The following is a 56881-nucleotide window of genomic DNA, read 5'->3' on the forward strand; positions in this document are numbered from 1 at the left end:
GGGCTTCCCGTCCTCCGCGACGTCACGGCGTGGATGGAGGGGCGCATCATCGAGCGCGTGCCGGTGCACAACAACGCTGTCGTCGTCGTGCAGATCGAGGCCGGCGCCCTCGGCCCGATCGACGCACCGCTGCTCTATCACGAGCGCCTCTACCACTCGCCGGGCGAAGCGCTGTAATTCCCGTTCTGGAGGGCCGGTAACGTGGGCGGGTGAACATCCGTCACCCCGCGCCACAGGACCTGCCCGGCATCTATCACGTCTGCCTCGCGACCGGCGACGCGGGGGCGGATGCCACGACCCTGCACCAGAATCCCGATCTGCTCGGTCATGTCTACGCCGGAGCGTACGCCGTTCGCCACCCGGAACACGGCTTCGTCGTCGCGGACGAGCTGGGTATCGCCGGCTACGTGCTCGCCGTTCCCGACACCCGTGCGTTCGAGAGCTGGCAGGAGGCGGAGTGGTACCCGCCCCTGCGCGCCCAGTACCCCTGGACCGACGCAGACACGCCCGACGGGCGCCTCATCCGTCTCCTGCATGCACCCGAGCGTCGAGCGGCCGGCGCCCTGGACCGCTGGCCGGCGCACCTGCACATCGACCTGCTGCCGCGGCTCCAGGGCCGGGGGCTCGGACGCGAGCTGATCTCGCGCGCGCTGGACGGTCTCCGCGCGGAGGGCGTGCGGGGCCTGCACCTCGCCGTCGACTCCCGCAACACAGGCGGGCAGGCATTCTACCCGCGGGTCGGACTCACCCGGCAACCCGACGAGACGGATCCCGGGGTCATCCTGTTCACCGTCGACCTGGCCTGACGACTGCCGGTCAGACGAGGCAGTTCGGCCCGAGCAGGCTCTTCAGTTCGCCGTACAGGTCGGCCGACACCGACACCGGGTACGGCACCTCGAACACCCGCGCGACCGGACCCTTCACGAGCTTGAGCCGCACCTCCGTCTCACCCGCGTGACGGATGAGGACGTCGCCGAGCTGCTGCATGGCATCCGTCGTCGCACGGCTGTCGGGCAGCGAGATCACGACGGGACCGCTGTCGGCGCCCTGCCCGATGTCGGGGCTGAAGATGCTGTAGGCGTGCAGGTTCATGCCGTCGTCGCGCATCGAGACACGCCCACGTACCACGACGATCGAGTCCCCGACCAGCGCAGGCGAGAACTCCTGATAGGCCTTGCCCATGAACATCACGGTGATCTCGCCGCTGAAGTCCTCGACCTGGATCATGCCGTACTGGTTGCCCGACTGGCGCGCGGTGCGATGCTGAACGCTGGTCAGCAGCCCCGCGATGGTGACCGTGTCGCCATCCTGGGTGTACTCCGACGCGACCAGTTCGGCCACCGTGGTCGACGCGTGCTTGGCGAGAGGAACCTCGAGCCCGGCGAGCGGATGATCGGACACGTACAGTCCGAGCATGTCGCGCTCGAAGGCCAGCTTGTCGCGCTTGGCCCATTCCGGGCGATCGGGGACGAGCGAGACCGGGGTCGCGCCGGGGTCGCCGTCGTCGAACAGCGAATCGAAGTCGAAGCCGACGTCGCCCTTCTCCTCGGCGCGCTTCTCCTTGACCGCCGATTCGACGGCTCCCTCGTGGATCTCGACGAGCGAGCGGCGGGTGGCACCAAGGGAGTCGAACGCGCCGGCCTTGATGAGCGACTCCACGGTGCGCTTGTTGGCGACCGGGATCGGCACCTTGCGCAGGAAGTCGTGGAAGCTCTCGAATCGCCCCTTGCCCTCGCGGGCGCCCCGGATCGACTCCACCACGTTGAACCCGACGTTGCGCACCGCGCCGAGACCGAAACGGATGTCATCTCCGACGGCGGCGAAGAACCCGATCGACTCGTTGACGTCGGGTGGGAGCACCTGGATGCCCATGCGCCGGCATTCGTTGAGGTAGAGCGCGAGCTTGTCGCGCGCGTCGCCGACACTCGTGAGCAGGGCGGCCATGTACTCGGCCGGGTAGTGCGCCTTGAGGTAGGCGGTCCAGTAGCTGATGACGCCGTACGCCGCCGAGTGCGCCTTGTTGAAGGCGTAGTCGGAGAACGGCAGCAGGATCTCCCAGAGCTTGTCGACGGCGGCATCGGTGAAGCCGTTCGCGTGCATGCCCGAACGGAAGCCCTCGAACTGCTTGTCGAGCTCGCTCTTCTTCTTCTTGCCCATGGCGCGGCGCAGGATGTCGGCCTGACCGAGGGTGAAGCCGGCCACCTTCTGGGCGATGGCCATCACCTGCTCCTGGTAAATGATGAGTCCGTAGGACGTCGAGAGAATCTCGGCGAGCGGCTCGGCGAGCTCGGGATGGATCGGCGTGATCTCCTGCTGGCCGTTCTTGCGGAGCGCGTAGTTGGTGTGCGAGTTGGCACCCATCGGGCCCGGACGGTACAGGGCGATGAGCGCGGAGATGTCCTCGAAGTTGTCGGGACGCATGAGGCGCAGGAGCGAGCGCATCGGACCACCGTCGAGCTGGAACACGCCGAGCGTGTCGCCGCGCGAGAGCAGGTCGTATGCCGGCCGGTCATCGAGCTCGAGGTCCTCGAGCACGAGGTCGACGCCGCGGTTGGCGCGGATGTTGTCGAGCGCGTCGTTGATGATCGTGAGGTTGCGCAGCCCGAGGAAGTCCATCTTGATCAGGCCGAGCGACTCGCACGCCGGATAGTCGAACTGCGTGACGATCTGGCCGTCCTGCTCGCGCTTCATGATGGGGATGATGTCGATGAGCGGATCGCTCGACATGATCACGCCGGCCGCGTGCACTCCCCACTGGCGCTTGAGGTTCTCGAGGCCCAGCGCGGTGTCGAACACGGTCTGGGCATCCGGGTCGGTCTCGAGCACGGCCCGGAAATCGCCCGCCTCGCGCCAGCGCGGGTTCTCCTTGTCGATGATGCCGGTGAGCGCGATGTCCTTGCCCATGATCATCGGCGGCATTGCCTTGGTGAGCTTCTCGCCCATGCCGAACGGGAAGCCGAGCACGCGGGAGGAGTCCTTGAGGGCCTGCTTGGCCTTGATGGTGCCGTAGGTGACGATCTGCGCGACCCGCTCGTCGCCGTACTTGTCGGTGACGTACTTGATCACCTCGCCGCGACGACGGTCGTCGAAGTCGACGTCGAAGTCGGGCATGGAGACGCGATCGGGGTTGAGGAAGCGCTCGAAGATGAGTCCGTGGCGGAGAGGGTCCAGGTCGGTGATGCGCATGGCGTATGCGGCCATCGATCCGGCCCCCGAGCCTCGACCCGGCCCGACGCGGATGCCGTTGTCCTTCGACCAGTTGATGAAGTCGGCGACGACGAGGAAGTAGCCGGGGAAGCCCATCTGGCTGATGACGCCGATCTCGTAGTCGGCCTGCTTGCGCACCTCGCTCGAGATGCCGCCCGGGTAGCGGTCGACGAGCCCTCGCTCGACCTCCTTGATGAACCAGGTCTCCTCGGTTTCGCCCTCGGGCACCGGGAAGCGCGGCATGTAGTTGGCCGAGGTGTTGAACTCCACCTCGCAGCGTTCGGCGATGAGCAGGGTGTTGTCGCACGCCTCGGGGTGGTCGCGGAACAGCTCGCGCATCTCGCGTGCGCTCTTGAGGTAGAACTCGTCGGAGTCGAACTTGAACCGGTTGGGGTCGTCGAGGGTCGAGGCCGACTGCACGCACAACAGCGCGGCGTGGCTCTTGGCGTCGGCCGCGTGCGTGTAGTGCAGGTCGTTGGTAGCCACGAGCGGCATGTCGAGTTCGCGCGCCAGTTTCAGCAGGTCGGTCATGGTCTGCCGCTCGATGGGCAGGCCGTGATCCATGATCTCGGCGTAGTAGTTCTCCTTGCCGAAGATGTCCTGGTAGTCGGATGCCGCCTGGCGCGCCTCGGCGTACTGTCCGAGCCGGAGGCGGGTCTGCACCTCGCCGCTGACGCATCCGGTGGTGGCGATGAGCCCGTCGCTGTAGAGCGAAAGCAGCTCCCGGTCCATACGCGGCTTGAAGTAGTAGCCCTCGATCGACGCACGCGAGGACAGCCGGAACAGGTTGTGCATGCCCGCCGTGGAGGAGGACAGCAGCGTCATGTGCGTGTACGCGCCGGAACCCGACACATCGCCGTCACCGCCTGATCCCCAGCGCACGCGGGTGCGGTCGCCCCGGTTCGTGCCGGGCGTGACGTAGGCCTCGGTGCCGATGATGGGCTTGATGCCGGCATCCGTCGCCGTGCGCCAGAAGTCGAACGCCCCGAAGGTGTTGCCGTGGTCGGTCACGGCGACGGCCGGCATGCTCTGTTCGACAGCCGCGTCGATGAGCGGTTTGACCCGCGCCGCTCCGTCGAGCATCGAGTACTCGCTGTGCACGTGCAGGTGCACGAACGAGTCGCCGGTTGAGGCCACGAACGCTCCTTGGACTTCGGGTGGGGAGTATCCAGCTTAACGACGGCGGCCGACGTTGAGGGCCCCGGCGAGCGAGTGTCGCGTCGCGCTCCGCTCGGAATCGGCGACCCGTCGATCAGTCGCCGCGCAGGACGTCGAGCGCGTGCTGGAGGTCGGGTGAGTAGGGCGCTTCGAAGGCCACCCACTCCCCCGTCGCGGGGTGGTCGAACCCCAGCCGCATGGCGTGCAGCCACTGCCGCTGCAGGCCGAGAGTGGCGGAGAGGGTCGGGTCGGCGCCGTACATGGAATCGCCGACGCACGGGTGCCGCTGGGCCGCCATGTGCACGCGGATCTGGTGTGTTCGCCCGGTCTCGAGCGTGATCTCGAGCAGGGACGCCGCTCGGAACGCCTCGAGTGTCTCGTAGTGGGTGACGGCGTGCTTGCCACCCGCCACCACGGCGAACTTCCATTCCGAACGCGGATGCCTGCCGACGGGTGCGTCGATCGTGCCCGCGAGCGGGTCGGGATGCCCCTGCACCACGGCGTGGTAGATCTTCTCGACCTCCCGATCGTGGAAGGCGCGTTTGAGGGCGGTGTACGCGCGTTCCGACTTCGCGACGACCATGAGGCCGCTGGTGCCCGCGTCGAGCCGGTGGACGACGCCAGCACGCTCAGCCGCGCCGGATGTGGAGATGCGGAACCCGGCGGCGGCCAGGGCACCGACCACGGTGGGGCCCGTCCAACCCACGGACGGATGCGCCGCGACGCCCGCCGGCTTGTCGACCACGACGATGTCCTCGTCGTCGAACACGATGCCCAGGTCGGGAACGGCGATCGGCACGATATGGACGGGCGACTTCTCCTGCCAGCTCACCTCGAGCCAGGAACCGGCGCGGAGCTTGTCTGACTTGTCGAGGACGCGTCCGTCGAGAACGGCTCCCCCCGCCTCTGCGACGTCAGCCGCGAAGCTGCGCGAGAACCCGAGCAGCTTGGCAAGGCCCGCGTCGAGACGGACCCCGTCGAGTCCGTCGGGCACCGGGAGCGACCGGGTCTCCACGTCAGCGCTCGGCGGGCGGAATCGGAGCAGCGGCGTTCGTGACCGTGTCATCGCCTGCCGCGGGTTCGACGACATCCGCGGGCTGCTCGGCGTCCGTGGACTTCTTGGAGGCCCTGGTGCCGTCGAGGCCTATGCCACGCAGGGTGAGGATGAGGAAGAGCCCCATCGCCGCGACGATGCACGAGTCGGCGAGATTGTAGATCGCTGGCACCAGCCACGGCGTGGAGATGAAGTCCACGACGTGGCCGAGGCCGAAACTCGGCTCCCGGAACAGGCGGTCCGTCAGGTTGCCGAGCACCCCGCCGAGCAGGAGTCCGAAGACGACGGCCCAGGCCTTGGAGCGGATGCGCGACGCGAACCAGATGATGAAGACGATGACGGCGCTCGCGATGATCGTGAAGATCCACGTCATGCCGCTGGCGAGCGAGAAGGCGGCGCCCGCATTGCGGACGAGCAGCAACTGCAGCACCGGCCCCAGCACGGGGACCGTCTCTCCCGGTGTCAGGTGGGTGACTACGAGGTACTTGCTGAACTGGTCGAGGCCGTAGGCGCAGGCGGCGACGACGGCCAGGACGACGAGTGCGGTGGAGCTGACCTTCTTCGCGCCGGCGCTATCCGCCAAAGCCCTGGAAGCTCGGAGCCTGCTGCTCTCCGCCCGCGCTCACGGGCGGAGCGAACTGGCCGGTGGATGCCGGAACGCTCTGGGCGCCGTCTGCCGTCGAGCTGTCGAGATCGCGCAGCTGGCCCTCGATGTAGCTCTTGAGCTTGGACCGGTACTCGCGCTCGAAGGTGCGCAGTCCGTCGATGCGGCTCTCGAGGCCCTGGCGCTCTGCATCGAGCGCGCCGATCTGGGCGCGCTGCTTCGCCTCGGCCTCTGCGACCAGACGTGCTGCGGTCGCGTGGCCCTCGGCGATGAGCGCGTCGCGCTTCTCGATGCCCTCGCGGACGTGCTCCTCGTGCAGGCGACGAGCCAGCTGGAGGAGGTTCGTGGTGCTGGCCTGCTCGTCCTCGGCACTGAGGGCGGCCGGGGCGGGTGCTGCGACGGGCACCGGAGCGGGAATCGGCTCGGCGACGGTCTGCGCGGGCTCGGGGGCAGCGGCTGCCGGAGCCTCGACCGGGCGGGAATCGCCGGAGGCGAGACGCTGGCGGAGGTCGTCGTTCTCCTGGTTCAGGCGACGCAGTTCGACGACCACCTCGTCCAGGAAGTCATCGACCTCGTCCTGGTCGTAGCCCTCCCGGAACTTGGTCGGCTGGAACCGCTTGTTGACAACATCTTCCGGAGTTAGCGCCATGGCTTTCCACCCTTAGAACTCGAATCGGGGAACGGATCAGCTAACGCTAGCAAAGTCCGCTGGGGATTGGCACGCCGCGCCGACGCGTGCGGCGTCGGATGACGCCGACGACCTCAGCCGACGCCGCGGAGCGCCGCCGTGACCCACATGAGGATGATCACCAACAGCATGGTGATGCTCCAGCCGAAGTCGAAGGCGACACCGCCGAGGCGGAGCGACGGGATGATGCGACGGAAGAAGCGGATGGGCGGGTCGGTGAGCGCGTAGACCAGTTCGACGAGCACGAGGCCGAAGCCGGCCGGACGGAATGAGCGGTTGAACATCCGCACCAGGTCGAGGACGAAACGCGCCCACATGACGAAGAAGTACAGCAGGAGGACGAAGTAGGCGATGCTCGCGATGAGCGAGACGGGCGACACTTCTCTACTGCTGGGCGAAGAACGACGCGTCGACGTCGGAGTCGGCACCCGTGCTCTCGCCCGAGACGGCGACGTGCGCCGGCGAGAGCAGGAACACCTTGTTGGTGACGCGCTCGATCTTGCCGTACAGACCCTGTGAGAGACCGCTGGCGAAGTCGATGAGTCGACGCGCGTCGCCGTCAGACATCTGTGACAGGTTGATGATGACCGGGATGCCCTCCCGGAAGCTCTCGGCGATCACCTGCGCGTCGCGGTACTGACGGGGGTGGACCGTGAGGATCTCGTTCATCTCGGCGACGGGGGCGACCGGACGGGCCGCCGTAGGCTTGGTGCGCAGTGGGGTCACCGGTGCTCCTCCTCGCGAGGGTGCGGCAACCGGGGCCGGCTGCTGCTGGTGGTGCTGCTGCTGCTGGGCCGGAGCGTCGCTCGGCTGGCCGTCGTAGTCCAGCTCCTCGTCGGCCAGACCCAGGTAGACCATGGTCTTCTTGAGCGGGTTGGACATCGCTACCTCCGTTGCCTTGATGCGTCTAGTTCGAGATTAACCGCGGCTGCGGTCGATTGCCGGTAATGGCCGTGCCGATTCGAAGGTGTGTCGCTCCCTCGAGGATGGCGGCGCGGTAGTCGCCAGACATGCCCATCGACATCGCGACGGCGTCGGGAGCCTGAGACCGGATGCGCTCCGAGAGGGCGCGCACGTGGGCGAACGCCCGGCGGGGCTCCTCGTCGAGCGGGGCGACGGCCATCAGCCCGAGGAGACGCAACCCGGGGGTGGCGAGCACGTCGTCGACGAGGCCGGGCAGCTGGGAGGGGCTCGCGCCGCCGCGCTCCTGGTCGCCGGTGAGGTTGACCTGGACGAAGCAGTCGACGCTCGACTCGTTCGAGGCGAGCGCGTGCACGAGCGCCGGGCGGTCGACCGAGTGGATGACCGAGGCGTACTCGCGCACCTGCTTGGCCTTCTTGCCCTGCAGCTGTCCGACGAAGTGCCAACGGATGCCGAGCCCGGTCAGCTCGGAGGCCTTCTCACGAGCCTCCTGGTGGCGGTTCTCGCCCAGGTCGCGCACCCCGAGCTCGACGAGTTCGCGAAGCAGTTCGACGGGCTGGAACTTGGTGACGACGACGGTGGTGATCTCGCCAGCGGCGCGACCGGCCTCGGCAGCGGCATCGGCGATGCCGTCCTGCACGTCGGTCAGTCGTTGCGCAAGCGTGGCATCCGTCATCGTCGGCACGGCTACTTCAGGAAGTCGGGGATGTCGAGGTCGTCGCCGTCGTCCGCGAATGCGGCGTCGATGACGGCCGAGTCCGCGATCTTCGAGTCGGTCGCCGACCACGGGGCGCTCTCGACGAGCTCGTCGATGTCGAACTCCGAGACGTCCAGGTCGTCGTCGGACGCGAGCAGGCTGCCGCCGCCGATGCCCATCGCTGCCGCCGCGGCTCCGACCGTCGCCTTCGTGACCGTGCTCTTTCGCGCTTCGACATCGATCGACTGGGGTTCTCCCCCGTCGAAACCGGCTGCGATGACGGTGACCCGCACCTCGTCGCCGAGGGTGTCGTCGATGACCGCGCCGAAGATGATGTTGGCTTCGGGATGCACGGCCTCCTGCACCAGGCGCGCGGCGTCGTTGATCTCGAAGATGCCCAGGTTCGATCCGCCCTGGATGGACAGCAGAACGCCGTGCGCGCCGTCGATGGACGCCTCGAGCAGTGGGCTGGCGACGGCCAGCTCGGCAGCCTTGATGGCGCGGTCCGCGCCACGCGACGAGCCTATGCCCATGAGGGCCGAGCCAGCGCCCTGCATGACGCTCTTGACGTCGGCGAAGTCGAGGTTGATGAGGCCGGGCGTGGTGATGAGGTCGGTGATGCCCTGCACGCCGGCGAGCAGCACCTGGTCGGCAGTCGAGAAGGCCTCGAGCATGCTGATGCCGCGGTCGCTGATCTCGAGCAGGCGGTCGTTGGGCACGACGATGAGGGTGTCGACCTCGTTCTTCAGCGTCGAGACTCCGAGTTCGGCCTGGCTCTGGCGCCGGCGGCCCTCGAAGCCGAAGGGCTTGGTGACGACACCGATGGTGAGCGCGCCGATCGACTTGGCGATGCGGGCGACGACGGGAGCGCCGCCGGTTCCGGTTCCTCCACCCTCTCCGGCCGTGACGAAGACCATGTCGGCGCCCGCGAGGGCCTCCTCGATCTCCTCGGCGTGGTCCTCGGCGGCGCGGCGACCCACCTCGGGGTCTGCTCCGGCTCCGAGACCGCGGGTGAGGTCGCGTCCCACATCGAGCTTCACGTCGGCATCGCTCATGAGCAGCGCCTGGGCGTCGGTGTTGATGGCGATGAACTCGACTCCGCGGAGACCCAGCTCGATCATTCGATTGACGGCGTTGACGCCGCCGCCGCCGATTCCGACAACCTTGATGACGGCGAGGTAGTTCTGGTTTGTTGACACGTCCGGCCTCCGGTTGAAACCCTAAACTTCTACTCGAAGCTTAAAGTTATGCTGGGTATGCATTTCCTGAACTCGACGTTAGGGCGAGCAGGCGCGGGCATCCGCAACCCGGTCGGGCGTGTCGGAACAAACCCGCGACGAAAGCCCGGGGCTCAGTCGTAGACGGGGTTGGACGGAGAGGAGACGTCGTAGCGGCTGGCGCCGGGAGCAGCGGCGACGAGGCGGGCGAACACCGCAGCCTTCAGCACCGAGTCCTCTGCGCTGCCCCAGACGACCGTCGGTCCCGTCGTGAGAGTGAGCGTGACGTCGTCCTTGGTCTCGGCCCGAACCTGGTCGAGCTGGGCACGCACGTCGGCGGGCAGGGACCGGACGACTTCGCCGGCCGCCGCCAGCGCCCGAGGGGTCGTCACGACGAGCACGGGGTAGCCGGCCGGGCGATCGGGCGTGGACGAGATCACGACGCCGGCCGAGTCGACCAGGTCGTAGCCGGATGCGGTCTTCTCACTGCCGACCGGATCTCGCTCGACGATGCGTACCACGAGCGTGTCCGGCGGATGCGCCTCGACGCTGTAGCTCTGGATGAGGGTGAACGTCGAGAGGGCGCGGTGCACCGCCCCCTCGTCGACGAGGGCGAGCGGCGTGCCGAGCTGGTCGCCGAGCGCGGTGACGATGGACGCAGGCGGAACCCGTGACGCGCCCTCGACCTGGATGACGCGAACGGCCGTGACCGGTGAGAAGGCGACGGCCGCGACGATGCCGATCATGCCGAGCAGCGCTCCGCCGGCGATGAGCCAGTTGCGACGTCTACGCCGGCTGGCCACCGTGAACCGGCGCACCTCGGCGCGCTCGTCGCGCTTGCGCTCGCGCGCGGCGGCACGGATGCGCGAGCGAGCCGATCGGTCGGAGGTGGGCTGCGCGGTGGCGCGCTCGGACTCAGTCGAGTCCGCTCGTGGCGGTCGACGGTCCGCCGTCGAATCAACAGGGATCGGACCGGTCGCGGCATCCCGGTCGACCGAGGATGCTTCCGGAGTCCGGTCAACCGACGAAGCGGGCGCATGCGCGCGTGCGTCGAAGCCCTGCGGACGCTTCACGCGATGGCTCGGCTCATCCGTCGGCCTTCTGCAGCGAGCCGAGCAACTGAGGAACGATGCGATAGACGTCTCCGCAGCCGAGGGTGATGACGAAGTCGCCGTCGCGGGCGATCGAGGCCGTGTAGTCGGCGGCGTCCTGCCAGTCCGAGACGAACGCGACGTGCTCGGGGTTGCTGAACCGCTCGCTCACGAGGGCACCTGTCACGCCGGGCTCGGGGTCCTCACGGGCGCCGTACACGTCGAGCACGACCGTCTCGTCGGCGTAGGTCTCGAGGACATCCGCGAACTCCTGCGCGAACAGGCGCGTGCGGCTGTAGAGGTGCGGCTGGTGCACGGCGATGATGCGGCCATCGCCGACCACGGTGCGGGCGGCGGAGAGTGCGGCGGCGACCTCGGTGGGGTGGTGCGCGTAGTCGTCGTACACGCTCACGCCGCCGACGGTCCCGTGCAGCTGGAAGCGCCGCTCCGTGCCGCCGAACGTGGAGATCGCAGCGAGTGCTGCCTCGGGATCGAACCCGAGCCCCGCGAGAACGGCGAAAGCGCCGGCCGCGTTGATGGCGTTGTGGCGGCCGGGGATCCTCAACCGCGCGGAATACGGGATGCCCTGCCACTCCAGGCTGAACGCCACCGGCCCGTCGGTGACGACGTCGAAGACGCGCACGTCGGCATCCTCCGCCTCGCCGAACGTGATCGTCTGCGCGCCGTCGAGCCTCGCCCCGACGTGCCGCGCTCCCGCATCGTCGGAGGAGATGACGACGAACTCGTTCGCCTCGGCGGCGAATCGCACGAAGGCATCCTCGAAGGCCTCGAGCGAACCGTAGTGGTCGAGGTGGTCGGGGTCGACGTTGGTGATGAGGGCCACGGAGGTGTCGTAGAGCAGGAAGGAGCCGTCGGATTCGTCGGCCTCCACGACGAAGAGCTCGCCCTCTCCGCGGGCGGAGCTGACGCCGAGGGTGTCGATGACTCCCCCGTTGACGAAGCTCGGGTCCTGGCCGAGGCCGAGCAGTCCCGTCACGATCATGCCGGTCGACGTGGTCTTGCCGTGGGCGCCTGCAACCGAGATGAGGCGCTGCTTGGAAACCAGCCAGGCCAGAGCCTGCGAGCGGTGGAGCACGGGGAGGCCACGCTCGAGGGCCAGCTGGTACTCGGGGTTGTCCTGCCAGAGCGCCCCGGTGACCACCACGGTGTCGGCATCGCCGAGGTTGGCGGCATCGTGCCCGATGTGGACGCTCGCTCCGGCGTCGCGCAACGCGGCGATGTTGGCGCTGTCGCGGACGTCGGAGCCCGTGACGGTGTGGCCTGCTCCCAGGAACAGCCGGGCGATCCCGCTCATCCCCGAACCGCCGATGCCCACGAAGTGCACTCGTCCGAGCTCATCGGGAACGGTGATGCCGAGGTCGGGCTTGATGGTCACAGGTGGTGCTCTTCTCGTGAGGGGACGGCGCGGATGACGCCTCCAACGTTACGCGCCCGGGCGCGCATTCCCGGGCAACGCGTCGGCGACCAACTCGAGCATCCGGTCGGTGCCGTCGAGCATGCCGACGGATGCTGCAGCGCTCGCCATGCGTGCGCGTGCGGGCGCGTCACCGAGCAGTGGCAGTAGGTCGCTGCGGACCCAGTCCGGAACGAAGGCGGCGTCCTCGACGAGGATCCCACCTCCCGCGCGAACGACGCCGGCCGCATTGAAGCGCTGCTCCCCATTGCCGACGGGGTAGGGGACGTAGACGGCGGGAATGCCGAGGGCGGACAGTTCGCTAACCGTCGCCGAGCCGGCACGCGAGACGGCGAAGTCCGCTGCGGAGAGCGCGAGGTCCATCCGATCGCAGTACGCCAGAATGCGGTAGCCGTCCAGACCGGGATCATCGATCTCGGCTGCGTCTCCGGTGATGTGCAGCACCTGCCATCCGGCACGGATGATGTCGCCGGCCGCCGCTCGGATGGTGGCGTTGATGCGGCGCGCGCCGAGCGATCCACCCGTGACGAGCAGCACGGGCCGGTCCTCGTCGAGTCCGAACAGGGCGAGGGCCTCCGGCCGGGACGCGACCCGGTCGAGCTGCTCGATCTCGCGGCGGAGCGGCATGCCGACGACCCGCGCGTTCGGCAGTGGGGTGCCGGCGAATGCCACCCCGACGTGCCGGGTGTAGCGAGCGCCGAGACGGTTGGCCAGACCCGGGCGGGCGTTCGCCTCGTGCACGGCGATCCCCACGTGGCGGCGTCGGGCGGCGATGTAGGCCGGAGTCGACACGTAGCCGCCGAATCCGACCACCACGTCGATGCCACGATTCTCGATGAGGTCGGCGACGTCGGCCACCGTACGCCGGAAGCGCCGCGGAAACGCCGCCGCCTGCCGGTTGGGCCGGCGAGGGAAGGGGACGCGGGCTATGACCGCCAGTTCGTACCCACGGGCCGGGACGAGCCGCGACTCGAGCCCCTCCGCCGTGCCGAGCACCAGGATCTCCGCGTCGGAGTCGCGCTCGTGCAGACGGTCGGCGACGGCGAGCAGCGGGTTGACGTGGCCGGCGGTTCCTCCGCCGGCCAGCAGGTAGGCGGTCATCGCGGCTGGACGGGCTCCGCCGCCAGCGGACGGTAGCCGCCGCGCGCGAAGGAGAGCACGATGCCGATCGCGAACAGCGTGGAGAGCAGAGCGGTGCCACCGGCCGAGACCAGAGGTAATGGAACGCCGAGCACCGGGAAGACGCCGAGGACGACGCCGATGTTGACGCATGCCTGTCCGATGACCCAGACGAGGACGGCTCCCGTGACGACCCGCGAGAACAGGTCGGGCGCCTGACGCATGATGCGGATGAAGGAGATGGCGAGCAGCACGAAGAGTGCCAGGACGACGATCGCCCCGATGAGGCCCAGCTCCTCGCCGATGATCGAGAAGATGAAGTCGTTGTCGGCGGCCGGCACCCATTGCCACTTGCCCTTGGAGTTGCCGAGGCCGACCCCGAAGATGCCGCCGTCGGCGAGGGCGTAGTTGCCGTTGATGGTCTGCCAGCAGTCGTTGTGGACGTCGGAGCAGTTGCTCGCGTTGAAGAACGAGGTGAGGCGACGCAGGCGGCTCTCGCTCGTCGCGGCGAAGATCACCGCGACGATCGAGCCGAGGACCACGGGAATGAAGATGAACCTCAGCTTCATGCCCGCGAAGAACAGCGCGCCGATGAGGATGCCGCCGAGGATGATGACGGTACCGAGGTCGTTGCCGACGAGCACGAGGCCGATCGCGCCGCCGCCGATGAGGAAGATCGGCACGAGGGTCTGCTTGGGCTCACCCAGGCGGTTGCGCTTGGCCCAGAGGATGCTGCCGAGCCAGACCACGAGGGCCACCTTGATGATCTCGGAGGGCTGGAGCTGGAAGCCGCCGATGGGCAGCCAGTTCTGGTTGCCGCCGTCCTGGGCGCCCAACGGGGTGGCGACGACGAGCAGCTGCAGCCCGGCGCCGACAGCGAGCGCCGGCAGCGCCATCCGTCTCCAGAAGGTGGGCGGCATGCGACTGGCGATGAGCATGATCGGGATGCCGATGGCGGCGAACATGAGTTGCTTGCCTGCACCGCCGAACGCGCCCTGGTTGGCCAGCATGGAGTCGACCGACGACGACGAGAGCACCATCACCACGCCGAAGATCACCAGGAACAGGGTGGTGCCGAGCAGGAGGAAGTAGTTGCCGCCGTCGGCGCGGAAGACGCGGCCGAGTGAGATGCGGGCGGCGGATGCCGTGGAGGCGACCTGCTGGCGCCTACTGGTCGTCTCGCCGGGTCGGGGCTGCGTCTGCGTCATCCGCCTCCCCCTTCAGGTACTCGTGCACGGCCTGCGTGAACAGGTGCCCCCGCTCGGCGTAATCCGCGAACTGATCCATCGAGGCGGCGGCCGGAGCGAGGAGGACGGTGTCCCCTGCCCGTGCCACCTCGGCGGCCAGACGGACCGCGCGGGGCATCACGTCTCCAGTGTCATCGGTGTCGACCTCGGCGAGGGGCAGCTCGGGGGCGTGTCGCTCGAATGCGGCGCGGAGTTCCGACCGATCGACGCCGATGAGCACGGCGCCGCGAAGGCGGTGGGCCTGCGTGCGCACCAGGTCGTCGATGTCGACGCCCTTCAGCAGCCCGCCGGCGATCCAGACGACGGACCCGAAGGCGCGCAGGGATGCCTGCGCCGCATGCGGGTTGGTTGCCTTGGAGTCGTCCACCCAGCGCACCCCGTCCTCGAACGCGACCGTGGCGATGCGGTGGGCGTCGAGGGTGAAGCTCTCGAGCGCGGTACGGATGGTGAGCGGGTCGACTCCGGCCGACCGCGCGAGGGCCGCGGCGGCGAGGATGTTGGCCACGACGTGCGGCGCGCCGAGGTCGCGGGCCTCCAGCTCTATGACCGTGGTCAGCTCGATGGCCGTGTTGCGACGGTCCTCGAGGAAGGCTCGGTCGCACAGGATGCCGTCGACGACTCCGAAGTCGCTGGGACCCGGGACGCCGAGTCCGAACCCGATCGCCCGTGCGCCCTCCTGCACCTCGGCGTCCTCGACCATGCGCTGGGTGTTCTCGTCGGCCTTGTTGTAGACGCAGGCCACCCGGGTGTTGGCGTAGACCGTCGCCTTCGCGTCGCGGTAGGCCTCGAACGAGCCGTGCCAGTCGATGTGGTCGTCGGCGAGGTTGAGGCAGACGGCCGAGTGCGGCGCCAGTGCGCCGGGGCCTGAACGTCGCAGGTGATGCAGCTGGTAGCTGGATAGCTCGACCACGAGCACGTCCCAGCCCTGCGGATCGCGCACCGCGTCGAGCACGGGTACGCCGATGTTGCCGCACGGCGCCACGCGGAGGCCGGCTGCCGCGAGGAACGCGGCCGTGAGCTGGACAGTGGTGGTCTTGCCGTTGGTGCCGGTCACGAGGATCCACTCCGCGGGATCACCGACCTTGTCGCGCAGCCGCCACGCCAGCTCGATGTCGCCCCAGACGGGAACTCCGGTCTGTTCGGCCCACGCCAGTACGGGATGGTCGGGGTGGAACCCGGGAGACGCGATGACGAGGTCGGGACGATGGTCGATGAGGGAGGCGGGTGCATCATCGAGCGGCTCGACGACGAGTCGGGCGCCGATGACGTCGACAAGGCCGGCGCGTTCGTCGTCAGCCGACGACGTGAGCACGAGGACATCGGCTCCCAGTTCGGCGAGGGTGTCGGCCGCGGCGAATCCGGTGACGCCGAGGCCCAGGACGACGACCCGGAGTCCGCGCCAGTCCGCGTGCCAACTGGTCAGGCCGTCGAGACGGTCGGCGGCATCCGTTCCGCTCACCGCGAGAGCCACTCGAGGTAGAACGACCCGACGCCGACCGCGACGAGCAGGCCGGCGACGATCCAGAAGCGCACCACGACGGTGATCTCCGCCCAGCCCTTGAGCTCGAAGTGATGGTGGATCGGACTCATCAGGAAGATGCGTCTGCCGCGGGTGACCTTGAAGTAGGCCCGCTGGACGATCACCGAACCGGCCTCGATCACGAACAGTCCGCCGATGAAGACGAGCAGGAGTTCGGTGTGGCTGAGGACGGCGAGGGCGGCGAGCGCTCCGCCGAGTGCGAGCGATCCGGTGTCGCCCATGAAGATCTGCGCCGGCGAGGTGTTCCACCACAGGAAGCCGATGAGCGCGCCGACGATCGCGGTGGCGATGATGGCCAGGTCGAACGGATCGCGGACCCCGTAGCACTTGTAGACGTTGTCAGGGTCGATCGTGTCGCTGAAGCACCATTGCTGGGCCTGCCAGAAGCCGATGATGATGTACGAGCCGATCGCGAAGATCGAGGAACCGCTGGCGAGGCCGTCGAGGCCGTCGGTGACGTTGACGCCGTTCGAGGTGGCCACCGTGATGACGCAGATCCAGACGACGAACAATCCGATGCCGATGACCGTGCCGAGCTTCATGAAATCGAGCGGCAGGTCGCGGATGAAGGAGATGCTGGTCGACGCTGGGGTGATGCCGTTCTTGCTCGGGAAGTTGAGCGCGAGGATCGCGAACACCCCCGCCACCACGACCTGGCCGATCACCTTGGACCAGCCGCCGAGGCCGAGGCTCTGCTGCTTGTGCGTCTTGAGGAAGTCGTCGATGAAGCCGACGACGCCGAGACCGATCATCATGAACAGCACGAGCAGGGCCGAGATGCTGGGCGGCTCGCCGTGGCCCGTGATCAGGCCTGCGATCAGCAGGGCGCCGAAGTAGCCGAACAGCACGGCGACGATGATGACGAGGCCGCCCATCGTGGCTGTGCCTCGCTTGGAGTGATGCGCCTTCGGACCGTCATCGCGGATGAACTGGCCCCATTGCAGCCGGTGGAAGAGCTTGATGAACGCGGGCGTGAGGAAGAGGGTGAATGCGAGCGAGAGCCCGCCGGCGGTCAGGAGCGCTATCACGAATATCGCCCTCCCAACCGGTCCCCGAGGTGACGCAGCCCCGCCGAGTTCGACGACTTGACCAGGACCAGGTCGCCGGGCCCGATGAGACCCTCGAGCAGATCGTAGGCCGCATCCGCGTCGTCCACGATGGCCGACTCGCCGTCCCACGATCCTTCGTTGATGGTGGAGATGTGCAGCCGCCGGGCCTCCTGGCCCACCACGACCATCTGCGAGATGCCGAGCCGGACGGCGAGAAGACCGATGCGGTCGTGCTCCTCGCCCGCGAACTCGCCGAGCTCGCTCATCTCGCCCAGCACAGCGATGGTGCGCTGGCCGGGTGCGGCGATCTGCGCGAGCGTCTTGAGCGCGGCGGACATGGAATCGGGGCTCGCGTTGTACGCGTCGTTGATGATGGTGACGCCGTCGCGGCCGCCCATGACCTCCATGCGCCAGCGCTCCGCGAGCCGGACGGACTCCAGCGCCGAGACGATGTCGTCGATGCCGACGCCCCACTCCTCGGCCACCGCGGCTGCCGCGAGGGCGTTCATGACGTGATGCTCCCCGAGCACGCGGAAGTGCATGGCACGGCTCTCGCCCGACGCCAGGTGGAGGGTGAAGGAGGTGCCATCCGCCGACACGTGGATGTCACTGGCGTGGACGGCGGCATCCGTCCCCATCCCGAACCAGACGACGCGTGCCGGTGTGAGTGCGGCCATGGCGGCGACCCGCGGGTCGTCGGCGTTGAGGACGGCGACGGCGGAGGACGGCAGATCGGTCACCATCTCGCTCTTGGCGCGCTGGGTGGCCTCGATTCCTCCGAACCCACCCGCGTGGGCGAGGCCGACCTTGAGGACCACGCCGATGTCGGGCGTCGCCAGCCGGATGAGCCGGGCGATCTCGCCGATGCCGCTCGCTCCCATCTCGGCGACGAGGAAGCGGGTCTCGTCCGTCACCTCGAGCATCGTCAAGGGCGCGCCCACCTCGTTGTTGAACGACGCCCTCGGGGCGATGGTCGGCCCGACGCGCTCGAGGATGGCGCGCAGCAGGTTCTTGGTGGTGGTCTTGCCGTTGGACCCCGTCACGCCGACGATCTTCAGGACACCGGATGCGCGAACGCGTTCCACGACCTCGTGCGCGAGCGCTCCGAGCGCATCGACGGTGTCGGCGACCACGAGTTGCGGCACGGCGGCCTGCTGGGGCCGCTCGACGACGAGCAGTGCGGCGCCCGCCTCAACGGCCTGCGGCACGAACAGGTGCCCGTCGGTGAACTCCCCCGGCTTGGCGAAGAAGACGTCACCCGCCGCGACCTCACGGGAGTCGGTGTGCGATGCGCCCGCGATGACGGTGTCCGAGGTCGCGTCGGTGCCGTCGAGGCGCAGGGTTCCGCCCGTCGCCGCGGCGATCTCGGCGAGCGTGAGAGCGATCATGTCAGAGCCACCCGGCTTCCTGGAGGGCGAGGCGGGCGTCGTCGCGCGCGGAGTACGGCAGCTTCTCGCCGGCCACCTCGTGGTAGTCCTCGTGGCCGGGTCCGGCGTAGAGCACGGCGTCGCCATCGTCGGCAAGGGCGAGGGCGGCCCGGAAGGCCGCACGCGGGTCGGCGATCTCGTGGAACTCGCCGTCTGGGCGGGCTTCGCGGGCACCGGCCAGCAGGGCGGCGCGGATCGCGGCCGGGTCCTCGAAGCGAGGGTGGAAGTCGGTGATGACCACCGCATCCGCCCCGCGCGCGGCGATGGCGCCCATGTCGTGCCGCTTCGTGGTGTCGCGGTCGCCGTCGGCGCCGAACACCATGATGATGCGTCCAGACGTGGTCTTGCGGATGGCGGCGAGCGTGTTGAGGAAGGCGTCGGGACTGTGACCGTAGTCGATGTAGACGCGCGGCCCGCTCTCGCCGGCGATCTGCTCCGCGCGGCCAGGGATGTAGGCGCGGATGCCGCCGTCGCGCTCGAGCACGTGGGCGATCGCGTCGAGGTCGTAACCCGACTCGACCAGCATGGCGATGGCCAGGGCGGCGTTAGCCGCCATGTACCAGCCCAGCAGGGGAACGCTGGTGGTGAGCGATCGTCCGTCCGGTCCCTCGAGGCTGAAGACGGTCTCGTCGGACGACTCCTCGACGACCCGCATGGTCCAGTCGGCCGCGACCTCCTCGCTCGAGGTGAGGGTGCTGACGGGGATACGGGAGGAATCGGCGATGCGACGACCCCAGTCGGAGTCGACCGTGACGACACCGCGTCTGGAGCGATCGGGCTGGAAGAGCTCGAGCTTGGCCTGGAAGTACTCCTCGAAATCGGCGTAGTCGTCGAAGTGGTCGTGGCTGAGGTTGGTGAAACCGGCGACGTCGAACACGAGTCCGTCGACACGGTGCCTGCTGAGCGCCTGGGCGGACACCTCGACGCCGACCGCCCGCACCTCCGCTTCCCTCATGCGGGCGAGGAGGGCGTGTAGTTCGCTGGCCTCCGGAGTGGTGAGCGAGCTCGTGACCGCTTCGTCGCCGATGCGCCGCTCCGCCGTGGTGGTCAGGCCGGCGACGACGCCGAGCTGACCGAGGATGCCGTAGAGCAGGTAGATGACGCTCGTCTTGCCGTTGGTGCCGGTTACCGCGAACAGCGTGGCGGGATTCTCGTCGGTACGGTGGATCCAGGCGGCGACGTCCCCGAGCGCGGCCCGGGCATCCGGCGTCACGAGGACGGGCAGGCCCGATTCGGCCGCGACGCTCGCACCCGCTTCGTCGGTGAGGACGGCGACGGCACCGGCATCCCGGGCGCCTTCGGAGAACGAGGCGCCGTGCGAGTGGCGTCCCGGCACACCGACATAGAGGTCACCGGGCTGGACCGTGCGCGAGTTGAGGCTGACACCCGTGAGCTCGACGCCGTCGATGTCGCCGACCGTGTCGAACTCGAAGGCGTCGACCAGTCCGGAGAGGGCACGAGCCACGGGATGCTGAGGGCGGAGGGACGCCCTTCCGTCTGTCACGTGGCTCTCTTTCTCACCAGTCTGCTGGCAGATCGGGCGCAGGAGCGCCGGATGGTACGACCCGGTACTTCTTGAGCACCTGGCTCATCACGTCCCGGAAGATGGGGGCGGATGCTGCAGAGGTGTTGTTGTTCACCGGGTCAGCCAAGCTTACCGAAACGACGTACTGCGGATCGTCCGCCGGGGCGAAGCCGGCGACCGAGACGAGGTAGCCGTGCGAGTATCCGCCGTTGCCGTCCGGCATCTGCGCCGTACCCGTCTTGGACGCGATGCGGTAGCCCGGGATGTTCCAGATCTTGGACAGCCAGGCCTTCTGGTAGACCATCTCGAGGATGTCGGAATCGCTCTTGGCAGCGGCGGCGGAGACCACTCGGGTACCCTGCGTTGACGGTACATGCGAGACGGTTCCGTCGGGGGCGGTGCAGCCCTCCACCAGCTGGACGGGCATCCGGACGCCTCCGTTCGCGATGGTCTGGTAGACGCTCGCCATCTGCACGGCGGTCGTGGTCAGACCCTGACCGAACATGGTCGCGTACTTGGTCTGGTTGTCCCAGGCATCCGTCCCCGGCTTGTGCAGGATGCCGGTGTCCTCCGCGGGGAATCCCACCTCGCTGGTCGCACCGAGTCCGAACTTCTTGTAGTAGTCGTAGCGCTGGTCATCCGTCATGAGGGCGCCGATCTGCGACATGCCGGTGTTCGAGGACTCGATGAGCACGCCCGTGAGGGTGAGGTCCTCATCGCCGTGCCGCTCGGAGTCGTTGATGTTCGCGCCGTTGGGGAAGATGATGCGGTAGGGCGCGACGACCTGGCTGAGGGGGTTGGCCACTCCTGCGTCCATGGCGCTTGCCGCCGTCAGCGCCTTGAAGGTCGATCCGGGCTCGTAGGAGGCCTGGAAGGCGCGCGAGCCGCGATCGGCGTCGGCGGTTCCGTTGACGTTGTTGGGGTCGACCGTGGGGTAGTCGGCCACGGCGACGAGCTTGCCGGTCTTGACCTCCTGCACGACCACCGTTCCCCACGCTGCGCCGGTGGCCTGGGCCTGCGCTGCGAGGATCTGCTGCACCGAGAACTGCAGGTCGGAGTCGATGGTGAGCTTGAGGGTTCCGCCGTCCTTCGCCGAGGCCTTCTGCACGGTGCTGCCGGGGATGGCCACCCCGTCGACGGCGTCGGTCTGGTAGCTCTCCTCGCCGTCCTTCGCAGCGAGGCACTTCTGCTGAGACCTCTCCAGCCCGGCCTGCGCCTTGCCATCGGAGCCGACGAACCCGATGAGGTTGCCGGCAACAGCCCCGTCCGGGTAGGTGCGGCTCGCGATGCGCTGAGGAACGACCCACGGGATGCCGAGCTTGTCGATCTTCTCGAGGGTCGCCGCGTCGACGCCCTTGACCACGTAGGCGAAGTCCGACTTGGGGTCGGCCGCGAGGGCGTCGGAGATGATCTTCGCCACCGCGTCACCCGAGAGTCCGACGAGGGCGCCGAGCTCCGCCTCGGTCTGCTTCAGGGGGATCGTCACGCCGTCGCGCTCGAACTCCCCGGCCTTCTTCGGCGAGAGGGCGATGTCCCAGCGCAGCACGCTCTGGGCGAGCACCTCGCCGTTGGCGTCGACGATCTGTCCACGGGTGCCGAGGATCTGCGAGGTCGTCGAGCGCGCTTGAAGGGACTTGGCGTTGAGCTCGTCGGCGCGCACGACCTGGATGTCCACCAGACGCACGACGAACACCCCGATGAGGGCGAGCAGGGCGATCATGGCGAAGACCGATCGCCTGCGGGTGGTGCGCTGGTTCATCGGATCCTCTCGGGGGTGATGCTGGGGCTGATGCTCGATGATCGATCAGTGCGTGACCGGGGTCGGAAGCGCGGTGGGTTCCGGCGGTGCTGCGGGGTCGGGCGTCGCTGCGGTCGCCGCGGCAGCCGTATCCGTCGCCCCGGCCGCGGTGGGTGCCGGCGCGGCGCCGGGAGCCGGCTGCTGGGTCACCAGTGGCGCCCCGGTGACGAGCGAGTTCGGCACCAGCGCCCCGGATGACGCTCCGGAACCGTCCGCACGCTGCGGCTGACCGAGCACGGCCCCGTCGGAGAGGCGCAGGTAGACCGGATGCGTGTTGCTCACCATGCCGAGGGCCGCGGCGTTGGCGGCGAGGTACTGCGGGGATCGCACCCGGTCCAGGCTCTCGGTCGCCGTCTGCGCGGCCCGAGTGAGGTTCTTGTTGGCTGTCTCGAGAGTCGCGGTCTCGTAAGCCCCCTCCGAGATCGCGACGCTGAGCAGGAGCTTGACGATGAAGATCACCGCGATGCCCGCGCACGCCGTGATGGCGTAGAACATGCGCGGCCGGGTGCGCCGGGTCGCGCGCGGCGACGGGGCAGGAGCGATTCGGATGCGCGGCGCGGGCGCGGGTGCCGGTGGCTCGGGGGCGGCCGCGGGGATCGCGCTGGAACTCCAGACCGGAACGTAGGGCGCGCGGGCCAGGCTGTCGCTCATGACGCGCTCCTCATTCGTTCCGCGGCACGCAGGCGCACCGGTGTCGCTCGGGGGTTGGCCGCCTTCTCGTCGTCGCTGGCCAGTTCCGCCCCGCGCACGAGTAGCCGGAACAGCGGCTTGTGCTCGGGCAACTCGACCGGCAGGCCGGCGGGCGCGGTGGAGCTCGAGGCAGCCGCGAGAGCGTGCTTGACGATGCGGTCCTCGAGCGACTGGTAGGCGAGCACGACGATGCGGCCTCCGACGCGCAGCGCGTCGAGGGAATCGGGGACGGCACGCTCGAGCACGGCGAGTTCTTGATTGACCTCGATGCGGATGGCCTGGAAGACGCGCTTGGCGGGGTGCCCGGTGCGCTGGATCGCGACGGGCGTGGCATCCGATATGACCTTGACCAGCTGGGCCGACCGCGTGAACGGCGCCGCATCGCGCGATCGCACGATGGCGCGAGCGTAGCGCGCCGCGAGCTTCTCCTCGCCGTACTCGTGGAAGATGCGGCGGAGGTCGTTCTCCGAGTACTCGGCGAGAACACGTTCGGCGGTCAGCTCGCTCGTGGCGTCCATCCGCATGTCCAGGGGCGCGTCCTTGGAGTAGGAGAACCCGCGCTCGACCCGATCGAGCTGCAGCGATGAGACGCCGAGGTCGAACAACACGGCGTCGACCTCGTCGAATCCTTCCGAGTCGACCGCGTCGAGGATTCCGTCGTACACGGTGTGGACGAACCGCGCCCGGTCGCCGAACGGTGCCAGCCGCTCTCGGGCGATGCCCAGGGCATCGAGGTCGCGGTCGAGGCCGATGACCGTGAGCTCGGGGAATCGAGCGAGCAGTGCTTCGGTGTGGCCGCCCATGCCGAGGGTGGCATCGACCAGCACCGCGCCGGGTCGGTCGATGGCGGGCGCGAGCAGCGCGATGGTGCGCTCGAGCATGACGGGGGTGTGGATGCGGTCGATCTCCATGGAGTTCGGGCTGATCCTGCGTCGTGATCCCCATCCGGTCTCGTCTGGCGCCGGGGAAGTGCGTCAGCATGGCCGGCTGGGAGTCACGGCGAAGGAGCTAGAAGAGGCCCGGAATCACCTCCTCCGTCGTGTTCGCGAAGGTGGCTTCCTGCTCCGTGAGGTAGGTCTCCCACGCGGAGGAGTCCCAGATCTCGACGCGACTGCCCGCTCCGATGACCGTGAGGTCGCGTTCGAGACCGGCGTAGGCGCGGAGGTTCGCAGGGATGCCGACGCGATTCTGCTTGTCCGGTGTCTCGCTGCTGGCTCCGGAGAGGAAGACGCGCAGGTAGTCCCGCGCCTGCTTGCTGGTCACCGGCGCCTGCCGGATCTTGTCGTGGAGGTCCTCGAACTCGCGGGCCGAGAAGACGTACAGGCAGTGCTCCTGCCCGCGGGTCATGACGATGCCGGTGGACAGTTCGTCACGGAACTTGGCGGGGAGGATGACGCGACCCTTCTCGTCGAGCTTCGGCGCATAGGTACCGAGGAACACGGATCTCACCCCCCACTTTTCCGGCCAAGGTTGCGGTGTGGCTCCACTTTACTCCACTACGTACCACTTGGTACCGACATTGACCGGTGGATTCCCGAAGTGGGGTGGTAGACGCCCGGAATCACGGGGACCAACGCTGTGGAGGGAAATGGAGCAATATGACACCCCATGAGCCGGATCCGGGCATGAAAAAAGGGCCGATCAGTGATCGGCCCTACGGGGTGGAGCGGAAGGGAGACCTACTGGCCTTCCTGCCGATCGTCCCAACGCTGGTTGAGTCTGTCCATGAAGCCCTGTTTGGAGCCACCCGCCTTCGGCGCAGAGGTGGTGGGGAGCTCCTCTGGAGCAGCCGAACGCTTCGACGGCGCAATCGCGACCATCACCCCGGCGAACATCAACACGAACCCGCCAATGCCCAGCACGAGCACCTGAATGGCGACCCCGGCTATGAGTGCACCGACTCCCGCGATCGCGATGAGGACACCGATGACGATCGCTCGATAGTTGGGGCGACCTCGTCGGCCACCCACGTGCGCGACGAAATCGGCATCGTTGTGATAGAGACCGCGCTCCATCTCATCGAGGAGGCGCTGCTCCTGCTCTGAAAGCGGCATCTGATTCCCTTCGCACTCGGGACCAGGCGAGATACATCCGAAAGTCTATCTCCCCCGCGATAGCTAGGCTAGGCGCGTGGCGGAAAGCACTCGACTGGTTGATCTCGTCCACGAGCGCATCGCTGGGTTCGTGACGGATCGTGCATCAATTCTCACCTCCGTCAGTGAGGAACTCGATCCGCTGGTCGATATCTCACGGCGGTTTCTCAGCGGTGGCAAGCGCTACCGCGCCCTGTTCTGCTACTGGGGGTGGCAGGCGGCCTCTGGCGAGCCGGATGGCTTCGATCCGTTCGCGGATGACGAGGACTCCCGGCCGTCGACCGCGGTGGTCGGCGCGGCCTCCGCTCTCGAGGTGTTCCACGCCGCAGCGCTCGTCCACGACGACATCATCGACAACTCGGACACGCGGCGGGGATCGCCCTCTGCGCACCGCCTGTTCCAGAGCCTGCACCGATCATCAGGGTGGGCAGGCGACGGAGCCGACTTCGGGCGCTCCACGGCGATCCTGCACGGCGACCTGCTCCTCGGATGGAGCGACGAACTGCTCGATGACGCCCTCGACGAGCTCGCGGATCGCGCCGCCGCCCGCCGTGCCCGCGGCGAGTTCAATCGCATGCGCACCGAGGTGACCGCCGGGCAGTACCTGGACATCCTCGAGGAGCGAGCGTGGCCGACGCGGGACGAGTCCGAGTTCCGCGAGCGGGCCGAGAATGTGATCGTCTACAAGTCGGCGAAGTACAGCGTGCTCGCCCCGCTCGTCATCGGCGCGGCGATGGCCGGCGGAACGGATGCCCAGCTGAGTGCGCTGCGCTCGTTCGGGCTCCCGCTGGGCATCGCGTTCCAGTTGCGCGACGACCTGCTCGGGGTGTTCGGCGACGAGCAGGTGACCGGCAAGCCCAGCGGGGACGACCTGCGCGAGGGCAAGCGCACGATGCTCATCGCCTTGGCCCGCGAGCAGCTGCCGACCGGCGCGCGCCGGTTGCTCGACGAACTGCTCGGCGACCCCGACCTGGACGACGAGCAGATCCGACTGCTGCAGTCGACCATCCGCGAGAGTGGAGCGGTGGACGAGGTCGAGGCTCTCATCGCCCGAAATGTCGTCCGGGCGATCACCGCGCTGACGGATGCGCCGCTCACGCGGACGGCGCGACGCGAACTGACGGCACTCGCCGAGACGGTCACCCGCCGCGCGGCGTGACCGTCAGGCCCCAGCCTTGCCTCGGGCCTCAGGCCTCAGGCCTCAGGCCTCAGGCCTCAGGCGAGAGCTTGGGCGACGCGGCGGACCTCGGCCTTGCGGCCGTTGCGCAGCGCGTCGATCGGGGCAGCCTCCAAGGCGTCGTCCGTCTCCAGCAACCAGGCCATCGCCTCATCGTCATCGAAGCCGGCGTCGCCGAGCACGATGAGGGTGCCGCGGAGTTCGTGCAGCGGCTCGTCGTCGCGCAGGAAATCGGCTGGCACCTGCAGCACCCCGTCCCGCCGGACGGCGAGCAGGTGGCGGTCTTCGATGAGGCGGCGCACACGGCTGGGCCCGACGCCCAGCATGTCGACGAGATCGGGAACGGTCAGCCACGAGCGGTCGGAGTCGGTCACCTCTACAGCGTGCCATGCCGCCGAGACCGTATCCAACCGCGTGCCCTCTCGAAGAAAGAATTCGCCGTCGTCGGCTCGAGTCACATGAGTAACGTGTGTAACATCTGTACCGGTAATTGACATCCGCTCATCTATGCATCGCCCCGGGATGCTACGGAGGACCCGCGCATGACGCTCACCACGATGGCGATAGCCGGAGCACTGGCCGTGACGGTCGTCCCCTCTCCCGCCGCCCCGGAATACACCGTCGTCGACGGGGACTCCGTGAGCGCGATCGCCGATCGCTTCGGCCTCACCACCGACGACGTCCTGACGCTCAACGGCTTGGAACGGTCGAGCCTCATCTTCCCCGGCCAGGTACTCCGCCTGCTCCCGGCAGACAGCCCTCCCCCGACACCCGAAGCGGCACCGGCTCCGCCGCCCGTTCCCGCCGCACCCGCGCCGGCGGCCGCCGCACACGTCGTCGTCTCCGGCGACACGGTCAGCGCGATCGCATCGAGCGCAGGCGTCGGGGTGCAGGCCCTGCTCGACGCCAACGGACTCACTTGGTCGAGCATCATCTACCCCGGCCAGCAGCTGGTGTTCCCCGCGACGACAGCATCCGCTGCTCCCGCCCCGGCTCCGGCGCCCGTCCCGGCTCCGGTCGTCCCCGTCGCCGACTCCCAACCCCTGGCGGCGGTCGATCCGGCCGCCGTCATCCCGCTGTCCGACGAGATGCGCGCGAACGCAGCCACGATCATCCGGATCGGTCGCTCGCTCGGCGTGAGCGACCAGGGCCTCGTGATCGCGCTGGCCGCTGCGGCGCAGGAATCGCGATTGCGCAACGTCGACTACGGCGACGCCGACTCGCTCGGACTCTTCCAACAGCGCCCCAGCACGGGATGGGGAACGCCCGAGCAGGTGATGGACCCCGTACGGGCGACCGATGCGTTCTTCGGGGGGCCCGCGAACCCCAACGGCACTCTCACACGCGGACTGCTGGACATCCCGGGGTGGGAATCGATGACCGTCACGCAGGCGGCTCAAGCCGTGCAGATCTCGGCGCACCCCGACGCCTATGCGGCATGGGAGACCTCCGCCCGCCAGTGGCTGTCCGAGCTCGGCTGAGCATCACGGATAGGCCTCGAATGCCCGCGTGCACGGTGTTTTAGCGGGGAGAAGACACCTGCGATCCGTAGAATCGCGCAGGTGACGATTACGCCCACCGACCCGATGCTGGGCCGTCTCATCGACGGCCGGTATCAGGTGCGCTCGCGGATCGCCCGGGGCGGCATGGCGACGGTGTACCTTGCCACCGATCTGAGGCTCGAGCGTCGCGTGGCTATCAAGATCATGCACGGGCACCTGGCCGATGACAACACCTTCAAGAGTCGCTTCGTGCAGGAGGCTCGATCGGCCGCTCGGCTGGCGCATCCGAATGTCGTCAACGTCTTCGACCAGGGTCAGGACTCCGACATGGCCTACCTGGTCATGGAGTATCTGCCCGGCATCACGCTCCGGGACCTGCTGAAGGACTACGGGCGGCTGACGCCCGAGCAGACGATCGACATCCTCTCGGCTGTGCTCGCGGGACTCGCGGCCGCGCACAAGGCCGGGATCGTGCATCGCGACGTCAAGCCCGAGAACGTGCTGCTCGCCGATGACGGGCGCATCAAGCTGGGCGACTTCGGCCTTGCTCGGGCGGCGAGCGCGAACACGGCGACCGGGCAGGCCCTGCTCGGAACCATCGCGTACCTCTCCCCCGAGCTCGTCACGCGCGGAGTCGCCGACGCCCGCAGCGACATCTACGCGCTCGGCATCATGATGTACGAGATGCTCGCCGGAGTGCAGCCCTTCGTCGGCGAGGCGCCCATGCAGATCGCCTACCAGCACGCCAACGACCAAGTCCCCCGGCCCAGCGCCGTCGTTCCGAGCGTCCCCCACGAACTCGATGACCTCGTGATCTGGGCGACCGCTCGCGATCCCGAAGCGCGGCCCCGTGACGCGCGCGTCATGTTCGAGCGCCTCACCGACGTCGAGAAGCTCGTGCGCGACCCCGCAGCAGCCGCGGCTGAAGGACTGCAGCCCACGATGGTGCTGCCATCCATCGAGGCATCGCCCGCCGATACCGGCGGAGCGACCCAGGTCATCGCCGCTCCCGGCCGGCACCGCACGGGACCCGTCGCACCCGACGCGACCACGACCCTCGCGACGGTGGCGCGCACACGGGGCAGACGCGGGTACTGGTGGATCGCGCTGTTACTCATCGTCGCGTCGATGGCCGGAGCGACGGGGTGGTACTTCGGCGCCGGACCCGGGTCGTTCACGACGGTTCCGAGCGTCGTCGGGGTCGGTCAGGCCGACGCGAAGAAGGCCCTCGAGGACGCGGGGTTCACGGTCAAGCTCGACCAGCGCAACGATCCCGTCGTCCCGCAGGGCGCAGCATCCGGCACCGACCCGGCCGCCGGTGCCTCCGCGGGACGTGGCTCGACGGTCACGCTCTTCCTCTCGCTGGGTCCGGCGATCCTCGATGTCCCGACGGTCGTCGGCAGCCAGGAGACGGATGCGCGCACCGCGCTGGCGCGGTTCACGGTCGCGGGTGAGTCCTCGAAGCAGTTCTCCGACCAGGCGGCCGGCGTGGTGCTGGCCGCTCTCGGCGCCGATGGGAACGCCCTGCCGGCGCAGTATCCGGAGAAGGGCGCCATCACGCTCGTGGTCTCGGCCGGGGCGATTCCGGATGTCGCGGGCAAAAGCATCGACGACGCGACGGCGACCCTGACCGCTGCGGGCTTGGCACCGACCGTCGGCGACGGCGAGTTCAGCGACACCGTCCCGAAGGACACGGTGATCAGCGCGAAGACGTCCACCGACCCGGTCAAGCTGGGCGACCCCATCACGATCGTGCCGTCGAAGGGCGTCGACCTGGTCGCGGTGCCCGATGTCAGCGGCAAGACGATCAATCAGGCAGCGAAGATCATCACCGACGCCGGCTTCGCCTTCGACACGAACGTGCCCGAGCTGTTCCGCGACATCGTCACGGTCAACAATCAGAAGCCCGCGGCGGGCGCGCAGCTGAAGCGCGGCAGCACGGTCACCGCGAACTACAACTGACCCGGAGCGCCGGCGCGCCGCTCAGCAACGGTGCCATAACGCGCATCCGCCAGAGCAGAAGTGCCATAACGCGCATCCGCAATCGGAGCGCCGGAAACGTGTCATAACGCGCATACCGGGCGGCAGCGGTGCCACAACGCGCATGTGCAGTGCGCATCCGCGGTCGCAGTGCAAGCAACGGTGCCATAACGCGCATCCGCCAGAGCAGAAGTGCCATAACGCGCATCCGCCAGAGCAGAAGTGCCATAACGCGCATCCGCAATCGCGCCACGGCGCGCAGCGGGCGCTCAGGTGCGGTCGGAGAGCTCCTCGGCCACCAGGAACGCGAGCTCGAGCGACTGCATGTGGTTCAGGCGCGGGTCGCAGAGCGACTCGTACCGCGTCGCGAGGTCCGCCTCGTCGATGTGCTCCGACCCGCCGAGGCACTCGGTCACGTCGTCGCCGGTGAGTTCGACGTGGATGCCGCCGGGGTGCGTTCCGGCCGCCCGGTGCGCCTCGAAGAATCCCTTGACCTCATCGACGACATCCTCGAACCGACGCGTCTTATAGCCGGTCGGCGTCGTGAGGCCGTTGCCGTGCATGGGGTCGGAGACCCACAGCGGGCGGGCGTCGCTGGCCTTGACGGCTTCGAGTAGCGGCGGCAGCGCGTCGCGCACCCGTCCGGCGCCCATCCGCGTGATGAAGGTGAGTCGCCCGGGCTCGCGGTTCGGGTCGAGCTTGTCGATGAGCGCGAGCATGTCGTCGACGCTCGTCGACGGACCGAGCTTGACGCCGATCGGGTTGCGCACGCGGGAGAGGAAGTCGACGTGCGCGCCATCGAGGTCCCGGGTTCGCTCGCCGATCCAGACGAAGTGCGCCGAGGTGTTGTACGGCGTTCCGGTGCGCGAGTCGATGCGCGTCATCGGGCGCTCGTAGTCCATCAGCAGACCCTCGTGGGCCGTGTAGAACTCGACCCGCTTGAGCTCGTCGAAGTCGGCCCCCGCCGCCTCCATGAACCGAACAGCCCGGTCGATCTCTCGGGCCAGACCCTCGTAGCGCTGGTTGGCCGGGTTGGCGGCGAAGCCCCTGTTCCAGCTGTGCACCTGGCGCAGGTCGGCGAATCCGCCCTGGGTGAAGGCACGGATGAGGTTCAGTGTCGATGCCGCCGTGTGGTAGCCCTGGACGAGTCTCGAGGGGTCGGGCGTTCTGGCCTGCGGCGTGAAGTCGTAGCCGTTCACGATGTCGCCGCGGTAGGCGGGAAGCGTCACGTCCCCGCGCTTCTCGAAGTCGCTCGAACGCGGCTTGGCGAACTGGCCGGCCATCCGGCCCATCTTGACCACGGGAACGGATGCGCCGTAGGTCAGCACCACCGCCATCTGGAGGAGCGTCTTGACGCGGTTGCGGATCTGATCGGCCGTCGCTCCGGCGAAGGTCTCCGCGCAGTCACCGCCCTGCAGCAGGAAGGCCCGTCCATCGGCCGCAGCGGCGAGACGCTCCCGGAGGTTGTCGACCTCGCCCGCGAACACCAGCGGAGGGAGCGTGGCGATCTGGGCTGATGCGGCCGCGGCCGCTTCGGCGTCCGGCCACGCGGGCTGCTGCTTGATGGGAAGTCCGCGCCAGTGGTCGAGACCCTCGATGACCGACTTGTCAGCGTGCACGACGGGCTCGGCGGGGTCTTCCACGGGGGTCTTCCTCATTCTGCGATCGGTCGTGTCGACGCGCGGAAAGCACGGCGGCACACGTGGGCGACAGCCTACCGCGAAAGGGCGGCGCGCCTCTCCTTCACAGAACTGGCGTACATGTCGACGTATTCCTGCCCGCTCAGCCGGTCGAGTTCATACATGATCTCGTCCGTCACACTGCGCAACACGAACCGATCGGACTCGAGGCCCTCGAAACGCGAGAAGTCCAGCGGGTCGCCGAACACCATTCCCACCCGACGCACCTTCGGCACCCGCTTGCCGATCGGCATGACCTTCTCGGTGTCGATCATCGCCACCGGGATGATCGGGACGCCCGCCTCGAGCACCATCCGAGCAACACCCGTGCGCCCGCGGTACAGCCGCCCGTCAGGGCTCCTCGTCCCCTCGGGATAGATGCCGAGGACGGATCCCTCCCCCAGCACCTTCAATCCCGTGATGAGGGATGCCTCGGATGCCTTACCTCCCGAGCGGTCGATGGGCAACTGGCCGGCGGCGTTCATGAACACCCGCGTCGCCCAGCCCTTGAGGCCCTTCCCCGTGAAGTACTCGCTCTTGGCGAGGAAGACCATGCGCCGCTTCATCACGAGCGGAAGGAAGATCGAGTCGATGAACGAGAGGTGGTTGCTCGCCATGATCACGGCACCACGATCGGGTACCTTCTCCATGCCGACGATCCACGGGCGGAAGATGCTGAGCACGAGTGGGCCGACCACGATGTGCTTCATCACCCAATAGAACATGCCGACTCCTTCGACGCCCGCCTCAGCCTAGTGGCAGGCTCAGGCGGCGCCGACACCGAGACGGGCGAGGTCCGCCGCGCCGACGACGCCGGCGTCGTTGAACAGTTCGGCGATGAGGAAGTCGGGTTCGGGGTGGTAGCCGCGAGCCGGGAGGTTCTCCAGGTAGGCCGCTCGGATGGGCTCGAGCAGCGCGTCACCGGCGGCGGCCACCCCGCCACCGAAGACGAACACCTGCGGGTCCAGGACGGCAGACAGGCTGGCGGATGCCTCACCGAGCCACCGGCCGAGCGTGCGGAGGGCGGCGAGCGCACCGGGGTCCTCCTCCGCGATGAGTCGTCCGACGTCGTCGCCGGTCAGCTTCCCCGTGCGCCGGCGCGCCTCGGCCAGGCTCTGGCCGATGCCGGCCGCATCCGCGAGTTCGTTGGCATAGCGCAGAAGGGCACGGCCCGACCCGTACTGCTCGATGCAGCCGTGCGCTCCGCATCCGCACGGCAGTCCACCGGGAACCACCCGCATGTGGCCGATCTCCGCGCCGGCGCCGAAGCCCCCACGCAGGAGTGTGTCCCGCACCACGATGGCGCCGCCGACGCCGGTGCCGATCGTGAGTGTGACCATGTCGCTGTACAGGCGACCCGCCCCATAGCGGAACTCCGCCCAGCCGGCGGCGTTCGCGTCATTGTCGATGAACACCGGGAGATCGATGCGCGCCTCGAGCCGGGCGCGGAGCGGCTCGTTGCGCCAGTTGATGTTCGGCGTGTAGTAGACGGTGGACTGTGCGGCGTCGATGAAGCCGGGGGCCGCGACGCCAGCGGCGACGACCTGCTCTCCGTCGCTGAGCGAGGTGATCATGCCGACGATGGCATCGAGCAGTTCGGCCGGCTCCTGCGGCGTCGGAACCCGCTCGGCTGCGACGATGGTGCCGAACTCGTCGACGAGCCCTCCTGCGATCTTCGTGCCGCCGATGTCGATGCCGATTGCGTGCACGATAGCTGGCCTTTCGAACGGTGGCGGAGTGCTGATGCTACCGACAGGAGGCTCGGAGGCGCACCGATTAGAGTGTAACCACCCAGTTCTACCGGTGACGCTCCGCCCCCGCACCGCTGCCGATGGCGAGCGCGGTACGGACGCTCCGCCCCGGTACCGAAGGAGATACCGTGAATCAGTTCGACGCGCCGGCAGCCGTGCCGGCGGACCCCTCCGCCAACACCACCGACCTCCTGGTCGAGCGCGTGAAGGCCACTCCCGACTCGGTGCTGTTCTCGCTGCCGAAGAACGGCGGATGGTCGCCCGTCACGACGCGCGAGTTCCACGCGGCCGTCGTGGCCCTGGCCAAGGGCTTCGTCGCAGCGGGCATCCAGCCCGGCGACAAGGTCGGACTGATGTCGAAGACCCGTTACGAGTGGACCCTCGTCGACTTCGCGATGTGGTTCGCCGGCGCCGTGCTCGTCCCCGTGTACGAGACCAGCTCCCCCACTCAGGTGCGCTGGAACCTGAGCGACTCCGGTGCGATCGCCGTGATCCTCGAGACCGCCGACATGTTCAGCCGGTTCGACGAGGTGCATCCTGAACTGCCGGCCATCGGCAACGTCTGGCAGATCGACCTCGGCGACCTCGACAAGCTGGCCGCGCAGGGCGTCGATGTCCCGGATGCCGAGATCGAGCGCCGCCGCAACCTCGCGGTCGGCAGCGACATTGCCACCCTGATCTACACCTCCGGGTCCACGGGCAAGCCCAAGGGCTGCGTGCTGACCCACTCCAACTTCGTCGAGCTCGCGCGCAACTCGGCCGTCGCCCTCGAGGAGGTCGTCCTCGACCCCAACGGGGCATCCACCCTGCTGTTCATCACGACGGCGCACGTGTTCGCGCGGTTCATCTCCGTGCTGTGCGTCCACGCCGGCGTGCGCGTCGGTCACCAGCCGGACACCAAGCTGCTGCTGCCGTCGCTCGCGAGCTTCAAGCCGACGTTCCTGCTGGCCGTCCCACGCGTCTTCGAGAAGGTCTACAACGTCTCCGAGCAGAAGGCCGAGACCGGCGGTCGCGGCAAGATCTTCCGCGCGGCAGCCGACGCGGCCGTCGAGCACTCACGACTGCTCGAAGCCGGCGAGAAGGTTCCGCTCGGACTGAAGGTGAAGTTCGCCCTGTTCGACCGCCTCGTCTACGCCAAGCTCCGTGCCGCGATGGGCGGCAACGTGCGCTACGCCGTCTCGGGTTCAGCCCCCCTCGGCGCTCGCCTCGGCCACTTCTACCACAGCCTCGGCATCACCATCCTCGAGGGCTACGGCCTTACTGAGACGACGGCTCCCGCGACGGTGAACCTCGCCACGAAGTCGAAGATCGGCACCGTCGGGCCCGCGCTGCCCGGCGTCAGCATCCGTCTGGCCGATGACGGCGAGATCCAGGTGAAGGGCGTCAACGTCTTCCAGGAGTACTGGAAGAACGCGGAGGCGACCGCCGCGGCCTTCGTCGACGGATGGTTCGCGACCGGCGACCTCGGCTCGATCGACGACGACGGTTTCCTCACGATCACGGGACGAAAGAAGGAGATCATCGTCACGGCCGGCGGCAAGAACGTCGCCCCGGCCACGCTCGAGGACCCCATCCGAGCCAACCCGCTCGTGGGCCAGGTCATCGTCGTCGGCGACCAGAAGCCGTTCATCTCAGCCCTAGTCACCCTCGACCCCGAGATGCTGCCGGTGTGGCTGAACAACAACAACGAGGATGCCGGCGTGAGCGTCGAGGAGGCGGCAAAGAACCCGCACGTGCTCGCCGAGATCCAGCGGGCCATCGACGTCGCCAACGAGAACGTGTCGCGGGCCGAGTCGATCCGCAAGTTCACCGTGCTCACCACCGACCTCACCGAGGACAGCGGCCACCTCACGCCCAAGCTCAGCATCAAGCGCAACGTGATCCTCGTCGACTTCGCCGACGTGATCGAGGAGATGTACTCCGGCGCTCCGGCGACGCAGGGCTTCAGCCTGGCGCAGTAGCAGCGCCACTGACCTGCCGCGAGTCAGCGGAGTTCAGAGACGAAACGCCGCAGCGGGACGATCCCGTTTGCGGCGTTTCGTGTTCTATCTCCGCCGACAGGCACCAATCCTCGGTCCTGGCTCTTCCCCGGCGCACCTCATGTGCGCGGGCGCACCGTATACCCTGCGCCGGTGCACGCAGACTGCGCCGGACCCTCGTCGTGCGGACCGATGGGCGTGGGTTCAGAACCAGCTGGACTCGCGCACTTCCTTCATGGCCGAACGCCGGTTCTCCTTCGACAATCGATCGAGGTAGAGCAGGCCGTCGAGGTGGTCGGTCTCGTGCTGCAAGGCCTGCGCCATGAGACCCGTGCCCGAGAGCTCAATCGTGGCGCCATCGAGGTCTATCCCGGTGACCCGGGCGAACGGATAGCGCGGAGTGGGATACCACAGGCCGGGCACGGAGAGGCAGCCCTCCTCGACCGGCTCGGCCTCGCCCGAGACCTCCGCGATGACGGGGTTGAGGATGTAGCCGACCTCGCCGTCGACGTTGTAGCTGAACGCGCGGAGGTTCACGCCGATCTGCGCCGCAGCCACCCCCGCTCGACCCGGCAACTTGACGCTGTCGACGAGGTCGGCGACGAGGGCGCGGACGCGGTGGTCGATCGCCCCGATCGGGTCGGACACGGTCTTCAGGACGGGATCGCCGAATAGGCGGATGTCTCGTTCGGTCATTCTCTCTACGTGTCTCGGTGTTCGTGACTGTCGCGGCTCAGATGCCGCGGTCGGCCGGAAGGCCCTCGACGACCTCAGCCGCCAGGACGCGAGCGGCGTGCCGGGTGAGCGGCTTGAGGTCCTTCCAGTGGATGACCGAGCCCGCCGCGAGCACCGGATCGTACGGGATGCGCACGATCTCGCGCACGCGCGACTGGAAATGGGTCTCGATCTCCGACAGCTTGACGAGGTTGGTGCCCTGCGTGGCGGTGTTGAGCGCGACGACGGCGTTGGCGACCAGCTCGCCGTATCCGTTCGCCTCGAGCCAGGTGAGCGTCTCTGATGCCAGCCGCGCCTCGTCAACGCTGCCGCCCGACACGATGACGATGGAATCGGCCCGGCCGAGCGTGGCGCGCATGACGGAGTGCACGATGCCTGTTCCGCAGTCGGTCAGCACGATCGAATAGAAGCGGGCGGCGAGGTCGGCCACCACGTTGTAGTCGTCGTCGCTGAACGCCTCGGAGAGCAGGGGGTCGGTGTCGGATGCCAGCACGTCGAGTCGAGTCTCGTCGCGGGAGACCAGCGCAGAGAAATCGGTGTATCCGCCGATCGACGCCGCCTTGTTCACCACGTCGCGCACGGTGGCACGGGTGAGCTTCGCCACGCGCTCACTCAGTGTTCCCCGGTCGGGGTTGGCGTCGACGGCGATCACCCGGTCTTCGCGGGAGTCCGCGAGCGCCATGCCCAGCAGGGCGGTGACGGTGGTCTTGCCGACGCCGCCCTTGCGGGTGAGAACGGGGACGAACCGCGTTCCGCCGCTGAAGGAGCGCTGAATGCGCGTGTCCAGCTCCTTGCGGGCCCGGACCTTCTTGGAGTCACCGAGGTTGATGACGCCGAAGCTGGCGGCGTACAGCCCGTGGCTCACACCACCCTCGGGGGCGGGCCGGGTCTTGCGATTGGGCTCGAGCAGCCGATCGGCTGTGAGCATGCTCGGTTCCTCGGGGCGTCCGGGCTCGCGAATTACCGGAGCATCGACGGTCTGCGAGGAGACCTGCCGGTGGACGCCGCGCATGGGCGACGTCGGCACGATCACCGAGTGCGTCGTGGCGGGCTCGGGGAGGGCGACCTCGTCGCCGATGGCATCATCGTCGTCATCGTCGCGAGCCGAACGCGGCGAGAGATCGATCGTGACGCCCAGACTCTCGGGCAGCGCGGCCGCCAGGTTACCGGTGTCGGGAGCGAGCTCGCTGTTGTACTCGTCGTCCTGCTCGCGGGCGCGTCGGGTGCGCAGGTCGAGCGGTTCACCGGGTTCGGCCATGCGTTCCCCTCCTCGGATGCCAGGTCGGCTCTGATCGCTGCATGAGAGCCTACTGCGGCCGCACCACGACGAGGAGGTCGCCGGCGTCCACCTGCTGCGTACGCGGGATGGCGAGCCGGTCGACCACTCCGGCGATGGGGCTCGTGATGGCGGCCTCCATCTTCATGGCCTCGATCGACGCGATAGCCTGGCCCGCCTCGATCGCGGCTCCGACCTCCACCTGCAGGGTGACGACACCCGAGAACGGTGCGGCGACCTGGCCGGGCTGGTTGGCGTCGGCCTTCTCGGCAGCCTTGCTCTCGACCGAGACACTGCGATCGCGCACGAACACGGGTCGCAGCTGGCCGTTCAGCGTGGTCATGACGGTGCGCATGCCCTTGTCATCCGCCTCGCCGATCGCCTCGAGGCCGGCGTAGAGGCGAACGCCCTTGTCGATCTCGATGACGTGCTCCGCGCCTTGGCGCAGACCGTAGAGGTAGTCGGGGGTGTCGACGACGGAGAGGTCGCCGAACAGTTCGCGGATCTGCTCGAACTGGCGAGTGGGAGCCGGGAACAGCAGCCGGTTGAGCGTGGCGCGACGGGTGGCGCTGTCGCCGGCGAGTTCGGCGCTCTCGTCGGGCGTCAGCTCGGTGACGCCGACACGGACCGTCCTGCCGGCGAGCACCTTGGTGCGGAACGGCTCAGGCCATCCGCCCGGCAACTCCCCCAGCTCGCCGGCCATGAAGCCGACGACCGAATCGGGCACGTCGTACTTGTCGGGGTTCTCCTCGAAGTCGGCCGGGTCGGCGCGCACCGCGGCCAGGTGCAGGGCGAGGTCGCCGACCACCTTCGAGGACGGGGTCACCTTGGGGATGCGCCCGAGGATGCCGTTCGCCGCCGCATACATGTCCTCGACCAGCTCGAAGTCGTTGGCCAGGCCGAGGGCGATCGCCTGCTGGCGCAGGTTCGAGAGCTGGCCGCCCGGGATCTCGTGGCGGTATACCCGCCCGGTGGGGCCGGCGAGACCCGACTCGAACGGGCGGTAGACCTGGCGCACGGCCTCCCAGTACGGCTCCAGGTCCGAGACCGCCCGCAACGAGAGACCCGTGTCTCGCGGCGTGTTCGCGAGCGCGGCGACGAGGGAGGATGCCGAGGGTTGGCTCGTGGTGCCCGCCATGGGGGCGCTGGCGACGTCGACGGCGTCGACGCCTGCGCGTGCCGCCGCGAGCAGCGTCGCCAGCTGACCGCCCGGGGTGTCATGGGTGTGCAGGTGAACGGGGACGTCGAATCGCTCGCGGAACGCGCCGACGAGCGCCTCGGCTGCCGACGGGCGCAGCAGACCTGCCATGTCCTTGATGGCCAGGATGTGAGCCCCGGACTCGATGATCTGATCGGCCAGGCGCAGGTAGTAATCGAGGGTGTACAGGTCCTCGGCGGGGTCGAGCAGATTTCCCGTGTAGCAGACGGCGACCTCGGCGACGGCGCTGCCCTCCGCGAGCACGGCGTCGATCGCCGGGCGCATCTGGCTGACATCGTTGAGGGCGTCGAAGATGCGGAAGATGTCGACGCCGGTGGCTGCGGCCTCCCGCACGAACGCCTCGGTCACCGCCGTCGGGTAGGGCGTGTATCCGACGGTGTTGCGGCCTCGCAACAGCATCTGGATGTTGATGTTCGGCATCGCATCACGCAGCGCCGCGAGGCGCTCCCACGGATCCTCCCCGAGGAAGCGCAGCGCGACATCGTAGGTCGCACCTCCCCACGCCTCGACCGACAGGAGCTCGGGCGTGAGTCGGGAGACGTACGGCGCGACCGCAACGAGATCGCGGGTGCGCACCCGGGTGGCGAGCAGCGACTGGTGGGCGTCGCGGAAGGTGGTGTCGGTGACAGCCACTGCTGTCTGCGCGCGCAGGGCGGCCGCGAAGCCGGCCGGCCCGAGTTCGAGCAGCCGCTGCCGGGAACCGGCGGGGGCGGGCGCGCTGAGGTCGACATCGGGCAGCTTGTCGGTCGGATCGATGGTGGTGGGTCGAGCGCCGTTCGGCTGGTTGACCGTGACGTCGGCCAGCCAGTTCATGATCTTGGTGCCGCGGTCCTTCGACGGCCGCCCCTTGACCAGGCCGGGACGCTCGTCGATGAAGGAGGTGCTGAGGTCGCCCGCGACGAACGACGGGTCATCGAGCACCGCCTGCAGGAAGGGGATGTTGGTCGAGACGCCGCGGATGCGGAACTCGGCCAGCGCACGTCGGGCCCGTGCGACGGCCGCCGGGAAGTCGCGGCCGCGCGCGGTCATCTTGGCCAGCATGGAGTCGAAGTGCGGGCTGATCTGAGCGCCGGGGTTGATGGTTCCGCCATCCAGACGGATGCCGGCCCCACCGGGTGAGCGGTAGGTGGTGATCTTGCCGGTGTCCGGTCGGAATCCCGCCGCCGGGTCCTCGGTGGTGATGCGGCACTGCAGGGCGGCGCCACGCAACTGGATGCGGTCCTGGGTGAGCCCGAGGTCGACGAGGCTCTCGCCGGCGGCGATGCGGATCTGCGACTGAACGAGGTCGACATCCGTCACCTCCTCCGTCACCGTGTGCTCCACCTGGATGCGGGGGTTCATCTCTATGAAGACGTGCTCGCCCGCTCGCTCGCCCGCGGTGTCGAGCAGGAACTCGACGGTTCCGGCGTTGACGTAGCCGATCGAGCGCGCGAAGGCGATCGCGTCGCGGTAGAGCGCCTGACGGGTCTCCTCGGGCAGGTTGGGCGCCGGCGCGATCTCGACCACCTTCTGGTGGCGACGTTGAACCGAGCAGTCGCGTTCGAACAGGTGGACGGTCTCACCGTCGGCATCCGCGAGCACCTGCACCTCGATGTGACGCGGTCGCAGCACCGCCTGCTCGAGGAACATGGTGGGGTCGCCGAACGCGCTGTCCGCCTCCCGCATGGCCTCCTCGAGCGCCGCGCGCAGCTTCTCGGGGCTGTCGACGCGCCGCATGCCACGACCGCCACCGCCCGCGACGGCCTTGGCGAAGATGGGGAACCCGATGTCGGCGGCCTGCTCGATGAGCAGGTTGACATCGCGGGAGGGCGGGGTCGACGCGAGCACCGGAACGCCGGCCGCGATCGCGTGCTCCTTCGCCGTCACCTTGTTGCCGGCCATCTCGAGCACGTGCTTTCCCGGGCCGATGAACGTGATGCCCGCCTCGGCCGCAGCCTCGGCGAGTTCGGGGTTCTCCGAGAGGAATCCGTAGCCCGGGTAGATGGCGTCGGCACCCGATTCGCGAGCGACCCGGATGATCTCCGTGACGTCGAGATAGGCGCGCACCGGATGCCCCGGCTCACCGATCTGGTAGGCCTCGTCGGCCTTCAGGCGATGCAGGGAATTGCGATCCTCGAACGGGAAGATGGCCACCGTCTTCGCCCCGAGTTCATAGGCGGCTCTGAACGCCCGAATGGCGATTTCTCCGCGATTGGCGACGAGGATCTTCTGGAACATGGAGGCCTTTCAGCGACGCGGAACGCAGGGCGGGCGGTTAGGTTCTCCCAGACTAGTGAAGGTAACGTATCTACTCGTGCACGTACTCTCCGTCAGCTCCCTCAAGGGAGGCGTCGGCAAGACGACGGTGACCCTCGGGCTCGCTTCAGCAGCATTCGCCCGCGGAATCCGCACTCTTGTCGTCGACCTCGACCCGCAGTCTGACGTGTCCACGGGCATGGCTGTCGCCGTGTCCGGACACCTCAACATCGCGGATGTCCTGGCGAGCCCGAAGGAGAAGATCGTTCGCAGCGCGATCGCTCCGAGCGGCTGGACGAAGGGCCGTCCCGGGTCGACACTCGACGTTCTGATCGGCAGTCCTTCGGCCATCAACTACGACGGTCCGCACCCCCACGAGCGCGACATCTGGAAGCTCGAGGACGCTCTGGAGACCATCGAGTCCGATTACGAACTCGTCCTGGTCGACTGCGCCCCGACGCTCAACGCGCTCACCCGCACGGCGTGGGCGGCGAGCGACCGCGTGGCCGTCGTGACGGAGCCCGGGCTCTTCTCCGTGGCAGCCGCCGACCGTGCCCTGCGGGCCATCGAGGAGATCCGGCGCGGCATGTCCAGCCGCCTGCAGCCCCTCGGCATCATCGTCAACCGCACGCGCCTCGCATCACTGGAGCACCAGTACCGCATCAAGGAACTGCGCGACATGTTCGGCCCCCTCGTGCTCAGCCCCCAACTTCCGGAGCGCACCTCCCTGCAGCAGGCGCAGGGCGCCGGTCAGCCGCTGCACGCCTGGCCCGGCGACAGCGCACAGGAGATGGCCCGCTACTTCGACCAGCTGCTCGATCGCGTCATGCGCACCGCTCGCATCGGCGAATACGCCGAACTGTCCTAGCGCTGCTCGAGTAGCGCAGACGCTTCAGCGGCTTCGGGTAAAGGCGCGCGCACGGGTTTCGATACGCGGGCTCCTTCGTCGCTCGCTACTCGACCAGCAGTGGCTGTCATCGGCCCCGCGCTCAACCAGCACTGCGGAGGGGTCAGCTGATCTTGCGCTCGGCGCGACGCGCTGCGAGCTCGTCCATCTGGTCGGCCGGCTGCGTGTCGAGTTCGACGAGAGTGGACTCCACCTCGCGGAGCACCTTGCCGACGGCGATGCCGAACACGCCCTGGCCGCGGCTGACCAGGTCGATGACCTCGTCGTTCGAGGTGCACAGGTAGACGCTCGCTCCATCGCTCATGAGAGTCGTCTGAGCGAGGTCGCTGATGCCGGCCTCGCGCAGCTGGTTGACCGCCGTCCGGATCTGCTGCAGCGAGATGCCGGTGTCGAGCAGGCGCTTGACGAGCTTGAGCACGAGGATGTCGCGGAATCCGTACAACCGCTGCGAGCCCGATCCGGCCGCTCCGCGCACCGTCGGCTCGACGAGCTCCGTGCGTGCCCAGTAGTCCAGCTGGCGGTAGCTGATGCCGGCCGCACGCGCCGCGACGGCCCCGCGATAGCCGGACTGGTCGTCCATCTCGGGCAGGCCGTCCGTGAAGAGCAGCTCGAGTTCGTAGCGATCAGCGTCGCTCCGGCTGAGTTCACTCATCGATTCGCCTCTTCCAGCTGGACGTGCCGCGCGATGGCGCCGCGAACTCCACCGTACTCAGGGGTAGGGGTCCCGGCAATGACATCGGCCCCGCGTGTCGAGCCCGTCATCCGTTCGTGACGCGACCGAGAGCCGAGCGCAGCAGGCTCACGCGGACACGTTCCAGGTGCGCGGCGAGCTCGAGGGCGAGCTCCGCCGATCGCGCCCGACTGGACGCCGTGCGGCGCCGCGAGACGGGTGCGATGGCGCTCTCGATGAGAGCCGCGTCGCGCTCCGCCGCTGCGCGGTAGCCGCGCAGGTGACGAGGCTCGACGCCGGCGCGGCCCAGTTCGACGAGCGCCCGCAGCACCGTCACGGCCTCCTCGCCATAGGTCTCGCCGGGGGTGATGAGAGCCGCAGACACCGCCTCGGTGAACAGGACGGCGGATGCGCCTGACTCGCGCAGCAGGTCGTCCTTGCCGAAGCGGCGCGCCATGGGGAGCATCGTGGGCGTGCCGGGCACGGCGCCGGGGAGGGTGGGTACATGACCGGAGTCGATCTGCTCGAGGTAACCCCGGATGACCTTGAGAGGGAGGTAGTGATCGCGCTGGAGCGCGAGGATGCTGCTGATGCGGTCGAGATCGGCCGAGCAGAACTTGCGGTAGCCGGACTCGGTGCGGGCCGGGGAGATCAGGCCCTGCTCTTCGAGGAAGCGCAGCTTCGACGGGGTGAGTTCGGGAAACTCGGGAGTGAGCCGCGCGAGAACCTGTCCGATGCTGAGCAGAGGGGCGTCAGGCGCCCGGGAGGAGGCGGCCTGGGCCGCCATCACGCACCGGCGAGGTCGAGCCTCGATGAGTAGAACGTGAGCCTGAACTTGCCGATCTGCACCTCGGCACCATCGCTCAGCAGCGCGGTCTCGATGCGCACGCCGTCGAAGTAGGTTCCGTTCAACGAGCCGAGGTCCTTCACCTCGAACGCCGTGCGGTGACGCAGGAACTGCGCGTGATGCCGCGAGACGGTGACGTCGTCGAGGAAGATGTCCGCGTCGGGGTGGCGACCGGCGCTGGTGATGTCGGCGTCGAGCAGGAACCGTGCCCCGGAGTTGGGCCCGCGCCGCACGATCAGCAGCGCCGAACCCGACGGGAGGGCGCCGATGGCCTCCTCCTCCTCACTGGTGAGGTCACTGTCGAGGGCAGCCAGTTGGGCGGCCTGCTCCTGTGAAAAGGTGAGCGTGGTATCGGCGCTCTGCGCTTCGGGCACGGACTCGCTGAATGTGCCGTCGACGTCTTCACCGTCGGACGGCCGCACAGCCGGGTTATCGGACTCGACCACGTGACACCTCCTATCCCTCCAGCGTATCCGATCGGACGGACGCTGCAGGCTGCGGCAGGCGAATGACCCGCGCCGTTTCGATGGCGTAGATGATGCCGGCCCACCAGTACAGGAAGGCACCCCACAACGCCACGGCCCAGCCGATCGGCTCGGCGCCCGGCGCGAGGCTCGGGAAGGCCACTCCGAGCATGATGATGGGCAGTCCGAGGAACAGGGCGAAGGTGGCGACCTTGCCCAGTTGGTGCACAGGCAACGGGCCGTAACCGTTGCTCGCGAGGATGATCCCCAGCACGGCGAGGAACACGTCGCGCCCCACGATGACGGCGACGAGCCACCACGGGATGAGTTCACGCGCGGCGAGGCCGAGGAGGGCTGCGAACAGGTAGAGCCGATCGGCGGCCGGATCGAGCAGCTGGCCCAGCCGGGAGATCTGGTTCAAGCGACGGGCCAGGTAGCCGTCGAGGAAGTCAGTGGCACTGGCGACGGCGAGCACGACCAGCGCGGCGACGTCCTGCGCCGAGATGAGCAGCACGAGGAAGACGGGCACGAGGGCGAGCCGGAAGAAGCTCAGGATGTTGGGCACCGTGAGCACGCGAGAACTCGCTTCGCTCGGGCCGACCACGGGCCGAGTCTACAATGCGATGCATGAACCCCCTCGTCACCTGTCTCTGGATCTGCGGCGTGACGATCGCCCTCACGTGGATCGCCTCGCTCGTCACCCGCGAGTACTCCTGGGTGGACCGCATCTGGTCCATCTCGCCCGTCATCTACGTCTGGGTCTTCGCTGCCGCGAGCGGCATGACGGATGCGCGGCTGGTGCTGATGGCCTGCCTCGTCACGGCCTGGGGCGCCCGGTTGACCTTCAACTTCGCGCGCAAGGGCGGCTACGCCCGCGGAGGCGAGGACTACCGCTGGGCGGCCCTGCGCAAGCGGATGTCGCCCGCGCTCTACCAGGTGTTCAACCTGCTCTTCATCTCGATCTACCAGAACGCCCTCATCCTCGGCATCACGCTGCCGGCGTGGACGGTGTACGCCGCATCGCCTCGCACCCCCCTCGGAATCTGGGACATCCTGATCGCCGTGCTCTTCCTCGCGCTCCTCGCCGGCGAGACCATCGCCGACCAGCAGCAGTGGAACTTCCACCAATGGAAGAAGACGGAGAGCGCGGCCGCCCGCACGCCGTCGCCGACATTCCTCACGACAGGGTTGTTCCGCTACTCGCGTCACCCCAACTTCTTCTTCGAACAGTCGCAGTGGTGGGCGTTCTACCTCTTCGCGATCGTGGCGACGGGCAGCGTCTTCCACTGGACGCTGCTCTTCCCCGTGCTGCTCAGCCTGCTGTTCGTGGGTTCGACCGTGTTCACCGAGGCGATCTCGAAGCAGCGGCATCCGGAATACGTCGACTACCAAGCGGGGACGTCGGCGATCGTGCCGTGGTTCCCCCGCCGGCACCAGCCGACGACCGAGACCGCTTAGTCGCGCAGCAGGGGTCGCAGCGACGGCCAACTCGCCGCGAACCCGGGGTGCAACGGCAGGTCGTCGACCTCGGCGATGGGGATCCACCGCACCTCGATGCTCTCGGGGTCGGCGACGAACGGCTCGAAACGCCGCACGGCGCGCGCGACCACGGTCGTGTACGACCAGAAGCCGAGGTCGTACAGCGAGCTGCCGATCACCTCGACGTCGGCCGGACGGACGCCTGCCTCCTCGCCGGCCTCGCGGATGGCGCCGTCGACCGCGCTCTCGCCTTCATGTCGGGCTCCCCCGGGAAGCCCCCACGTGCCGCCGAAATGGCTCCATTCCGCGCGATGCTGCATGAGCACGCCATCCTCGGGGTGCCACGCCAGGAGGCCGGCAGCTCCGAACCGTCCCCAGAACCGTCGCCCGTCGGGTCCCTCCACCCAGGCGTCGCCGGTCTGTCCGCTCATGCATCCAGCATGCCGCACTCCTGCCGTGCGGGAGTCAGTCGTCGTCGCGGACCGTCATCGCCGTGCCCACATCATCGAGGAAGCGCACCACGGATTCGCGCTCGCCGGGCGTGAGCCGGCGTGCAGCCTCGAGCATCCGCCGGTGGGTCCTCTCCAGGGTCCGGCGCACCTCGTGGTGCGAGGACGGAGTCGGACGGATAATCGCGGCGCGACGGTCGCTCGGGTGCGGCAGTCTCTCGATGTGCCCTGATGCCGAGAGCCGACCGATCAGCTTGGCGGTCGCCGCGGTGGAGATCTGAAGATGGTGGGCGATCTCGGTCGGCCCGACCCCGCGCCCCTCCCGCTCGGCTGCGATGAGGAAGCGGAGAGCGGCCAGATCGGTCTCGTTCATGTCCATGTCGCCCTGCGTGCGCGAGCGCATCCCGTGCTCGGCCCGACGGAACCGACGGAGCGCCTCGAGCACCGCGATGGCCTGCTCGTCGTCGGCGTCATCGTCGTACCAGTAGGGCGCACCGATCGCCGGTGAATCTGTTGGGATCGCCATGGGAATCATGCTAACGTCGAATTCACTAACCCAGTTAGCTATTTGTGGACATTCTCGGGGTGATGCACGATGGTGACGATGACGCTCAACGACACCGGAGCCGCGGCGGAGGACGAGATCGTCCTGCTCGACGGTGACGGTCGCCCCGTGGGCACGGCCCTCAAGTCCGCGGCGCACGGCCCGGACACGGCCCTGCACCTCGCCTTCTCCTGCTACGTGCTGAACGCCGACGGTCGTCTGCTCATCACGCGACGCGCGCTCGACAAGCTGAGCTGGCCAGGCATCTGGACGAACTCGTTCTGCGGCCACCCCCGACCGGCCGAGCCGCTGCTGAGCGCCGTCCGGCGACGCGCGGACTTCGAGCTCGGGATCTCGATCGAGGACATCACTCTCGCACTCCCCTTGTTCCGCTACCGGGCCACCGATGCACACGGAACGGTCGAGAACGAGATCTGCCCCGTCTACGTCGCGCGGACGCGCGACGAGCCGGAGCCCGACCCCCGCGAGGTCGCCGAGTACGTCTGGGCCGAGCCGGATGCCGTCATCCGGGCCGCAGCGGAGACGCCGTGGGCGTTCAGCCCGTGGATGGTCCTGCAGCTCGAGCAGCTGGAGCGCTTCGGTGCTTGACGTCGTGCTCTCCCCCCTTCAGGAGGAGCTCGATCGATACTTCGCGGCAGCGCGGCTGCGCGCGAGCGACTACGGCGAGCACTACGTCGAATTGTGGGACCGTCTGGAGCAGGCCAGCGCGGGCGGCAAGCGCGCCCGGCCGGCCCTCGTGCTGACCGCTCACCGCCATCTCGGCGGATCCGACGAGCGCGCGGCCGTGCAGCTCGCGCTCGCGTTCGAATTGCTGCACACCGCCTTCCTCATCCACGACGACGTCATCGACCACGACGACACCCGCCGCGGCGTGCCGACCCTCATCGGCGCCTTCACCGAGCGCGGCGTCTCCGCCGGGGTCGACCGCGGCTCGTCGCAGAACTGGGGTGAAGCCGCCGCGCTGCTCGCCGGCGACCTCGCGCTCAGTCACGCCCACCGCCTGGTCGCCCAGGTTCAGACGGATGCCGGGACGCGCGACCAGTTGCTGGACATCCTCGACCGGGCCGTCTTCATCTCGGCGGCCGGGGAACTCTCGGATGTGACCAACTCCGCCACTCGCGGATCGCTCCCCGTGAGCGACGTGCTCGCCACCCTCGAGCGCAAGACGGCGGTCTACTCATGCGAGGCACCCCTGCAGGCCGGTGCCGTGCTGGCCGGCGCGGGTGAGGAGGACGTGGCGACGCTCGGGCGATACGGTCGACTGGTGGGCGTGGCGTTCCAGCTCACCGACGACATCCTCGGCGTCTTCGGCGAGGAGGCGACCACCGGCAAGAGCGCCCACGCCGATCTGCGGGAGGGGAAGCACACCACGTTGATAGCTCACGCGGCGACGACGGATGCCTGGCCGGACATCGCACCACACATCGGCGACCCCGAGCTGACCGCTGAACGCGCGGCGGTCGTCCGTGAGCGCCTCCGGGAGTGCGGCGCCCTCGACGACACCCTGCGACTCGCCCGCGGCCATGCCGAGCTCGCCAAGGCCGAGCTCTCGGCATCCGCCCTGCCCTCTGCCCTGACCGCCCAGCTGGCCGTGTTCGCCGACCGAGCCGTGGAGCGTGTGCGGTGAGCGGGCAGGAACCCGATCCGATCGGCGCGTACACCGAGGCTGCCACGGCGAGCGCCGCCACCGTCATCCGGTTCTACTCGACATCGTTCGGGGCGGCCGCGCGGCTGCTGGAACCGGTGGTGCGGGAGCAGGTGCGCTCCATCTACGCGCTCGTGCGGGTCGCCGACGAGGTGGTCGACGGCGCAGCCGCTGCCGCGGGCCTCGACCTCCGCACCCAGCTCGAACAGCTCGACGACCTCGAACGAGAGACCGAGCGGGCGATGGCGATCGGGTTCTCCACCAACCTCGTGGTGCACGCCTTCGCGGTCACCGCACGCCTGACCGGGATCGGCACCGATCTCACCGCGCCGTTCTTCGCCTCCATGCGACGCGACCTCGATGCCGATCCCCTCGACGACGACGAGGTCGCGGCCTACATCCACGGCTCGGCCGAGGTGGTCGGCCTGATGTGCCTGCGCGCGTTCATCATCGGGTCCCATCCGTCGCCCACGGCTCTCGCAGAACTCGAGGACGGCGCGACTCACCTCGGCGCTGCGTTCCAGAAGGTCAACTTCCTGCGCGACCTGTCCGCCGACTGGGTGCGGCTCGGTCGTAACTACTTCCCCGGAGTGGACCCCGCTCACCTCACCGAGCATCAGAAGCACCTCATCCTGGACGACATCGACCTCGACCTCGCCATCGCAGGCCGCTGCATCCCGCACCTCCCCCGCGGGTCTCGGGCCGCCGTCGCCGCCGCTCACGCCCTGTTCGCCCGGCTCGCAGCGAAACTGCGCGGCACACCGGCCGGTTCCCTGCTGACCGCACGCGTACGGGTCCCGGATGCGGAGAAGCTCACCATCGCCGTTCACGCCGCCCTCACCTCGGGCGGACGGGAGCGATGATGCGCACCATCGTGATCGGCGGAGGAATCGCCGGTCTGGCAACGGCGTCACTTCTCGCACGTGAGGGGCGAGAAGTGACGCTGCTCGAGTCGGCGGCCACTGTGGGTGGTCGCGCGGGCAGTTGGGAGCAGGACGGGTTCCGGTTCGACACGGGCCCGTCCTGGTACCTGATGCCCGAGGTGTTCGAGCACTTCTACCGCCTTCACGGCACGACGGCCGCCGAGCAGCTCGACCTCGTGCAGCTCGATCCCGGCTACCGCGTCTACTTCGAGGGCCACCACGAACCCGTCGATATCGCCGCCGGTCGCGCCGAGAACCTCGCCGTCTTCGAGGGCATCGAGCCCGGGGCAGGCGAGGCACTCGACCGCTATCTGGTCTCGGCCGAGTCGACCTATCATGACGCCGTCGACCGCTTCCTCTACACCAGCTTCGCGTCAATGCGCCCGTTCGCCTCCCGCGAGCTGTTGGGCAAAGCCGGGCGGCTCGCGCGGCTGCTGCTGCGCCCGCTCGACCGATTCGCCGCCTCGTACGTGAGCGACAACCGACTCCGCCAGATCCTCGGCTACCCCGCCGTCTTCCTGGGCTCCTCCCCCACCATGACGCCGGCGATGTACCACCTCATGAGCTACCTCGACCTCGACGAGGGGGTCCTCTACCCGCGGGGCGGCTTCACACGGGTGATCGCCTCGATCGCCGACCTCGCACGCGAGAGCGGCGTGCGCATCGTGACGGATGCGCGGGTCACCGCCATCCGCACGACGCCCGGTGCCCGAGCTTCCGTCGCAGGCGTCGACTACGTGCACGACGGGCAGACCGTGTCGCTCAACGCCGACGAGGTCGTCTCGGCGGCCGACCTGCACCACACGGAGACCGAACTGGTCGCGCCCGAGCACCGCAGTTACCCCGAGCGCTGGTGGCGACGGCGCACCTCGGGACCCGGTGCCGTGCTGGTCATGCTCGGCGTGCGCGGGGAACTGCCAGAACTCAGCCACCACACCCTGTTCTTCACCGAGGACTGGGACGAGAACTTCGGCCGCATCTTCGCGTCGGAGGCCTCGATCCCCGAGCCGGCCTCGTTCTACGCGTGCAAGCCGAGCGCTACTGATGACGACGTCGCCCCCGACGGCGACAGCAACCTGTTCCTGCTCATCCCGGTACCGGCCGATCCGGGCATCGGACGCGGTGGTGTCGATGGTTCCGGCGACTCCCAGGTCGAGCTGGTGGCAGACCTCGCCATCCGTCGCCTGTCGGAGTGGGCGGGCATCCCCGACCTGGCCGAACGCGTCGTCGTGCGTCGGACCGTCGGACCCGGCGACTTCGCAGCCGACCTGAACTCCTGGAAGGGCGGCGCGCTCGGGCCGGCGCACACCCTCGGCCAGAGCGCGATGCTGCGCGGCTCGAACGCCTCGAAGCGCGTGACGGGGTTGTACTACGCGGGAGGATCCACGATCCCCGGCATCGGGCTGCCCATGTGCCTCATCAGCGCCGAGATCCTACTCAAGCGCCTGCGGGGAGACACGTCGACGAGTCCGCTGCCCGAACCCGCCCGCGACGGCGCGCCGGCCCGGTGAGCTTCCTCTACCTGGGGGCGCTGCTGGCCTCCCTCGCCGGGATGGTGGTGCTCGACTGGCGCTATCGGCTGTTCTTCTGGCGATCGCCGTGGCGCGCCGTGGTGGTGATGCTCGCCGGCCTCGCCGTGTTCGTGGTGTGGGACGTCGCGGGGATCGCGCTCGGACTGTTCACGCGCGGCGAGTCCTCGATCATGACCGGCGTGCTGCTCGGCCACGAGTTCCCCCTCGAGGAGATCTTCTTCCTCGCCTTCCTCTGCTACCTCACGATGAACCTGTTCGCCGTGTTCGAGCGCCTGCTGGCGGCGCGGAAGGCCGACCGATGAGCTACCCGGTGCTCAACCTCGTCATCCTCGCCCCGGTGGTGGCGATCGCCGTCATCGCCCTCGTTCGACGCCCGAGGATGCTCGCTCCGATCGGCCTGACCGTGCTCTGCACCGTCATCCTCACCGCCGTCTTCGACAACATCATGATCGCCAACGGCATCGTCGCCTACGACCTGGCCGGACGATCGGGGTGGGGCGTCGGGCTCGCGCCCGTCGAGGACTTCGCCTATCCGTTGGCCGCCGCGTTGCTGCTGCCCTCCCTATGGGCTCTCGTGGGCGGCCCGTCTGATGAGCAGGCGGCGGATGATGCCTCCTCCCTCGGGACGGCGCGGAGCGAGGAGAAGGCGGATGCAGCAGACTGAGCGGGTGGACGCGCATCGCCCCTCCCTCGCCGGACAGGTGCTGCTATCGTCGCGACCGCTGAGCTGGATCAACACCGCCTACCCGTTCGCGGCCGCGTACGTGCTCACGACCGGGCGCATCGATGCGCTGCTGATCGTGGGAACCCTGTTCTTCCTGGTGCCGTACAACCTGTTGATGTACGGCGTGAACGACGTCTTCGACTACGAGTCCGACCTGCGCAACCCGCGCAAGGGAGGTGCGGAGGGGGCGCTCCTCGACCCCCGCCTGCATCGAACGGTCATCATGGCGGGCGTCGGCTCGTCCGGGCTGTTCGTCGGGTCGATGCTCGTGCTCGGCGGCACCGCCCACCCCTGGTCGTGGCTCGTGCTCGCGATCAGCCTGTTCGCCGTGTTCGCCTACTCGGTGCCGGGCCTCCGGTTCAAGGAACGGCCGTTCATCGACTCGGCCACCTCGGCGACGCACTTCGTGAGCCCGGCGGTGTATGCACTCGCGGTGGCCGGTGCGGTCTTCACCCCGGCGCTCGTCGGTCTGCTGGCCGCTTTCTTCCTGTGGGGCATGGCCAGTCATGCCTTCGGCGCCGTGCAGGATGTGGTCCCCGATCGGGAGGGCGGAATCTCATCCATAGCGACGGCCATCGGCGCGAAGGCCACGGTGCGCGTCGCCATCGCGTTCTGGGCGGCAGCGGGCATCCTGATGCTGTTCACGCCGTGGCCCGGACCGCTGGCCGCCCTGCTCGTGCTGCCGTACATCGCGGCGGCCGCCCCCTTCTGGTCGGTGACGGATGCCGCATCCGAGACGGCGAATCGCGGATGGCGGCGGTTCCTCGCGATCAACTTCGTCGTGGGATTCCTCGTGACGATGGTGCTGATCTGGTGGGCGCTGCTGCGCTGAGCGGTGCCGCGCTGATTACGCTGATGCCATGGACTCCGCTCGCGTAGACGCCTGGCTGTGGGCCATCCGCGCGTACAAGACGCGATCACTGGCGACGGCGGCCTGCCGCGCCGGGCACGTGCGGGTCAACGGCGAGCGGGTGAAGGCCGCCCAGACGGTCAAGGTCGGCGACGAGGTGCGCGTGCGGGCGAACGGGTTCGACCGCATCCTCGACATCCGCGCGATCCTGGTCAAGCGGGTCGGGGCTGAGGTCGCCTCGGCCGCCTATGCCGACCGAACGCCACCTCCGCCTCCGCGGGAAGTCGCGGCGATCGTCCCGCAACGCGACCGGGGTGCAGGGCGGCCGACCAAGCGCGAACGCCGCGACATGGAGCGCCTCCGCGGGCGCTAGGACGACTCGGCGGCGAGCAGTTCGCGCACGCGTGGGATGACCTCGGTGCCGTAGAGCTCGATCGAACGCATCATCTTCTCGTGCGGCAGCGTGCCGTTGGAGAACTTGAGGTCGAACCGGGCGATGCCGAGCGCGTTGACGGTGGCGGCGATCTTGCGGGCTACCGTCTCCGGTGAACCGGCGTAGATCGCGCCGTCGGGGCCAGCCTCATTCTCGTAGTGGTCGCGCGTCATGGGCGCCCATCCCCGCTCCCGGCCGATGCGCGTGGTCATGGCCTGGTGATGCGGCCAGAGTTCCTCGCGGGCCTGCTCGTCGGTGTCGGCGATGTGGCCCGGTGAGTGCACCCCGACCGGCAGCCGGTCCTTGCCCATCTGGTCGAGTTCTCGCCCGTAGAGGTCGACGAAGGGGCGGAATCGCGCCGACGATCCTCCGATGATGGCGAGCATCATGGGGAAGCCGTAGTGAGCGGCGCGCACGACTGACTCGGGGCTGCCGCCCACGCCGATCCAGGTCTTGAGGGCGCCGGATGCCGTCTTCGGGTAGACCTCTCGGTCGACCAGGGCTGCGCGCTTGCGACCCTCCCAGGTGATGGCCGTCTCGCTGCGGAGTGCCGCGAACAGCTCGAGCTTCTCCTCGAAGAGGTCCTCGTACTCGCTCAACTGGTAGCCGAAGAGCGGGAAGGACTCGGTGAACGATCCCCGCCCGAGCGTCACCTCCGCGCGACCGCCCGAGAGTCCGTCGAGCGTCGCGAAGCGCTGGAAGACCCGCACCGGGTCGTCGGAGCTCAGCACCGTCACCGCCGAGCCCAGGGTGATGCGCTCGGTGGCTCCCGCGATCGCTCCCAGCACCACCTCCGGAGCGGAGACGGCGAAGTCGATGCGGTGGTGCTCGCCGATGCCGAAAGCGTCGACGCCGACCCGGTCGGCCAGCACGCCCTGGGCCACGACGTTGCGCAGCACCTGGGGCTGGGTGAGGGTCTCGCCGTCGAGGCCCACGGTCACGTCGCCGAAGGTGTCGAGGCCGAAAGCCAGTTGATCGGTCACAGCGAGCTCCTGTTCAATACGTTTGCATGAGATTGAACGAGCGGATGCATCGCCCTATTCCGCACCCGGCCGCTCGTCAGCCGAGGGCCGGGATGACCTCGCGCTCGAACAGTTCGATGCCCGATCGGTCGTAGGCGGCCTCGGGGAAGTAGTGGATCGCGTAGCCCAGCCCGTGACGCGCGCGCTCCTGCATCCGTTCGACGATCTGCTCGGGCGTGCCGACCGCCGGGGCATCGCGATACTCTGCGATGAACTTCGTCGTCTCCTCCTCGCCGAGGTACGGAAGCACCCGGGCTCGAACGGCCTCGAGGCGATCGGACACCTCGTCCTCCGTCGCGCCGACGATGGTGTTGAAATTGGACGAACGGGTGATCGACCCGAAGTCGCGGCCCAGCTCGTCGCAGTGGCCGCGCAGAACCTCGCTCTTGTGGTCGAACTCCTCAAGCGTCCCGGCGAAGTTCGTGTACGAGGCGCGCTTGGCGGCGATGCGCAGCGTGACCTTCTCGCCGCCGCCGGCGATCCACAGCGGGATGCCGCCCTCCTGCAGCGGAAGCGGGCGCACGATCGCCCCGTCCACCTGGTAGTGCTTGCCGTCGTAGGTGGCCGTGCCGGTGGTCCAGGCCTGGTGCATGATCTCGACGCCTTCTCGCAGGCGGCCGAGGCGTTCGGGGATAGCGGGGAACCCGTATCCGTACGCCCGCCACTCGTGCTCGTACCAGCCGCCGCCGATGCCCATCTGCGCGCGACCGCCGGAGATGATGTCGACCGTCGCCGCCGCCTTGGCCAAGTAGGCCGGGTTCCGATAGCTCATGCAGGTGCACATCTGCCCGAGCTTGACGCGCGAGGTCGTGGCGGCGAAGGCCGCCATCAGCGTCCAGGCCTCGTGGGTGGCCTCCTGCGACGGGATCGGAACCGTGTGGAAGTGGTCGTATACCCAGATGCTGTCCCACGGCCCCGCGTCGGCCGCCGTGGCCAATGCGTTCATCGTCTGCCATTGCTCGGCGGGCGCGATGCCCACCAGATCGTGACGCCAACCCTGCGGAACGAAGATGCCGAAGTCCATGTTCGGCAGTCTAGGGCGGTCGGGCACGCGTTCGATGGGATGATCGGACGATGGCTGACAGAGTGCTCGTCCTCGGTGGAACCGGTGTCATCAGCGCGGCGTTCGTCGCCGAGGCGGTGAGGCGCGGCTCGGATGTGACCGTGCTGAATCGGGGAAGGGCGTCGCTCCGCCCGGTGCCCGACGGCGTGCGATCCGTGCGCGCCGACCTCCGCGACGTGGAGGGGGTTCGATCGGCCCTCGGTGGCGAGGACTACGACGTCATCGCCCAGTTCATGGCCTTCACACCAGAGCACGTCGCCGCCGACGTCGAGCTCTTCAGCGGTCGAACCGGGCAATACGTCTTCGTGTCCTCGGCCTCGGCGTACCAGACTCCCCCGTCACGCCTGCCCGTCACCGAATCGACGCCGCTGCGCAACCCGTTCTGGCAGTACTCACGTGACAAGATCGCCTGCGAAGACGTGCTGGTCGATGCCTACCGCGCGTCCGGATTCCCGATGACGATCGTGCGACCCTCGCACACCTATGACGCGACCATGCTGCCGACTCTGGGCGGATGGACGGACATCGCCCGCCTCCGCGCCGGACGGCCGGTCGTCGTGCATGGCGACGGCACCAGCCTCTGGACCATCACGCACACGCGTGACGTCGCCGTCGGCCTCGCCGGGCTCGCGGGCAACCCGCTCGCGATCGGCGAGGCGTTCACCGTCACGGGAGACCACGCACCCACGTGGAACCAGATCTACGGCTGGCTCGCCGACGCCGCCGGGGTGGAGGCGCACCTCGCGCATGTCACGTCGGATGCGATAGCGGATGCGCATCCGGAGCTCGGCCCCGGTCTGCTCGGCGACAAGGCGCATTCGATGGTGTTCGACACCGCGAAGCTGCGCGCGCTCGTGCCCGAGTTCCGCACCACGACGGGGTACTGGGAGGGCGCCCGCGAGGCGATCGCGTGGTACGACGAGCATCCGGACCACCGCGTCGTCGATGCCGAGCTCGACGCGGTATTCGACCGTCTGGTCGTCTCAGTAGAGCGGTAGCCGGCTGAACACGAGCAGGCTGCTGGTTGCCGTCGCGAGCAGGGTGCCGTCGCGGTCGACGAGCTCCGCATCGGCGAAGATCACCCGGCTTCCACCCTTGCGGACCCGACCCGTGGCGCGCAGCGGCCCGTGCCCGGGCTGGATGGGGCGGACATAGCTGACGGCGATGTCGATCGAGGTGTAGCCGGTTCCCGCCGGGAGCGTGCTGTGGGCCGCGCAGCCCAGCACGGTGTCGAGGACGGTGCAGGCCAGGCCCCCGTGGATGGTGCCGAGCGGGTTGAAATGGGCCTCCGTCGGGCGCGTCTCGAACACCACCTCGCCCGGTTCGACCGAGACGATGGACATGCCCATGATCGCCGCAATGGGAGGCTGCGGGATGCTGCCGGCGAGGATGCCGCCGAGATACTCCAACCCGCTCAGGGTGGGCAGTTGCGCGAGGGCGACCTGCGGATCGACCCAGGTGTAGGTGGCGGAGGCGGTGGGCAGCTCGGCATCGGTCACGGCTTCGAACCTAACACCGTGGCGGGCGCGCATCCGGGGCGCGTTCCGGCGGCGTCCATGCCACAGTGGAGAGATGCGAGGGCGAGGATGACGGCGGGGTATTCGGCAGCGCAGATCCGCGCGGCGGAGGCGCCGCTCATCGCGGCCGGCGTTCCGCTCATGCAGCGCGCCGCAGCCGGCCTCGCGGGCGTCATCGGCGAGCTGCTCGAGAGCCGGCCCGGCGCCATCCTGGTGCTCGCCGGCTCGGGAGACAACGGGGCCGACGCCCTGTACGCGGCCGCCACGCTCGGAGGAGCCGGCGCCGAGGTGCGGATCGTCCGCACCGGGTCGCGCATCCATGAAGCCGCATTCTCCGCGGCGACGGATGCGGGCGGCGTGCTCGTCGACATCGCCGTCGCCGCGGTGGTCGCGCGCGCCTCAGCGATCGTCGTCGACGGCGTCCTGGGCACCGGTACGAGCGCCGACCCGTCTCTGCGTGGCGATGCGCGGTCGGTGGTCGAGGCGCTGCTTCCCGTCGTGACGGCCGATGACGCACCCATCGTCGTGGCCGTGGACATCCCGAGCGGCATCGACCCCACCGACGGCCGCGTCCCTGATGCGGTCGTGCTCCCGGCCGCCGTGACGGTGACATTCGGCGCCGTGAAGGCCGGGCTGCTGCTCGAGCCGGCCGCCTCCCTCGCCGGAGAGGTGCGGCTCATCGACATCGGGCTCGCACCCGCGCTGGCCGGCGTCGACCCCGTCGTGGTGCTGCCGTGAACGGAATACCGCGGCCTCCCTCGACGCTGGAACTCTCGTGAAGCGCATCGGATTCCTCTCCTTCGGTCACTGGCAGCCCGTGCCCGGATCGCTCTCGCGGACGGCATCCGACGCCCTCCTGCAGGCGATCGACCTCGCCGTGGCCGCCGAGGAGCTCGGCGTGGACGGCGCCTACTACCGCGTGCATCACTTCGCGCGCCAGCTCGCGTCGCCGTTCCCGATGCTCGCCGCCATCGGCGCGCGGACCACGCGCATCGAGATCGGCACCTGCGTCATCGACATGCGCTACGAGAATCCGCTCTACATGGCGGAGGATGCCGCAGCCGCCGACCTCATCAGCGGCGGGCGACTGCAACTCGGTGTCAGTCGAGGCTCACCCGAGACGGCGCTGAACGGTCCCGAGACGTTCGGCTTCGTTCCGCCCGACGGGCAGACGGATGCCGACCTCGCTCGCGCCAAGACCGCGCTGTTCCGGGAGGCGATCGCCGGTGCGGGAGTCGCCGAAGCGGACCCGAGGATGCTCGGCGCCCGGGGAGCTCTGGCCATTCAGCCGCAGTCGCCGGGGCTTGCCGACCGCATCTGGTGGGGTTCCGGCACCCGGGCGACGGCGAAGTGGACCGGCGAGCAGGGCATGAACCTGATGAGCTCGACACTGCTGACCGAGGACACCGGCGTGCCGTTCGACGAGCTGCAGGCCGAGCAGATTGACATCTTCCGCGACACCTGGCGTGCGGCTGGATGGGAACGGGAGCCGCGGGTGTCAGTGAGCCGGAGCGTCATCCCGATCATCGACGACGAGAGCCGCCGGTACTTCGGTTCACGGTCCGACGGGGAGGATCAGGTCGGGTACCTCGACGGCGGCCTCGCCCGCTTCGGCCGCGACTACGTCGGCCCGCCGGATGAGATCGCCGAGTTGCTCGCGCGGGATGCCGCCGTCCAGGCCGCCGACACCGTGCTGAT

At 68.7% G+C, this 56881-nt stretch carries 56 protein-coding genes (2 of these 56 only partly in view); 19 read left to right on the forward strand and 37 right to left on the reverse strand.

All coding sequences use genetic code 11. The features are described 5' to 3' along the window. Together E6C70_RS04830 and E6C70_RS04835 are read left to right on the forward strand one after the other, a co-directional pair. Window positions 1–177 carry the end of a flavin reductase family protein gene (locus E6C70_RS04830; protein WP_136422739.1) on the forward strand. The gene continues 360 nt to the left of window position 1, outside the view, so only the last 177 of its 537 coding nucleotides appear in the window; its start codon lies off the left edge, out of view; its stop codon occupies window positions 175–177. A gap of 32 nt (window positions 178–209) precedes the next feature. Further along, entirely contained in the window at window positions 210–806 is a 597-nt protein-coding gene (locus tag E6C70_RS04835) for a GNAT family N-acetyltransferase (protein ID WP_136422741.1), read from the forward strand. A gap of 10 nt (window positions 807–816) precedes the next feature. Here the strand turns inward: E6C70_RS04835 and dnaE are convergent, their stop codons facing one another. The 21 genes from dnaE to E6C70_RS04940 all read right to left on the reverse strand — a co-directional run bounded on the left by dnaE (window position 817) and on the right by E6C70_RS04940 (window position 24521). After that, on the reverse strand, window positions 817–4344 hold the full coding sequence (gene dnaE / locus E6C70_RS04840) for a DNA polymerase III subunit alpha (RefSeq protein ID WP_268895946.1): 3528 nt from the start codon (window positions 4342–4344) through the stop codon (window positions 817–819). Window positions 4345–4459: 115 nt separating this feature from the next. Continuing rightward, window positions 4460–5380, reverse strand: coding sequence for an RluA family pseudouridine synthase (locus E6C70_RS04845; RefSeq protein WP_136422743.1), 921 nt, complete (start codon window positions 5378–5380; stop codon window positions 4460–4462). A gap of 1 nt (window position 5381) precedes the next feature. Next, on the reverse strand, window positions 5382–6002 hold the full coding sequence (gene lspA, locus E6C70_RS04850) for a signal peptidase II (RefSeq protein ID WP_136422744.1): 621 nt from the start codon (window positions 6000–6002) through the stop codon (window positions 5382–5384). After that, window positions 5992–6672: a DivIVA domain-containing protein gene (locus tag E6C70_RS04855; RefSeq protein ID WP_136422746.1), complete on the reverse strand. Its 681-nt coding sequence runs from the start codon at window positions 6670–6672 to the stop codon at window positions 5992–5994. The genes lspA and E6C70_RS04855 overlap by 11 nt, the downstream gene beginning before the upstream one ends. 113 nt (window positions 6673–6785) lie before the next feature. Further along, the gene (locus tag E6C70_RS04860; protein WP_136422749.1) at window positions 6786–7091 is read right to left on the reverse strand and encodes a YggT family protein; all 306 of its coding nucleotides are present in this window, start codon (window positions 7089–7091) and stop codon (window positions 6786–6788) included. Between the two features lie 4 nt (window positions 7092–7095). Continuing rightward, window positions 7096–7593 (reverse strand): cell division protein SepF, encoded by a 498-nt coding sequence (locus E6C70_RS04865; protein WP_136422751.1) that lies wholly within the window; start codon window positions 7591–7593, stop codon window positions 7096–7098. A 25-nt stretch (window positions 7594–7618) separates the two neighbouring features. After that, a complete protein-coding gene (locus E6C70_RS04870) occupies window positions 7619–8308 on the reverse strand; it encodes a YggS family pyridoxal phosphate-dependent enzyme (RefSeq protein ID WP_136422752.1) in 690 nt (229 codons plus the stop codon). Window positions 8309–8319: 11 nt separating this feature from the next. Then, the gene (gene ftsZ, locus E6C70_RS04875; RefSeq protein ID WP_136422754.1) at window positions 8320–9528 is read right to left on the reverse strand and encodes a cell division protein FtsZ; all 1209 of its coding nucleotides are present in this window, start codon (window positions 9526–9528) and stop codon (window positions 8320–8322) included. Window positions 9529–9680: 152 nt separating this feature from the next. Then, complete coding sequence (locus E6C70_RS04880; protein WP_136422756.1) at window positions 9681–10619, reverse strand: cell division protein FtsQ/DivIB; 939 nt, start codon at window positions 10617–10619, stop codon at window positions 9681–9683. Window positions 10620–10632: 13 nt separating this feature from the next. Then, window positions 10633–12033: a UDP-N-acetylmuramate--L-alanine ligase gene (gene murC, locus E6C70_RS04885; RefSeq protein WP_136422758.1), complete on the reverse strand. Its 1401-nt coding sequence runs from the start codon at window positions 12031–12033 to the stop codon at window positions 10633–10635. Between the two features lie 48 nt (window positions 12034–12081). Further along, window positions 12082–13173 carry a UDP-N-acetylglucosamine--N-acetylmuramyl-(pentapeptide) pyrophosphoryl-undecaprenol N-acetylglucosamine transferase gene (locus tag E6C70_RS04890; protein ID WP_136422760.1) on the reverse strand — a complete coding sequence of 364 codons (1092 nt, stop codon included), beginning with the start codon at window positions 13171–13173 and terminating at the stop codon, window positions 12082–12084. Then, complete coding sequence (gene ftsW / locus E6C70_RS04895) at window positions 13170–14399, reverse strand: putative lipid II flippase FtsW (protein WP_136422762.1); 1230 nt, start codon at window positions 14397–14399, stop codon at window positions 13170–13172. The genes E6C70_RS04890 and ftsW overlap by 4 nt, the downstream gene beginning before the upstream one ends. Beyond that, window positions 14359–15897, reverse strand: a complete 1539-nt coding sequence (gene murD / locus E6C70_RS04900) for a UDP-N-acetylmuramoyl-L-alanine--D-glutamate ligase (RefSeq protein WP_168770850.1) — start codon at window positions 15895–15897, stop codon at window positions 14359–14361. The genes ftsW and murD overlap by 41 nt, the downstream gene beginning before the upstream one ends. Next, entirely contained in the window at window positions 15894–17006 is a 1113-nt protein-coding gene (mraY, locus tag E6C70_RS04905; RefSeq protein WP_136422767.1) for a phospho-N-acetylmuramoyl-pentapeptide-transferase, read from the reverse strand. Before mraY ends, murD begins: the two co-directional genes overlap by 4 nt. Continuing rightward, window positions 17003–18415, reverse strand: a complete 1413-nt coding sequence (locus E6C70_RS04910; RefSeq protein ID WP_136422770.1) for a UDP-N-acetylmuramoyl-tripeptide--D-alanyl-D-alanine ligase — start codon at window positions 18413–18415, stop codon at window positions 17003–17005. Before E6C70_RS04910 ends, mraY begins: the two co-directional genes overlap by 4 nt. Window position 18416: 1 nt before the next feature. Then, window positions 18417–19958, reverse strand: a complete 1542-nt coding sequence (locus E6C70_RS04915) for a Mur ligase family protein (RefSeq protein ID WP_136422772.1) — start codon at window positions 19956–19958, stop codon at window positions 18417–18419. A gap of 13 nt (window positions 19959–19971) precedes the next feature. Continuing rightward, the gene (locus E6C70_RS04920; protein WP_136422774.1) at window positions 19972–21738 is read right to left on the reverse strand and encodes a peptidoglycan D,D-transpeptidase FtsI family protein; all 1767 of its coding nucleotides are present in this window, start codon (window positions 21736–21738) and stop codon (window positions 19972–19974) included. A gap of 45 nt (window positions 21739–21783) precedes the next feature. Continuing rightward, on the reverse strand, window positions 21784–22428 hold the full coding sequence (gene ftsL / locus E6C70_RS04925) for a cell division protein FtsL (protein WP_136422776.1): 645 nt from the start codon (window positions 22426–22428) through the stop codon (window positions 21784–21786). Continuing rightward, window positions 22425–23378, reverse strand: a complete 954-nt coding sequence (gene rsmH, locus E6C70_RS04930; RefSeq protein ID WP_136422778.1) for a 16S rRNA (cytosine(1402)-N(4))-methyltransferase RsmH — start codon at window positions 23376–23378, stop codon at window positions 22425–22427. The genes ftsL and rsmH overlap by 4 nt, the downstream gene beginning before the upstream one ends. A 97-nt stretch (window positions 23379–23475) precedes the next feature. Next, on the reverse strand, window positions 23476–23907 hold the full coding sequence (gene mraZ, locus E6C70_RS04935; RefSeq protein WP_136423757.1) for a division/cell wall cluster transcriptional repressor MraZ: 432 nt from the start codon (window positions 23905–23907) through the stop codon (window positions 23476–23478). Window positions 23908–24146: 239 nt separating this feature from the next. Beyond that, window positions 24147–24521, reverse strand: coding sequence for an SCO2097 family morphological protein (locus E6C70_RS04940; RefSeq protein ID WP_136422780.1), 375 nt, complete (start codon window positions 24519–24521; stop codon window positions 24147–24149). Window positions 24522–24597: 76 nt separating this feature from the next. Between E6C70_RS04940 and E6C70_RS04945 the strand changes: the two genes are divergently transcribed. Continuing rightward, the gene (locus E6C70_RS04945) at window positions 24598–25719 is read left to right on the forward strand and encodes a polyprenyl synthetase family protein (protein WP_136422782.1); all 1122 of its coding nucleotides are present in this window, start codon (window positions 24598–24600) and stop codon (window positions 25717–25719) included. A gap of 56 nt (window positions 25720–25775) precedes the next feature. On the opposite strand, the gene E6C70_RS16975 is transcribed toward E6C70_RS04945, so the two are convergent. Further along, window positions 25776–26111, reverse strand: a complete 336-nt coding sequence (locus E6C70_RS16975) for an Rv2175c family DNA-binding protein (protein WP_328590808.1) — start codon at window positions 26109–26111, stop codon at window positions 25776–25778. A 168-nt stretch (window positions 26112–26279) separates the two neighbouring features. Here E6C70_RS16975 and E6C70_RS04955 point away from each other — a divergent pair, with 168 nt between their 5' ends. Together E6C70_RS04955 and pknB are read left to right on the forward strand one after the other, a co-directional pair. After that, the gene (locus E6C70_RS04955) at window positions 26280–27218 is read left to right on the forward strand and encodes a LysM peptidoglycan-binding domain-containing protein (protein WP_136422784.1); all 939 of its coding nucleotides are present in this window, start codon (window positions 26280–26282) and stop codon (window positions 27216–27218) included. An 81-nt stretch (window positions 27219–27299) separates the two neighbouring features. After that, complete coding sequence (gene pknB / locus E6C70_RS04960) at window positions 27300–29201, forward strand: Stk1 family PASTA domain-containing Ser/Thr kinase (RefSeq protein ID WP_136422786.1); 1902 nt, start codon at window positions 27300–27302, stop codon at window positions 29199–29201. Between the two features lie 287 nt (window positions 29202–29488). Here pknB and E6C70_RS04965 read toward each other — a convergent pair whose 3' ends face one another. Genes E6C70_RS04965 through E6C70_RS04975 form a run of 3 tightly spaced genes read right to left on the reverse strand, consistent with a single transcriptional unit; the run spans window position 29489 to window position 32607 of the window. After that, complete coding sequence (locus E6C70_RS04965) at window positions 29489–30877, reverse strand: class II 3-deoxy-7-phosphoheptulonate synthase (RefSeq protein WP_136422788.1); 1389 nt, start codon at window positions 30875–30877, stop codon at window positions 29489–29491. A 56-nt stretch (window positions 30878–30933) separates the two neighbouring features. Further along, the gene (locus E6C70_RS04970) at window positions 30934–31623 is read right to left on the reverse strand and encodes a lysophospholipid acyltransferase family protein (RefSeq protein WP_136422789.1); all 690 of its coding nucleotides are present in this window, start codon (window positions 31621–31623) and stop codon (window positions 30934–30936) included. Window positions 31624–31662: 39 nt separating this feature from the next. Continuing rightward, the gene (locus E6C70_RS04975) at window positions 31663–32607 is read right to left on the reverse strand and encodes an ROK family glucokinase (protein ID WP_136422791.1); all 945 of its coding nucleotides are present in this window, start codon (window positions 32605–32607) and stop codon (window positions 31663–31665) included. 122 nt (window positions 32608–32729) lie between these two features. Here E6C70_RS04975 and E6C70_RS04980 point away from each other — a divergent pair, with 122 nt between their 5' ends. Continuing rightward, the gene (locus E6C70_RS04980) at window positions 32730–34610 is read left to right on the forward strand and encodes an AMP-dependent synthetase/ligase (protein ID WP_136422792.1); all 1881 of its coding nucleotides are present in this window, start codon (window positions 32730–32732) and stop codon (window positions 34608–34610) included. A 222-nt stretch (window positions 34611–34832) separates the two neighbouring features. Here the strand turns inward: E6C70_RS04980 and def are convergent, their stop codons facing one another. From def to E6C70_RS04995, 3 genes are read right to left on the reverse strand one after another with little or no spacing between them, the layout of a single operon-like run. After that, the gene (def, locus tag E6C70_RS04985) at window positions 34833–35324 is read right to left on the reverse strand and encodes a peptide deformylase (protein WP_136422795.1); all 492 of its coding nucleotides are present in this window, start codon (window positions 35322–35324) and stop codon (window positions 34833–34835) included. 37 nt (window positions 35325–35361) lie between these two features. Next, window positions 35362–36621: a MinD/ParA family ATP-binding protein gene (locus tag E6C70_RS04990; protein ID WP_136422796.1), complete on the reverse strand. Its 1260-nt coding sequence runs from the start codon at window positions 36619–36621 to the stop codon at window positions 35362–35364. A 49-nt stretch (window positions 36622–36670) separates the two neighbouring features. After that, on the reverse strand, window positions 36671–40075 hold the full coding sequence (locus E6C70_RS04995; protein ID WP_136422798.1) for a pyruvate carboxylase: 3405 nt from the start codon (window positions 40073–40075) through the stop codon (window positions 36671–36673). A 76-nt stretch (window positions 40076–40151) separates the two neighbouring features. Between E6C70_RS04995 and E6C70_RS05000 the strand changes: the two genes are divergently transcribed. Beyond that, a complete protein-coding gene (locus tag E6C70_RS05000; RefSeq protein ID WP_136422801.1) occupies window positions 40152–40961 on the forward strand; it encodes a ParA family protein in 810 nt (269 codons plus the stop codon). A 142-nt stretch (window positions 40962–41103) separates the two neighbouring features. On the opposite strand, the gene E6C70_RS05005 is transcribed toward E6C70_RS05000, so the two are convergent. The 4 genes from E6C70_RS05005 to E6C70_RS05020 all read right to left on the reverse strand — a co-directional run bounded on the left by E6C70_RS05005 (window position 41104) and on the right by E6C70_RS05020 (window position 43585). Further along, window positions 41104–41652, reverse strand: a complete 549-nt coding sequence (locus tag E6C70_RS05005) for a MerR family transcriptional regulator (protein WP_136422803.1) — start codon at window positions 41650–41652, stop codon at window positions 41104–41106. Between the two features lie 106 nt (window positions 41653–41758). Continuing rightward, a complete protein-coding gene (ftsR, locus tag E6C70_RS05010; protein ID WP_136422805.1) occupies window positions 41759–42457 on the reverse strand; it encodes a transcriptional regulator FtsR in 699 nt (232 codons plus the stop codon). After that, window positions 42457–42963, reverse strand: coding sequence for an FHA domain-containing protein (locus tag E6C70_RS05015; protein ID WP_407921015.1), 507 nt, complete (start codon window positions 42961–42963; stop codon window positions 42457–42459). The genes ftsR and E6C70_RS05015 overlap by 1 nt, the downstream gene beginning before the upstream one ends. Window positions 42964–42973: 10 nt before the next feature. Then, complete coding sequence (locus E6C70_RS05020) at window positions 42974–43585, reverse strand: CDP-alcohol phosphatidyltransferase family protein (protein WP_235833275.1); 612 nt, start codon at window positions 43583–43585, stop codon at window positions 42974–42976. A 23-nt stretch (window positions 43586–43608) separates the two neighbouring features. On the opposite strand from E6C70_RS05020, the gene E6C70_RS05025 reads away from it, so the two are divergent. Then, a complete protein-coding gene (locus E6C70_RS05025; RefSeq protein ID WP_136422807.1) occupies window positions 43609–44439 on the forward strand; it encodes a DUF1295 domain-containing protein in 831 nt (276 codons plus the stop codon). On the opposite strand, the gene E6C70_RS05030 is transcribed toward E6C70_RS05025, so the two are convergent. Both E6C70_RS05030 and E6C70_RS05035 read right to left on the reverse strand, forming a co-directional pair. Then, on the reverse strand, window positions 44436–44891 hold the full coding sequence (locus E6C70_RS05030; protein ID WP_136422809.1) for an NUDIX hydrolase: 456 nt from the start codon (window positions 44889–44891) through the stop codon (window positions 44436–44438). The genes E6C70_RS05025 and E6C70_RS05030 overlap by 4 nt on opposite strands. Before the next feature lie 34 nt (window positions 44892–44925). Then, window positions 44926–45435, reverse strand: coding sequence for a MarR family winged helix-turn-helix transcriptional regulator (locus E6C70_RS05035; RefSeq protein ID WP_168770852.1), 510 nt, complete (start codon window positions 45433–45435; stop codon window positions 44926–44928). A gap of 78 nt (window positions 45436–45513) precedes the next feature. Here E6C70_RS05035 and idi point away from each other — a divergent pair, with 78 nt between their 5' ends. The 8 genes from idi to E6C70_RS05075 are packed head-to-tail and all read left to right on the forward strand — an operon-like array spanning window position 45514 to window position 51521. Further along, window positions 45514–46062 carry an isopentenyl-diphosphate Delta-isomerase gene (gene idi, locus E6C70_RS05040; RefSeq protein WP_136422813.1) on the forward strand — a complete coding sequence of 183 codons (549 nt, stop codon included), beginning with the start codon at window positions 45514–45516 and terminating at the stop codon, window positions 46060–46062. Then, window positions 46055–47101 carry a polyprenyl synthetase family protein gene (locus E6C70_RS05045; protein WP_168770853.1) on the forward strand — a complete coding sequence of 349 codons (1047 nt, stop codon included), beginning with the start codon at window positions 46055–46057 and terminating at the stop codon, window positions 47099–47101. Before idi ends, E6C70_RS05045 begins: the two co-directional genes overlap by 8 nt. Beyond that, complete coding sequence (locus E6C70_RS05050; RefSeq protein WP_136422817.1) at window positions 47098–47982, forward strand: phytoene/squalene synthase family protein; 885 nt, start codon at window positions 47098–47100, stop codon at window positions 47980–47982. The genes E6C70_RS05045 and E6C70_RS05050 overlap by 4 nt, the downstream gene beginning before the upstream one ends. Further along, window positions 47979–49553 carry a phytoene desaturase family protein gene (crtI, locus tag E6C70_RS05055; RefSeq protein WP_136422819.1) on the forward strand — a complete coding sequence of 525 codons (1575 nt, stop codon included), beginning with the start codon at window positions 47979–47981 and terminating at the stop codon, window positions 49551–49553. The genes E6C70_RS05050 and crtI overlap by 4 nt, the downstream gene beginning before the upstream one ends. Beyond that, a complete protein-coding gene (locus E6C70_RS05060; protein ID WP_136422821.1) occupies window positions 49550–49876 on the forward strand; it encodes a lycopene cyclase domain-containing protein in 327 nt (108 codons plus the stop codon). The genes crtI and E6C70_RS05060 overlap by 4 nt, the downstream gene beginning before the upstream one ends. Further along, the gene (locus E6C70_RS05065; protein WP_136422823.1) at window positions 49873–50238 is read left to right on the forward strand and encodes a lycopene cyclase domain-containing protein; all 366 of its coding nucleotides are present in this window, start codon (window positions 49873–49875) and stop codon (window positions 50236–50238) included. The genes E6C70_RS05060 and E6C70_RS05065 overlap by 4 nt, the downstream gene beginning before the upstream one ends. Beyond that, window positions 50225–51130, forward strand: coding sequence for a prenyltransferase (locus tag E6C70_RS05070; RefSeq protein ID WP_136422825.1), 906 nt, complete (start codon window positions 50225–50227; stop codon window positions 51128–51130). The genes E6C70_RS05065 and E6C70_RS05070 overlap by 14 nt, the downstream gene beginning before the upstream one ends. Window positions 51131–51158: 28 nt before the next feature. Next, window positions 51159–51521: an RNA-binding S4 domain-containing protein gene (locus E6C70_RS05075; RefSeq protein WP_136422827.1), complete on the forward strand. Its 363-nt coding sequence runs from the start codon at window positions 51159–51161 to the stop codon at window positions 51519–51521. Here E6C70_RS05075 and E6C70_RS05080 read toward each other — a convergent pair. Next, window positions 51518–52564 (reverse strand): LLM class flavin-dependent oxidoreductase, encoded by a 1047-nt coding sequence (locus E6C70_RS05080; protein ID WP_136422829.1) that lies wholly within the window; start codon window positions 52562–52564, stop codon window positions 51518–51520. The genes E6C70_RS05075 and E6C70_RS05080 overlap by 4 nt on opposite strands. A gap of 76 nt (window positions 52565–52640) precedes the next feature. After that, window positions 52641–53627, reverse strand: a complete 987-nt coding sequence (locus tag E6C70_RS05085) for an LLM class F420-dependent oxidoreductase (protein ID WP_136422830.1) — start codon at window positions 53625–53627, stop codon at window positions 52641–52643. Window positions 53628–53677: 50 nt separating this feature from the next. Here E6C70_RS05085 and E6C70_RS05090 point away from each other — a divergent pair, with 50 nt between their 5' ends. Continuing rightward, entirely contained in the window at window positions 53678–54664 is a 987-nt protein-coding gene (locus E6C70_RS05090) for an NAD-dependent epimerase/dehydratase family protein (protein ID WP_136422832.1), read from the forward strand. Here E6C70_RS05090 and E6C70_RS05095 read toward each other — a convergent pair. Beyond that, complete coding sequence (locus E6C70_RS05095; protein WP_235833276.1) at window positions 54650–55165, reverse strand: PaaI family thioesterase; 516 nt, start codon at window positions 55163–55165, stop codon at window positions 54650–54652. The two genes, E6C70_RS05090 and E6C70_RS05095, sit on opposite strands and share 15 nt — an antisense overlap. A gap of 57 nt (window positions 55166–55222) precedes the next feature. Between E6C70_RS05095 and E6C70_RS05100 the strand changes: the two genes are divergently transcribed. Both E6C70_RS05100 and E6C70_RS05105 read left to right on the forward strand, forming a co-directional pair. After that, on the forward strand, window positions 55223–55921 hold the full coding sequence (locus E6C70_RS05100; protein WP_235833277.1) for an NAD(P)H-hydrate epimerase: 699 nt from the start codon (window positions 55223–55225) through the stop codon (window positions 55919–55921). Between the two features lie 37 nt (window positions 55922–55958). Then, window positions 55959–56881 carry the 5' portion of an LLM class flavin-dependent oxidoreductase gene (locus E6C70_RS05105; RefSeq protein ID WP_136422836.1) on the forward strand. The gene runs 85 nt beyond the window's last position, so 923 of the gene's 1008 nt are visible here — the first part of the coding sequence; it begins with the start codon at window positions 55959–55961; the stop codon falls past the right edge of the window.

Origin of the sequence: Orlajensenia flava (assembly GCF_004801905.1) — a bacterium.
GTDB classification, from domain to species: domain Bacteria; phylum Actinomycetota; class Actinomycetes; order Actinomycetales; family Microbacteriaceae; genus Orlajensenia; species Orlajensenia flava.

What these genes read in the sequence shown, in the direction of transcription:
- E6C70_RS04870 (WP_136422752.1), bottom strand. Translation starts at nt 8,308, where the DNA reads ATGACGGATGCCACGCTTGCGCAACGACTGACCGACGTGCAGGACGGC.
- E6C70_RS04890 (WP_136422760.1), bottom strand. Translation starts at nt 13,173, where the DNA reads ATGACCGCCTACCTGCTGGCCGGCGGAGGAACCGCCGGCCACGTCAAC.
- E6C70_RS05035 (WP_168770852.1), bottom strand. Translation starts at nt 45,435, where the DNA reads ATGGCGATCCCAACAGATTCACCGGCGATCGGTGCGCCCTACTGGTAC.
- E6C70_RS05075 (WP_136422827.1), top strand. Translation starts at nt 51,159, where the DNA reads ATGGACTCCGCTCGCGTAGACGCCTGGCTGTGGGCCATCCGCGCGTAC.
- E6C70_RS04970 (WP_136422789.1), bottom strand. Translation starts at nt 31,623, where the DNA reads ATGTTCTATTGGGTGATGAAGCACATCGTGGTCGGCCCACTCGTGCTC.
- idi (WP_136422813.1), top strand. Translation starts at nt 45,514, where the DNA reads ATGACGCTCAACGACACCGGAGCCGCGGCGGAGGACGAGATCGTCCTG.
- E6C70_RS05065 (WP_136422823.1), top strand. Translation starts at nt 49,873, where the DNA reads ATGAGCTACCCGGTGCTCAACCTCGTCATCCTCGCCCCGGTGGTGGCG.
- ftsL (WP_136422776.1), bottom strand. Translation starts at nt 22,428, where the DNA reads ATGAGCGACAGCCTGGCCCGCGCGCCCTACGTTCCGGTCTGGAGTTCC.
- E6C70_RS05085 (WP_136422830.1), bottom strand. Translation starts at nt 53,627, where the DNA reads ATGGACTTCGGCATCTTCGTTCCGCAGGGTTGGCGTCACGATCTGGTG.
- E6C70_RS05090 (WP_136422832.1), top strand. Translation starts at nt 53,678, where the DNA reads ATGGCTGACAGAGTGCTCGTCCTCGGTGGAACCGGTGTCATCAGCGCG.
- crtI (WP_136422819.1), top strand. Translation starts at nt 47,979, where the DNA reads ATGATGCGCACCATCGTGATCGGCGGAGGAATCGCCGGTCTGGCAACG.
- E6C70_RS04940 (WP_136422780.1), bottom strand. Translation starts at nt 24,521, where the DNA reads ATGCCGCTTTCAGAGCAGGAGCAGCGCCTCCTCGATGAGATGGAGCGC.
- E6C70_RS04995 (WP_136422798.1), bottom strand. Translation starts at nt 40,075, where the DNA reads ATGTTCCAGAAGATCCTCGTCGCCAATCGCGGAGAAATCGCCATTCGG.
- E6C70_RS04865 (WP_136422751.1), bottom strand. Translation starts at nt 7,593, where the DNA reads ATGTCCAACCCGCTCAAGAAGACCATGGTCTACCTGGGTCTGGCCGAC.
- E6C70_RS04965 (WP_136422788.1), bottom strand. Translation starts at nt 30,877, where the DNA reads ATGAGGAAGACCCCCGTGGAAGACCCCGCCGAGCCCGTCGTGCACGCT.
- def (WP_136422795.1), bottom strand. Translation starts at nt 35,324, where the DNA reads ATGACCGAACGAGACATCCGCCTATTCGGCGATCCCGTCCTGAAGACC.
- ftsW (WP_136422762.1), bottom strand. Translation starts at nt 14,399, where the DNA reads ATGACGCAGACGCAGCCCCGACCCGGCGAGACGACCAGTAGGCGCCAG.
- E6C70_RS05030 (WP_136422809.1), bottom strand. Translation starts at nt 44,891, where the DNA reads ATGAGCGGACAGACCGGCGACGCCTGGGTGGAGGGACCCGACGGGCGA.
- E6C70_RS04990 (WP_136422796.1), bottom strand. Translation starts at nt 36,621, where the DNA reads ATGGCCGAACCCGGTGAACCGCTCGACCTGCGCACCCGACGCGCCCGC.
- E6C70_RS04955 (WP_136422784.1), top strand. Translation starts at nt 26,280, where the DNA reads ATGACGCTCACCACGATGGCGATAGCCGGAGCACTGGCCGTGACGGTC.
- E6C70_RS05025 (WP_136422807.1), top strand. Translation starts at nt 43,609, where the DNA reads ATGAACCCCCTCGTCACCTGTCTCTGGATCTGCGGCGTGACGATCGCC.
- rsmH (WP_136422778.1), bottom strand. Translation starts at nt 23,378, where the DNA reads ATGGAGATCGACCGCATCCACACCCCCGTCATGCTCGAGCGCACCATC.
- ftsR (WP_136422805.1), bottom strand. Translation starts at nt 42,457, where the DNA reads ATGGCGGCCCAGGCCGCCTCCTCCCGGGCGCCTGACGCCCCTCTGCTC.
- E6C70_RS04910 (WP_136422770.1), bottom strand. Translation starts at nt 18,415, where the DNA reads ATGATCGCTCTCACGCTCGCCGAGATCGCCGCGGCGACGGGCGGAACC.
- E6C70_RS05100 (WP_235833277.1), top strand. Translation starts at nt 55,223, where the DNA reads ATGCCACAGTGGAGAGATGCGAGGGCGAGGATGACGGCGGGGTATTCG.
- E6C70_RS04980 (WP_136422792.1), top strand. Translation starts at nt 32,730, where the DNA reads ATGGCGAGCGCGGTACGGACGCTCCGCCCCGGTACCGAAGGAGATACC.
- E6C70_RS05070 (WP_136422825.1), top strand. Translation starts at nt 50,225, where the DNA reads ATGCAGCAGACTGAGCGGGTGGACGCGCATCGCCCCTCCCTCGCCGGA.
- E6C70_RS05005 (WP_136422803.1), bottom strand. Translation starts at nt 41,652, where the DNA reads ATGAGTGAACTCAGCCGGAGCGACGCTGATCGCTACGAACTCGAGCTG.
- E6C70_RS04855 (WP_136422746.1), bottom strand. Translation starts at nt 6,672, where the DNA reads ATGGCGCTAACTCCGGAAGATGTTGTCAACAAGCGGTTCCAGCCGACC.
- E6C70_RS04920 (WP_136422774.1), bottom strand. Translation starts at nt 21,738, where the DNA reads ATGAACCAGCGCACCACCCGCAGGCGATCGGTCTTCGCCATGATCGCC.